Annotated in this window: 52 protein-coding genes and 1 pseudogene (1 of these 53 running past the window's edge); 33 read left to right on the plus strand and 20 right to left on the minus strand. The window is 67.1% G+C overall.

Annotated elements, in window-relative coordinates; translation table 11 throughout:
* Positions 1-124: 124 nt before the first annotated feature.
* Positions 125-862, plus strand: a complete 738-nt coding sequence (locus ACFTQE_RS05585) for a hypothetical protein (RefSeq protein ID WP_376924129.1) — start codon at positions 125-127, stop codon at positions 860-862.
* A 156-nt stretch (positions 863-1,018) separates the two neighbouring features.
* Positions 1,019-2,446 (plus strand): flavin monoamine oxidase family protein, encoded by a 1,428-nt coding sequence (locus tag ACFTQE_RS05590; protein ID WP_376924130.1) that lies wholly within the window; start codon positions 1,019-1,021, stop codon positions 2,444-2,446.
* A gap of 108 nt (positions 2,447-2,554) precedes the next feature.
* Here ACFTQE_RS05590 and ACFTQE_RS05595 read toward each other — a convergent pair whose 3' ends face one another.
* Positions 2,555-4,333, minus strand: a complete 1,779-nt coding sequence (locus tag ACFTQE_RS05595) for an acetyl/propionyl/methylcrotonyl-CoA carboxylase subunit alpha (protein ID WP_376924131.1) — start codon at positions 4,331-4,333, stop codon at positions 2,555-2,557.
* Positions 4,334-4,430: 97 nt separating this feature from the next.
* Positions 4,431-5,081: a Maf family protein gene (locus ACFTQE_RS05600; protein WP_376924132.1), complete on the minus strand. Its 651-nt coding sequence runs from the start codon at positions 5,079-5,081 to the stop codon at positions 4,431-4,433.
* Between the two features lie 138 nt (positions 5,082-5,219).
* On the opposite strand from ACFTQE_RS05600, the gene ACFTQE_RS05605 reads away from it, so the two are divergent.
* From ACFTQE_RS05605 to ACFTQE_RS05620, 4 genes are read left to right on the plus strand one after another with little or no spacing between them, the layout of a single operon-like run.
* Positions 5,220-6,467 (plus strand): class I SAM-dependent RNA methyltransferase, encoded by a 1,248-nt coding sequence (locus tag ACFTQE_RS05605; RefSeq protein WP_376924133.1) that lies wholly within the window; start codon positions 5,220-5,222, stop codon positions 6,465-6,467.
* A gap of 2 nt (positions 6,468-6,469) precedes the next feature.
* Positions 6,470-7,177, plus strand: a complete 708-nt coding sequence (locus ACFTQE_RS05610) for a response regulator (RefSeq protein ID WP_376924134.1) — start codon at positions 6,470-6,472, stop codon at positions 7,175-7,177.
* Positions 7,164-8,396: a sensor histidine kinase gene (locus ACFTQE_RS05615; protein WP_376924135.1), complete on the plus strand. Its 1,233-nt coding sequence runs from the start codon at positions 7,164-7,166 to the stop codon at positions 8,394-8,396. The genes ACFTQE_RS05610 and ACFTQE_RS05615 overlap by 14 nt, the downstream gene beginning before the upstream one ends.
* The gene (locus ACFTQE_RS05620; protein WP_376924136.1) at positions 8,393-9,397 is read left to right on the plus strand and encodes a hypothetical protein; all 1,005 of its coding nucleotides are present in this window, start codon (positions 8,393-8,395) and stop codon (positions 9,395-9,397) included. The genes ACFTQE_RS05615 and ACFTQE_RS05620 overlap by 4 nt, the downstream gene beginning before the upstream one ends.
* 372 nt (positions 9,398-9,769) lie before the next feature.
* Here ACFTQE_RS05620 and ACFTQE_RS05625 read toward each other — a convergent pair whose 3' ends face one another.
* Together ACFTQE_RS05625 and ACFTQE_RS05630 are read right to left on the minus strand one after the other, a co-directional pair.
* Positions 9,770-9,997 carry an acyl-CoA carboxylase subunit epsilon gene (locus tag ACFTQE_RS05625; RefSeq protein WP_376924137.1) on the minus strand — a complete coding sequence of 76 codons (228 nt, stop codon included), beginning with the start codon at positions 9,995-9,997 and terminating at the stop codon, positions 9,770-9,772.
* Between the two features lie 12 nt (positions 9,998-10,009).
* Positions 10,010-11,608, minus strand: a complete 1,599-nt coding sequence (locus tag ACFTQE_RS05630; RefSeq protein WP_375834282.1) for an acyl-CoA carboxylase subunit beta — start codon at positions 11,606-11,608, stop codon at positions 10,010-10,012.
* A 122-nt stretch (positions 11,609-11,730) separates the two neighbouring features.
* Between ACFTQE_RS05630 and ACFTQE_RS05635 the strand changes: the two genes are divergently transcribed.
* From ACFTQE_RS05635 to ACFTQE_RS05645, 3 genes are all read left to right on the plus strand, one after another.
* Positions 11,731-12,663 (plus strand): biotin--[acetyl-CoA-carboxylase] ligase, encoded by a 933-nt coding sequence (locus ACFTQE_RS05635; RefSeq protein WP_376924138.1) that lies wholly within the window; start codon positions 11,731-11,733, stop codon positions 12,661-12,663.
* Positions 12,664-12,681: 18 nt separating this feature from the next.
* The gene (locus tag ACFTQE_RS05640; RefSeq protein ID WP_376924139.1) at positions 12,682-13,233 is read left to right on the plus strand and encodes a PH domain-containing protein; all 552 of its coding nucleotides are present in this window, start codon (positions 12,682-12,684) and stop codon (positions 13,231-13,233) included.
* A 244-nt stretch (positions 13,234-13,477) separates the two neighbouring features.
* A complete protein-coding gene (locus tag ACFTQE_RS05645) occupies positions 13,478-14,170 on the plus strand; it encodes a DarT ssDNA thymidine ADP-ribosyltransferase family protein (protein WP_375834275.1) in 693 nt (230 codons plus the stop codon).
* A gap of 7 nt (positions 14,171-14,177) precedes the next feature.
* Here ACFTQE_RS05645 and ACFTQE_RS05650 read toward each other — a convergent pair whose 3' ends face one another.
* A complete protein-coding gene (locus ACFTQE_RS05650) occupies positions 14,178-14,759 on the minus strand; it encodes a GtrA family protein (protein ID WP_376924140.1) in 582 nt (193 codons plus the stop codon).
* A gap of 87 nt (positions 14,760-14,846) precedes the next feature.
* Here ACFTQE_RS05650 and ACFTQE_RS05655 point away from each other — a divergent pair, with 87 nt between their 5' ends.
* The 3 genes from ACFTQE_RS05655 (at position 14,847) to ACFTQE_RS05665 (ending at position 17,920) form a co-directional block, all read left to right on the plus strand.
* On the plus strand, positions 14,847-15,977 hold the full coding sequence (locus ACFTQE_RS05655; RefSeq protein WP_376924141.1) for a 5-(carboxyamino)imidazole ribonucleotide synthase: 1,131 nt from the start codon (positions 14,847-14,849) through the stop codon (positions 15,975-15,977).
* 114 nt (positions 15,978-16,091) lie between these two features.
* Positions 16,092-16,559, plus strand: coding sequence for a 5-(carboxyamino)imidazole ribonucleotide mutase (purE, locus tag ACFTQE_RS05660; RefSeq protein WP_375836651.1), 468 nt, complete (start codon positions 16,092-16,094; stop codon positions 16,557-16,559).
* Entirely contained in the window at positions 16,556-17,920 is a 1,365-nt protein-coding gene (locus ACFTQE_RS05665; RefSeq protein ID WP_376924142.1) for an LCP family protein, read from the plus strand. The genes purE and ACFTQE_RS05665 overlap by 4 nt, the downstream gene beginning before the upstream one ends.
* A 24-nt stretch (positions 17,921-17,944) precedes the next feature.
* On the opposite strand, the gene ACFTQE_RS05670 is transcribed toward ACFTQE_RS05665, so the two are convergent.
* Both ACFTQE_RS05670 and ACFTQE_RS05675 read right to left on the minus strand, forming a co-directional pair.
* Complete coding sequence (locus tag ACFTQE_RS05670) at positions 17,945-19,084, minus strand: glycosyltransferase (RefSeq protein WP_376924143.1); 1,140 nt, start codon at positions 19,082-19,084, stop codon at positions 17,945-17,947.
* 32 nt (positions 19,085-19,116) lie between these two features.
* A complete protein-coding gene (locus ACFTQE_RS05675; RefSeq protein ID WP_376924144.1) occupies positions 19,117-20,007 on the minus strand; it encodes a glycosyltransferase in 891 nt (296 codons plus the stop codon).
* Positions 20,008-20,130: 123 nt separating this feature from the next.
* Between ACFTQE_RS05675 and ACFTQE_RS05680 the strand changes: the two genes are divergently transcribed.
* Both ACFTQE_RS05680 and ACFTQE_RS05685 read left to right on the plus strand, forming a co-directional pair.
* Entirely contained in the window at positions 20,131-20,415 is a 285-nt protein-coding gene (locus tag ACFTQE_RS05680) for a hypothetical protein (protein ID WP_376924145.1), read from the plus strand.
* Positions 20,416-20,930: 515 nt separating this feature from the next.
* On the plus strand, positions 20,931-21,923 hold the full coding sequence (locus ACFTQE_RS05685; RefSeq protein WP_376924180.1) for a glycosyltransferase family 2 protein: 993 nt from the start codon (positions 20,931-20,933) through the stop codon (positions 21,921-21,923).
* Positions 21,924-21,959: 36 nt separating this feature from the next.
* Here ACFTQE_RS05685 and rfbD read toward each other — a convergent pair whose 3' ends face one another.
* Positions 21,960-22,811: a dTDP-4-dehydrorhamnose reductase gene (gene rfbD / locus ACFTQE_RS05690; protein WP_376924146.1), complete on the minus strand. Its 852-nt coding sequence runs from the start codon at positions 22,809-22,811 to the stop codon at positions 21,960-21,962.
* Positions 22,812-22,813: 2 nt separating this feature from the next.
* A complete protein-coding gene (gene rfbB / locus ACFTQE_RS05695) occupies positions 22,814-23,809 on the minus strand; it encodes a dTDP-glucose 4,6-dehydratase (protein WP_376924147.1) in 996 nt (331 codons plus the stop codon).
* Between the two features lie 129 nt (positions 23,810-23,938).
* Here rfbB and ACFTQE_RS05700 point away from each other — a divergent pair, with 129 nt between their 5' ends.
* Positions 23,939-24,871: a class I SAM-dependent methyltransferase gene (locus ACFTQE_RS05700; RefSeq protein WP_376924148.1), complete on the plus strand. Its 933-nt coding sequence runs from the start codon at positions 23,939-23,941 to the stop codon at positions 24,869-24,871.
* Position 24,872: 1 nt separating this feature from the next.
* Here the strand turns inward: ACFTQE_RS05700 and ACFTQE_RS05705 are convergent, their stop codons facing one another.
* Positions 24,873-26,306 carry a hypothetical protein gene (locus ACFTQE_RS05705; RefSeq protein WP_376924149.1) on the minus strand — a complete coding sequence of 478 codons (1,434 nt, stop codon included), beginning with the start codon at positions 26,304-26,306 and terminating at the stop codon, positions 24,873-24,875.
* Between the two features lie 105 nt (positions 26,307-26,411).
* Between ACFTQE_RS05705 and ACFTQE_RS05710 the strand changes: the two genes are divergently transcribed.
* Both ACFTQE_RS05710 and rfbA read left to right on the plus strand, forming a co-directional pair.
* A complete protein-coding gene (locus ACFTQE_RS05710) occupies positions 26,412-27,020 on the plus strand; it encodes a dTDP-4-dehydrorhamnose 3,5-epimerase family protein (protein ID WP_376924150.1) in 609 nt (202 codons plus the stop codon).
* A 1-nt stretch (position 27,021) separates the two neighbouring features.
* Positions 27,022-27,894: a glucose-1-phosphate thymidylyltransferase RfbA gene (rfbA, locus tag ACFTQE_RS05715; protein WP_376924151.1), complete on the plus strand. Its 873-nt coding sequence runs from the start codon at positions 27,022-27,024 to the stop codon at positions 27,892-27,894.
* A 24-nt stretch (positions 27,895-27,918) separates the two neighbouring features.
* Here the strand turns inward: rfbA and ACFTQE_RS05720 are convergent, their stop codons facing one another.
* The 3 genes from ACFTQE_RS05720 to ACFTQE_RS05730 are packed head-to-tail and all read right to left on the minus strand — an operon-like array spanning position 27,919 to position 30,802.
* Entirely contained in the window at positions 27,919-28,770 is an 852-nt protein-coding gene (locus ACFTQE_RS05720; protein ID WP_376924152.1) for a glycosyltransferase, read from the minus strand.
* Positions 28,771-28,778: 8 nt separating this feature from the next.
* The gene (locus tag ACFTQE_RS05725) at positions 28,779-29,978 is read right to left on the minus strand and encodes a polysaccharide ABC transporter ATP-binding protein (RefSeq protein ID WP_376924153.1); all 1,200 of its coding nucleotides are present in this window, start codon (positions 29,976-29,978) and stop codon (positions 28,779-28,781) included.
* 11 nt (positions 29,979-29,989) lie between these two features.
* Positions 29,990-30,802, minus strand: a complete 813-nt coding sequence (locus tag ACFTQE_RS05730) for an ABC transporter permease (protein WP_376924154.1) — start codon at positions 30,800-30,802, stop codon at positions 29,990-29,992.
* A 277-nt stretch (positions 30,803-31,079) separates the two neighbouring features.
* On the opposite strand from ACFTQE_RS05730, the gene ACFTQE_RS05735 reads away from it, so the two are divergent.
* Positions 31,080-33,659: an LGFP repeat-containing protein gene (locus ACFTQE_RS05735; RefSeq protein WP_376924155.1), complete on the plus strand. Its 2,580-nt coding sequence runs from the start codon at positions 31,080-31,082 to the stop codon at positions 33,657-33,659.
* Positions 33,660-33,738: 79 nt separating this feature from the next.
* Positions 33,739-34,977, plus strand: coding sequence for a glycosyltransferase family 4 protein (locus ACFTQE_RS05740; protein WP_376924156.1), 1,239 nt, complete (start codon positions 33,739-33,741; stop codon positions 34,975-34,977).
* Here ACFTQE_RS05740 and ACFTQE_RS05745 read toward each other — a convergent pair.
* Positions 34,964-35,836 (minus strand): hypothetical protein, encoded by an 873-nt coding sequence (locus ACFTQE_RS05745; protein ID WP_376924157.1) that lies wholly within the window; start codon positions 35,834-35,836, stop codon positions 34,964-34,966. The two genes, ACFTQE_RS05740 and ACFTQE_RS05745, sit on opposite strands and share 14 nt — an antisense overlap.
* A gap of 126 nt (positions 35,837-35,962) precedes the next feature.
* Here ACFTQE_RS05745 and ACFTQE_RS05750 point away from each other — a divergent pair, with 126 nt between their 5' ends.
* Positions 35,963-36,190, plus strand: a complete 228-nt coding sequence (locus tag ACFTQE_RS05750) for a hypothetical protein (protein WP_376924158.1) — start codon at positions 35,963-35,965, stop codon at positions 36,188-36,190.
* Positions 36,183-37,151 (plus strand): 3-oxoacyl-ACP synthase III family protein, encoded by a 969-nt coding sequence (locus ACFTQE_RS05755; protein ID WP_376924159.1) that lies wholly within the window; start codon positions 36,183-36,185, stop codon positions 37,149-37,151. The genes ACFTQE_RS05750 and ACFTQE_RS05755 overlap by 8 nt, the downstream gene beginning before the upstream one ends.
* 60 nt (positions 37,152-37,211) lie before the next feature.
* Here the strand turns inward: ACFTQE_RS05755 and ACFTQE_RS05760 are convergent, their stop codons facing one another.
* The gene (locus ACFTQE_RS05760) at positions 37,212-37,991 is read right to left on the minus strand and encodes a hypothetical protein (protein ID WP_376924160.1); all 780 of its coding nucleotides are present in this window, start codon (positions 37,989-37,991) and stop codon (positions 37,212-37,214) included.
* Positions 37,992-38,205: 214 nt separating this feature from the next.
* Here ACFTQE_RS05760 and ACFTQE_RS05765 point away from each other — a divergent pair, with 214 nt between their 5' ends.
* Positions 38,206-40,143 (plus strand): hypothetical protein, encoded by a 1,938-nt coding sequence (locus ACFTQE_RS05765; RefSeq protein WP_376924161.1) that lies wholly within the window; start codon positions 38,206-38,208, stop codon positions 40,141-40,143.
* 108 nt (positions 40,144-40,251) lie between these two features.
* Here ACFTQE_RS05765 and lhgO read toward each other — a convergent pair whose 3' ends face one another.
* The gene (gene lhgO, locus ACFTQE_RS05770; RefSeq protein WP_376924162.1) at positions 40,252-41,442 is read right to left on the minus strand and encodes an L-2-hydroxyglutarate oxidase; all 1,191 of its coding nucleotides are present in this window, start codon (positions 41,440-41,442) and stop codon (positions 40,252-40,254) included.
* A 127-nt stretch (positions 41,443-41,569) separates the two neighbouring features.
* Between lhgO and ACFTQE_RS05775 the strand changes: the two genes are divergently transcribed.
* From ACFTQE_RS05775 to ACFTQE_RS05785, 3 genes and pseudogenes are all read left to right on the plus strand, one after another.
* A complete protein-coding gene (locus tag ACFTQE_RS05775) occupies positions 41,570-42,691 on the plus strand; it encodes a DegT/DnrJ/EryC1/StrS family aminotransferase (RefSeq protein ID WP_376924181.1) in 1,122 nt (373 codons plus the stop codon).
* 49 nt (positions 42,692-42,740) lie between these two features.
* Positions 42,741-43,667 (plus strand): NAD-dependent epimerase/dehydratase family protein, encoded by a 927-nt coding sequence (locus tag ACFTQE_RS05780; RefSeq protein ID WP_376924163.1) that lies wholly within the window; start codon positions 42,741-42,743, stop codon positions 43,665-43,667.
* 230 nt (positions 43,668-43,897) lie between these two features.
* Positions 43,898-44,101 (plus strand): annotated as a pseudogene (locus ACFTQE_RS05785) (DapH/DapD/GlmU-related protein); the annotation flags it as partial.
* Positions 44,102-44,180: 79 nt separating this feature from the next.
* Here ACFTQE_RS05785 and ACFTQE_RS05790 read toward each other — a convergent pair.
* Both ACFTQE_RS05790 and ACFTQE_RS05795 read right to left on the minus strand, forming a co-directional pair.
* Positions 44,181-45,155, minus strand: coding sequence for a Gfo/Idh/MocA family protein (locus ACFTQE_RS05790; protein WP_376924164.1), 975 nt, complete (start codon positions 45,153-45,155; stop codon positions 44,181-44,183).
* Positions 45,155-46,258, minus strand: coding sequence for a DegT/DnrJ/EryC1/StrS family aminotransferase (locus ACFTQE_RS05795; protein WP_376924165.1), 1,104 nt, complete (start codon positions 46,256-46,258; stop codon positions 45,155-45,157). Before ACFTQE_RS05795 ends, ACFTQE_RS05790 begins: the two co-directional genes overlap by 1 nt.
* Before the next feature lie 128 nt (positions 46,259-46,386).
* Between ACFTQE_RS05795 and ACFTQE_RS05800 the strand changes: the two genes are divergently transcribed.
* The 5 genes from ACFTQE_RS05800 to ACFTQE_RS05820 all read left to right on the plus strand — a co-directional run bounded on the left by ACFTQE_RS05800 (position 46,387) and on the right by ACFTQE_RS05820 (position 52,547).
* Complete coding sequence (locus ACFTQE_RS05800) at positions 46,387-47,415, plus strand: lysylphosphatidylglycerol synthase domain-containing protein (protein ID WP_376924166.1); 1,029 nt, start codon at positions 46,387-46,389, stop codon at positions 47,413-47,415.
* A 121-nt stretch (positions 47,416-47,536) separates the two neighbouring features.
* Positions 47,537-48,106: an acyl-ACP--UDP-N- acetylglucosamine O-acyltransferase gene (locus tag ACFTQE_RS05805; RefSeq protein WP_376924167.1), complete on the plus strand. Its 570-nt coding sequence runs from the start codon at positions 47,537-47,539 to the stop codon at positions 48,104-48,106.
* Positions 48,106-49,098, plus strand: coding sequence for a glycosyltransferase family 2 protein (locus ACFTQE_RS05810; protein WP_376924168.1), 993 nt, complete (start codon positions 48,106-48,108; stop codon positions 49,096-49,098). Before ACFTQE_RS05805 ends, ACFTQE_RS05810 begins: the two co-directional genes overlap by 1 nt.
* 2 nt (positions 49,099-49,100) lie before the next feature.
* Complete coding sequence (locus ACFTQE_RS05815; protein ID WP_376924169.1) at positions 49,101-50,435, plus strand: hypothetical protein; 1,335 nt, start codon at positions 49,101-49,103, stop codon at positions 50,433-50,435.
* Positions 50,436-50,519: 84 nt separating this feature from the next.
* Positions 50,520-52,547 carry a hypothetical protein gene (locus tag ACFTQE_RS05820; RefSeq protein WP_376924170.1) on the plus strand — a complete coding sequence of 676 codons (2,028 nt, stop codon included), beginning with the start codon at positions 50,520-50,522 and terminating at the stop codon, positions 52,545-52,547.
* Positions 52,548-52,553: 6 nt separating this feature from the next.
* Here the strand turns inward: ACFTQE_RS05820 and ACFTQE_RS05825 are convergent, their stop codons facing one another.
* Entirely contained in the window at positions 52,554-53,450 is an 897-nt protein-coding gene (locus tag ACFTQE_RS05825; protein WP_376924171.1) for a glycosyltransferase family 2 protein, read from the minus strand.
* Positions 53,451-53,596: 146 nt separating this feature from the next.
* Between ACFTQE_RS05825 and ACFTQE_RS05830 the strand changes: the two genes are divergently transcribed.
* The 3 genes from ACFTQE_RS05830 to ACFTQE_RS05840 all read left to right on the plus strand — a co-directional run bounded on the left by ACFTQE_RS05830 (position 53,597) and on the right by ACFTQE_RS05840 (position 56,926).
* Entirely contained in the window at positions 53,597-54,766 is a 1,170-nt protein-coding gene (locus tag ACFTQE_RS05830) for a glycosyltransferase family 2 protein (RefSeq protein ID WP_376924172.1), read from the plus strand.
* A 134-nt stretch (positions 54,767-54,900) separates the two neighbouring features.
* A complete protein-coding gene (locus ACFTQE_RS05835; RefSeq protein ID WP_376924173.1) occupies positions 54,901-55,917 on the plus strand; it encodes a hypothetical protein in 1,017 nt (338 codons plus the stop codon).
* 34 nt (positions 55,918-55,951) lie between these two features.
* Complete coding sequence (locus tag ACFTQE_RS05840) at positions 55,952-56,926, plus strand: hypothetical protein (protein ID WP_376924174.1); 975 nt, start codon at positions 55,952-55,954, stop codon at positions 56,924-56,926.
* 57 nt (positions 56,927-56,983) lie between these two features.
* Here the strand turns inward: ACFTQE_RS05840 and ACFTQE_RS05845 are convergent, their stop codons facing one another.
* Positions 56,984-57,671: the 3' portion of an O-antigen ligase family protein gene (locus tag ACFTQE_RS05845; RefSeq protein WP_376924175.1), read on the minus strand. It continues 617 nt past the right edge of the window; the window shows 688 of its 1,305 coding nt (coding positions 618-1,305); its start codon lies beyond the right edge, outside the window; its stop codon occupies positions 56,984-56,986.

The raw sequence follows: 57,671 nt of genomic DNA on the forward strand, positions 1-57,671 counted from the left end.
GACCGATCCCGTCGTCCGCGTCGTCCGGGGCGTGATCGAAACGTGATCCGGAGCGTCGAGTCCGGATGGCCGGTGGCCAGTAGATTCATCTCGCCGGAGCCTTCCGGTTTCGGATGGAGGCGTCATGGAACGGCGAACGACCGGGCTCGCGATCCTGCTCTTCACTGCGGTGCTGGTGCTGACGGCGTGCGTGCCGTCCCCGCCCGATCCCAAACCCACCGGCACTCCCACGCCCCATGCGTCGGCGGCGCCGAGCGAATCCGTGCCGCCGACGGAGCCCGACGCCGTCGCGGATCCGGTCGTGACTCGCATCGTCGTCCGGCCCGAGCTCCTCGAACTGACCGACAGCGCAGGAGCGGTGGTCGATGAACTCTCGTACGACGCGGAGGCGGTCGTCTTCGTCGATGCGTTGTCGAACGTGCTCGGCGGTCCACCCGACGTGGAGGAGCGGCCGGGCGGTCACGAGTGGTTTCCGTGGACCAAGTACAGCTGGCCCGGAGTCGTCGTCGTCGACGACCACGAGCCCGACGGCATCTCGTCCGACATGAACGTGGCGGTCGAGTTCACGCATCCGGTCGTCGGAGACGAGATCTCGGTCGCCACCGTCCAGGGATTCCGCCCCGGCGATGACGCACAGGCGCTCGCCGCCGAGCTCGGCGAGACGTGGCACGGCAACGGATACGACGAGTTCGCCGCGGAGACCGGCCCGGACATCGGGGAACGCGCCTATTCCGAATGGGATGGCACGTACGGGGAGGCGAATGCGAATGCCGTCGCCGTGAGCCACTGGAGCAGGGAGAGCGATCCGACGGTGACGAGCGTGATCCGCGCGCCGTGGAACTTCGGCATCGGGCACGTCTGAGGGTTCGTCGATCTGAGCGCAACATTGTTGTCAACGCCGTTGCGCGAGCGTGGTGATGCGCGGTACTGTCCGAATGCAGCATCCGTTCGTCGGCTGGTTCCGCGTTCCGCGAGGCCGTCGGCGGCCACCTCAGACGACGACGTTCCAGGAGGCACGATGTACGACGACGACTCGACCCCCGCCATGAGCAGCGCTCGACTGCCGAGCCGCCGCGCCGTGCTCGCCGTCGGCGCGGCCGGCGCCGCGGGGCTGGCGCTCACGGCGGCCGCGCGTCCCGGCCGCGGCATCCCCGGCTCGTACCACCGCATGTGGGACGCGATCGTCATCGGTGCCGGAGCATCCGGTCTCGGTGCTGCGCGCGTGCTCGCCGATGCCGGCAAGCGCGTGCTCGTGCTCGAGGCACGTGATCGCATCGGCGGCCGCATGTGGACCGACCGCGACTCGATGTCGATTCCGGTCGAGCGCGGCGCCGAACTGGTGCACGGCACCACGGTGTCGACCTGGGAGCTCATCGACGAGCTCGGCCTCTCGACGCGGCGGCAGACGACCGTCTTCGGGCGTCTCCGTCCGGATTCGCCCTGGATCGACGCGTTCGACTTCGAGGTCTGGCGCTTTCCACTCGGTGCCCCGCCGTTGCCCGGCGGCCTCCCCGACCCGGTCGGCGGCGAGACGGCGCTGGCATGGCTGGAGCGGATCGGCCTCCCTCCCGAGAACTATCCGATCTCGCTGGCCGCGATCGAGGTCGACTCCGAGCAGTTCGACGTGCTCCCCGCATGGTTCGTCGTCGACACCGTCGCCGCCGCGCTCGAGATGCAGGAGCTGTCGGGGCCGATGCCGCCGGAGGAGTACGGCGACTACCGGGTGATCGGCGGATACGACCAGGTGCTGCAGCCGCTCGCCGCCGGCCTCGCGCTGCTGCACGGCGCCCGAGTGCACACCGTCGAGCACCGGCCCGGCAGGGTCGACGTGCACTCGGCACTGGGATCGTTCAAGGCCAAGTCGCTCGTGGTCGCCCTCCCCGGCGGCGTGCTGAAGCACGGCGACATCACGTTCGACCCGCAGCTGCCCGCCGACAAGCGCGACGGATTCCAGGAGATCGAGTACCTGCCCGTCTTCAAGGGCATCCTCGAGTTCGCGCAGCCGGTGCTGCCGGCAGGGCACCCGCTCCCTCGGGCGTGGGACATCATGACGACCTTCTCGAAGAACCCGCCGAGTCTCTGGAACGGCTCCGTCGGCACCCCCGGCTACGACGGCGAGGTCGTCGTCGCGTGGATGACGGGAGGCAGGGCTCAGGAACTGCTCGACCTCTCGGAGGCCGAGCGGTTCCAGGCGGCGCTCGACAACATCCGCACGGCGGTCGGCGATCACGGACTGCAGTACGTCAACGCCTCGACCTACGACTGGTCGAAGGACGAGTTCGCCCGGGGCGCCTATCCAGGACCGTTCTCGCGGCGCAGCGGCCTGAACGCGCCGATCGAGGACACGATCTTCTGGGCGGGCATGGTGACCAGCACCATCCATTCGTCGCGCAACTCCGGCGTGGCCGCGGCGAATGCAGCGCTCACGGCGCTCGCCGCACGCTGATCCGACTCCGCCGTGCCTGCGGCCGACCGAGCGGCCGCGGGTGCGGCGGACACTGCGGACGACGCGAGTCCGGCGACCGGGTCTCGCGGACCGGACCGACGTCGCGGGTTACGCGTCGACGATGGCGAGCAGCAGGTGCCCGCTCGAGACGGTCGCGCCCGCCTCGGCGTTCACGGTGCCGATGACGCCGTCCTTGTGGGCGAGGATCGGCTGCTCCATCTTCATGGCCTCGAGTACGAGGACGAGGTCGCCCTTGACGACCTTGTCGCCCTCTGCGACGGCCACCTTCACGATGGTCGCCTGCATCGGGGCCTTGACGGCGTCGCCCGTTCCAGTGTCGACGGCGTGCGACGCGGCGCGGCGGCGAGGTGCGGCACCGGCGGTGCGCGAGGCGGAGCCGGATGACCCGCCGCCGACGATCTTCTTCGGCAGCGTGACCTCGACCCGGCGACCGGCGACCTCGACGACGACGCTCGTGCGCTCGGCAGGGCCCGCGTTGTCGGCGAGTTCGCCCGACCACGGCTCGAGCTGGTTGTCGTACTCGGTCTCGATCCAGCGCGTGTAGATCGTGAACGGCGCATCGCCGTCGGGAGCGAAGGCCGGATTGCGCACGATGTCGCGGTGGAACGGCAGCACGGTCGGAAGCCCGGCGACCTCGAACTCGTCGAGTGCGCGGCGGGCGCGCTCGAGGGCGTCCTTCCGGTCGCGGCCGGTGACGATGAGCTTGGCGAGGAGCGAGTCGAAGGCGCCCGAGATCTCGTCGCCCGACGTGACGCCCGAGTCGATGCGGATGCCGGGACCACCGGGGAAGCGCAGTTGGTGCACGGGTCCGGGTGCCGGGAGGAAGCCGCGGCCCGGGTCCTCGCCGTTGATGCGGAACTCGATCGAGTGACCGGTCGTCACGGGGTCGGCGTAGTCGAGCACGCCGCCCTCGGCGAGACGGAACTGCTCGCGCACGAGGTCGATGCCGGTGACCTCTTCGGAGACGGGGTGCTCGACCTGGAGGCGCGTGTTGACCTCGAGGAAGGAGACCGTTCCGTCCTGGCCGATGAGGAACTCGCAGGTGCCGGCGCCGACGTAGCCCACTTCGCGCAGGATCGCCTTCGAGGACTCGTAGAGCGCCGTCGTCTGCGCCTCGGTGAGGAACGGCGCGGGGGCCTCCTCGACGAGCTTCTGGTGGCGACGCTGCAGCGAGCAGTCGCGGGTCGAGACGACGACGACGTTGCCGTGCGCGTCGGCGAGGCACTGGGTCTCGACGTGGCGCGGCTTGTCGAGGTACTTCTCGACGAAGCACTCGCCGCGGCCGAAGGCGGCCACGGCCTCGCGGGTGGCCGACTCGAAGAGCTCGGGCACCTCTTCGCGGGTGCGTGCGACCTTGAGGCCGCGCCCGCCGCCGCCGAAGGCGGCCTTGATCGCCACGGGCAGGCCGTGCACGTCGACGAAGTCGAGCACCTCCGAGGCGTCCGCGACGGGGTTGAGCGTGCCGGGAGCGAGCGGGGCGCCGACCTTCTCGGCGACGTGGCGCGCCGAGACCTTGTCGCCGAGGCGTTCGATGGCCTCGGGCGACGGGCCGATCCAGATGAGGCCGGCGTCGATCACGGCGCGGGCGAAGTCGGGGTTCTCGGCGAGGAAGCCGTACCCGGGGTGCACGGCGTCGGCGCCCGAGCGGCGGGCGATCGAGAGGATCTTGTCGATCACGAGGTAGGTGTCGGCGCTCGTGGAGCCGTCGAGGGCGTACGCCTCGTCGGCGAGCTTCACGTGGCGCGCGTCGCGATCCTGATCGGCGTAGACGGCGACGGAGCCGAGACCGGCGTCGCGGGCGGCCCGGATGACGCGGACGGCGATCTCGCCACGGTTGGCGATGAGGACCTTGGAGATGCGCGGCATAATGCTCAAGCCTATTGCGCCCGCCGGTCGGCTCTTTGGGTGCCTTCCACAAAAAGAGCGGATGTCTCTTGCGGGCATCGACAATCGACCGAACGGGTCACTCGGCGGAAGGCGTGCGATTCCAGAGCGACGGCCATGCCACGCCGAGCTCGCGCACGAGGTCGCGCAGCGTCGAGAGCGAGAGGCCCACGACCGTCGAGGGGTCGCCCTCGACCCGGCGGATGAAGGGCCCCCCGAGGCTGTCGATCGTGAACGCGCCGGCGACGAGCAGCGGCTCGCCGGTCGCGATGTAGGCGTCGATCTCGGCCTCGTCGAGCGCCGCGAAGCGCACGGTCGCGACATCCGCTCGCCCGACCGCGCCGTTCACCCGGCCGCCTCGGTGGTCGATCAGCCAGTGGCCCGACCAGAGCTCGCCGTGCCCGCCGTTCTGGGCCAGCCAGCGCTGCCTGGCCACGGCGGGCAGGTGCGGCTTGCCGTGGATCGAGCCGCCGGTGAGGAATGCGGAGTCGCCCCCGAGGATGAGCCCGTCGATCGGCTCGCCGCCCGGCTCGGCGCCGATGAGCGCCTCGGCCTTGGCCTGCGCGAGCAACTGCACCATCTCCCGTGCGGCGAGCGGGCCGGACACGGCCTCGTGCGCCGCGACGACCGCCTCCTCGTCGACGCCCGGGGGTGCCGCGATCGGCTCGATGCCCGCCGCGCGAAGGGTCTGCAACCGGGCGGGCGAGGTCGAGGCGAGGTAGAGGCGCATGCGTCCATCCTGCCCGTCGGCTGCCCGCTGTGGAATGCTCGATGCATGCCAGAGAACCGACGCCCACGTCGAAGCGGTGGGCGGAAGCCCTCGCGATCGCCCCGCCCCGCCCCGAAGCCGCCGGCCACTGACGGACCCGTGATCGAACTCGACGTCGAGCGCGTCGCGCACGGCGGCGTCTTCGTCGCGCGGCACGAGGGCCGCGTCGTGTTCGTCGCCGACGCCATCCCGGGGGAGCGCGTGGCCGCTCGCGTCAGCGACCAGAGCAAGGCGAAGTTCTGGCGTGCGGAGACGGTGGAGGTGCTCGAGGCATCGCCCGGCCGCCGCGAGCACGTGTGGGCCGAGGCATCCGTCGACCGGGCACCCGAACTGCGCGCCGGCGGTGCCGAGTTCGGCCACATCCGCATGGAACGCCAGCGGGGGCTGAAGGGCGAGGTGCTGCGCGACGCGCTCTCCCGCATGGCGGGCGTCGAGGCCGACGTCGAGGTCGCCCCGGTCGATCCGGCGCTCGCCGCCGGCGTCTCGATCGACGACGGCACCGGATGGCGCACGCGCATGCGCCTCCACGTCGGCGCAGACGGTCGGGTGGGGCCGTACGCGGCCCGCAGCCACTCGATCGTCCCGGTGGCATCCGTTCCCCTCGCCGTGCCCGAACTCGCCGCCCTCGCACCGCTCGGCGACCGCTTCCCCGGCGCCTCGGCGATCGATCTCATCGCCCCGAGCGCCGGCGATCCCGCGATCGTCATGGTCGAGGGCGACCGTCCGGCACGCGGAGTGCGTCCGACGATCGAGGAACGCGTGGGCGACCGCAGCTTCCGGCTCGATCGCGACGGCTTCTGGCAGGTGCACCGCGGCGCTGCCGCGACGCTCAGCCGTGCCGTGCAGGAGCTCGTCGACGGCGACCTGTTCGATCCTCGCGCGGCCAATCACGACCTCTACGGCGGAGTCGGGCTGCTGGCCGCTGCCGTGGGGGACCGCTTCGGCGAGACCGTCCGCATCACGACCGTCGAGTCCGACGCGCGCGCGACCGAGCACGCCGGGGCGAATCTCTCCGAGTGGCTCGGCGCCCGTGCCGTGACGGCCCGCGTCGACCGGTACCTCGCGGAGCTCGAAGCCGACTCGGGTGCCACTGAGCGCGCGCGGCTCCGCGACGCGACGTTCGTGCTCGACCCGCCGCGCGCCGGAGCCGGTCGCGAGGTCGTCGAGCGTCTCGCCGAACTGCGTCCGCGACAGCTCGTCTACGTCGCCTGCGACCCGGTCGCCTTCGCCCGCGACGTCGGTCTCCTCCGCGAACGGGGCTACGAGCTCGAGGAGCTCCGCGCCTTCGACCTGTTCCCGAACACGCACCACGTCGAGGCGGTCGCCCGCCTCCGCGCTATCGTGTGAACGTGAAACAGGGGGACGTCGGAGCAGCAGAGCCGACACGACAAGCGGATGCCGCGGCGACCGTCGCGATCGTCGACGACCACGAGGCGGTGCGACTCGGCCTGCGGGCGGCGTGCCGCGACGCGGGGTACGACGTCGTGGTCGATGCGGCGAGCGTGCCCGAGCTGCTCGACGGCCTCGCCGGTCGCTCGTGCGACGTCGTCGTGCTCGATCTCTCGCTCGGCGACGGCTCCTCGGTGACCGACAACGTGCGCGCGGTGCTCGCGACGGGCAGCGCCGTGCTCGTGCACAGCATCGCCGACCGCGTCGCCGCGGTGCGCGAGTCGCTCGCGGCAGGGGCCGCCGGCGTGATCCCGAAGGCGTCGCCGATGTCGGCCGTGATCGGTGCCATCGCCACGGTCGCGCGCGGCGAGGTGCTCAACAACGTGGAGTGGGCGAGCGCGATCGAGGCCGATCGCGACTTCGCGAAGGCCCAGCTCGGGCGGCGCGAGCACGATGTGCTGCACCTGTACGCCTCCGGCCTGCCGTTGAAGCTCGTCGCGGCCCAGCTCGGCATCGCGCACTCGACCGCGCGCGAGTACCTCGACCGCATCCGGGCGAAGTACATCGAGGTGGGTCGTCCGGCACCGACGAAGGTCGACCTCCTGCGCCGAGCCGTCGAGGACGGGATCCTCCCCGGGCTCGACGATGGCGGAGATGCCCGCCGTTGACTGGCGGGTGACGCGACTCTCGCGTCGCCGCTCCACGGTCACCCGGGCTCAGGTCGAGACCGTCACGGGCCGTGCGCTCGGCCTCTTCGGGCTCGTGTTCGGCGCCCAGACGGTGCCCATTGCGCTCGAACAGGCCGACGCGCTCCTGCCCGGTGCCGGTGCGGCGCTCATGGCGGTGCTGTACGGCGCGATCGTCGGCCTCGCCGTCGCGACGGTGACGAAGGTCGCGGCGCGCACCGCGAGCCTCGCCTTCGCGCTGCTGTACGCGCTCGCCCTCGTGGCGTGGCCCTTCCTCGTCGACGATCCGGCGGCGCTCGTCGGTGCCACGCCGTGGCTCTACTACCTGTGCACCGTCGCGACCACGGCCGCGGTCGTCGCGGTGCTGCCCGTCTGGGCGGCCGCGTACACCCTCGTCGTTCCCGCCACCTACGGGGTCATCCGGCTCCTGCCGGCCGGCGGTGACGCCGGGCCGCTGCTCGCGGTGCTCGATGCGCTCTACGCGGTCGTGCTCGGCGTGGTCGTGCTGGTGATCGTGACGATGCTGCGCCAGGCAGCCGAATCCGTCGATGCGGCGCAGGAGGCCGCGCTCGAACGCTACGACGTCGCCGCGCGCCTGCACGCGAATGAGATCGAGCGGGTCAAGGTCGATGCGCTCGTGCACGACAGCGTGCTCACGACGCTCCTCTCCGCGGCCGCCGCGACGACGCCGGAGCAGCAGCAGCTCGCCGCACGCATGGCACGCGATGCCGTGCAGCGACTCGACGAGGCGGGAGCGACCGGGCCCCGGGCGCTCGACCGCGTCGGCCTCCCGGTGCTCGTGCGCCGGCTGCGGGCCGCGCTCACGACGTTCAGCACGCCCTTCACGGTGCGGGTCGTGAACGCCGGCGGCGTCGAACTGCCGGTCGAGGCCGTCGAGGCGCTGTACGCGGCGTCGGTCCAGGCGATGGTGAACAGCCTGCAGCACGCCGACGAGCCGGGGCTGTCGACGCGTCGCGAGCTCCGCATCAGGGGAGTGCGCGCCGGGGGCTGCGTCATCGAGATCGCCGACAACGGCCGAGGGTTCGCACTCGACCGTGTTCCGGCGGAGCGGCTCGGCCTGCGCGTCTCGATCGAGGAGCGAATGACCAATGCGGGCGGGATGGCGCACATCGAGTCGAGGCTCGGACACGGCACGACCGTGACGGTCGCGTGGCCGCAGGGAGCGGGTGGCGGAGCATGATCTCCATTCCCCGCTGGCTCCTGCTCGTGCTCGGCGCACTCTTCTCGGCGTACCACGTCGTGCTCGGCATCTACTCGCTCGGACGAGCGGAATCGCCGTGGCCCGCCGTGGTCGCCTTGTTCCTCTACACGGTCGCCACGACGCTCAGCCTGTGGCCCGCGAAGCGCGTGCGCATGCCCGACTGGCTCGCCGCCTTCGACCTCGCCGTCTCCATCGTGCTGCCGCTGCTCGTGACGAGCCAGCTCGACCCCGATGCCGAGAACGGCTACGCCACGTGGTACGTCGCCGCGGTGGGCACGCTCATGACGATCACCGCGGCGAGGCGCCAGCTGACGGCGGCGTGGCTCGGGGTCATCGCGCTCGCGGTGCAGAGCGTCGTCTGGGCCGGCCCGTTCTCGCTCGGCGGCCTCGGCGTCATCGGCAGCCTCGTCTGGGTGGGGATCGCCCACATGCTGACGAGTGCGCTGGCGAACGCGGCACGCGAGACCCGCCGCTACGCCCAGGCCGAGCGGGAGGCGGCCGCCTGGCAGGCCGCGCAGGACGCCCACCTGTTCGAGGGGCGCATGCGCCTCGCCCACACCAATCGACTCGCTGCGCCGATGCTGCGGCGCATCGCGGATCGTGGCGGCGCGCTCACCGAGGCCCAGCAGGCCGAGTGCCGCATGCTCGAGGCGGCGATCCGCGACGAGATCCGTGGGCGGATGCTGCTGACCGACGCGGTTCGGTTCGAGGTGCAGCGCGCTCGTGCCCGCGGCATCACGGTCACCCTCCTCGACGAGGGCGGCATCGACGACCTCGACGAGGCCACGCGGAACCGCGTGCTGTCGCGTCTGGCCGACGCCGTCGCCGGGTCGTCGGCCGATCGCATCATCGTCCGCACTGCGGCCGAGGCGTCGCCCGTGGCGGTCACGGTCGTCGGACTGCGCGAGTCGGACGGCTCCGCGTCCGACTCCGACGAGGCCGAGGTCGAACTGTGGCTGGAGATCCCCAGGGCGTTCTGAGCCGAGGGCGGCGAGCGATGGTTCGCGGCGGCGATCGACGCATCGATACTCGGACTCGTTCGCTCACCGGGGCCGGACATGAAGGTGGGGGGCCGATCCGAGATCGACCCCCCATCAAGCCCGAGTCACCGCGACAACCCGAATGTCGCCCTGACTCGCCCCCAACTGCCATCGGTTACCCGACCGATGACGGCGGCGACTCCTGTGGAGCCTGCACTGACAATAGTGCTGCACGAGTCGGGACCCGCAAAGTCGTCATTTCGGGGGACACGAGGTGTCCCCCCTCCGTCGATCGACGAAGGTCCGGGCGAAGTTCCGCGCGAGGAACGTCGATCGCCGACCGTTCGGAACGCGGAATCCGGGGGACACGGCTCAGTTGCCGCTGCGCACCCAGCGGCCGGGGCCCGACTCGAAGGACCGTCGCATCGCACCGCTGCCCCGGACCCAGGCGCTGCGCCCGAGATCGACGGCGGCCTCGTCGGCCGTCTGCTCGTCGATGGCCGCGATCAGTACCGCGGTGACCGCGGCAGCGTCCTCGGGTGTGACCACTCGGGACTCGAAGCGCAAGGAGGCCGCACGTTCGTCGATGTCGTCGCTCATGTCGTCCACCCCCTACAGCGGGATGTTCCCGTGCTTCTTGGACGGGAGGCTCGCGCGCTTCGTGCGGAGCGCCCGCAGCGCCTTCAACACCGCCACCCGGGTCGCCGCGGGCTCGATGACGCCATCGAGTTCGCCGCGCTCGGCCGCGAGGAAGGGGGAGGCGACGTTGTACGTGTACTCGTTGGCGAGCTTGGTGCGCACGGCCGCGACGTCTTCGCCCGCCTCTTCGGCGCGCTTGATCTCGCCGCGGTAGAGGATGTTGACCGCGCCCTGGCCGCCCATCACGGCGATCTCGGCCGTGGGCCATGCCAGGTTGATGTCGGCGCCGAGCTGCTTGGAGCCCATGACGATGTAGGCACCGCCGTAGGCCTTGCGCGTGATGACCGTGACGAGCGGCACGGTCGCCTCGGCGTAGGCGTAGAGCAGCTTCGCGCCGCGGCGGATGACGCCGGTCCACTCCTGGTCGGTGCCGGGCAGGTAGCCGGGCACGTCCACCAGGGTGAGGATCGGGATCGAGAACGCGTCGCAGAAGCGCACGAAGCGCGATGCCTTCTCGCCGGCCGCGATGTTCAGGGTTCCCGCCATCTGGCTCGGCTGGTTCGCGATGATGCCGACCGATCGGCCCTCGACCCGCGCGAAGCCGATGAGGATGTTCGGGGCGAACAGCGGCTGCACCTCGAGGAAGTCGCCGTGGTCGACGATGCCCTCGATGACCGAGTGCATGTCGTACGGCTGGTTCGGCGAGTCGGGGATGACGGTGTTCAGCCGACGGTCGTCGTCGGTGATCTCGAGCTCGGCCTCGGCGTCGTACACCGGGGCATCCGTCATGTTGTTGTCGGGCAGGAACGAGATGAGCGTGCGCGCGTAGTCGAGTGCGTCGGACTCGTCGCTCGCGAGGTAGTGGGCGACGCCCGAGACGGTGTTGTGCGTGAGTGCGCCGCCGAGCTCCTCCATGCCCACGTCCTCGCCAGTGACCGTCTTGATCACGTCGGGGCCGGTGACGAACATCTGGCTCGTCTTGTCGACCATGATCACGAAGTCGGTGAGCGCGGGGGAGTAGACGGCACCGCCCGCCGCCGGACCGCACACGATCGAGATCTGCGGGATGACACCGGAGGCCTGCGTGTTGCGGCGGAAGATCTCGCCGTACTTGCCGAGGGCGACGACGCCCTCCTGGATGCGTGCGCCGCCCGAGTCGAGGATGCCGATGATCGGCACGCCCGTCTTCAGCGCGAGCTCCATGACCTTGATGATCTTCTCGCCGGCGACCTCGCCGAGCGAACCGCCGAAGATCGTGAAGTCCTGGGAGTACACGGCCACCTGGCGGCCGTGGATGGTGCCGGTGCCCGTGACGACGGCGTCGCCGTAGGGGCGCTTGCCCTCCATGCCGAACGCGTGCGTGCGGTGCCGCACGAACTCGTCGAGCTCGACGAACGAGCCTGGGTCGAGGAGTTCGGCGATGCGCTCGCGCGCCGTCATCTTGCCTTTGGCGTGCTGCTTCTCGATCGCCGCCTCACCCGACGCCGTCACGGCTTCGTGGTAGCGCAGCTTGAGGTCGGCGAGCTTGCCGGCGGTCGTGGAGAGGTCGGGGCCGTCAGTCGCTTCGGTCACGCCGTTCACTCTACCGCTGAGCAGTTGGCCGACTTCTTTGACGGATTCCCACAAAAACGGTCGCGCCACTGGTGGCAATCGCCATGCGAGGGGACCCGCGCGCGGCTGGGTAGGGTGTTCGCATGGATTGGGAGCGATCGCGAGCGGCGGTGCCGCGGTTCGAGTTCCGCGACGAGGTCGGGTCGACGAACGACGAGCTGCGGGCGGCCGCGAGCGGTCCGGATGCCGCGGAGTGGGGCCACGGCGCCGTGCTCGTCACCGACAACCAGACGCGCGGTCGAGGGCGACTCGGGCGGGTCTGGCTCGCCCCGACGGGCAAGACGCTCGCGATCTCGCTCCTGCTGCGCCCCGAGCTCGATGGCGGCCGGCCGCTCCCGCCCGACGCCTACGGCTGGATCCCGCTCATCGCAGGGGCCGCGATGACCGAGGCCGTGCGCCGTGCGGTCGAACTGCACGTGCCGGCGGCCGCGACGCCCGGGTCCTCGCCGACGACGCCGGAATCGGATGCGCCCGAGCCCTCCGTTCGTCGGAGCCGGCGCCGTACCCGCGCCGAGGAGGACGAGGGGCAGGACGACAGCGGCGGTGTCGAGGTCGAACTCAAGTGGCCGAACGACGTGCTCGTCTCGGGCTACAAGATCTGCGGCATCCTCTCCGAGCTCCTGCCCGAGTCCGGAGCGGTCATCGTCGGAGCCGGGCTGAACCTCACGCTCGACGAGCACGACCTGCCCACGCTGACCTCCACCTCGCTGCTGCTCGTCACCGGCGCCCAGCCCGACGCCGACGCCGTGCTCGCCGACTACCTCGCCACCTTCCTCGAGATGTTCGAGGCGTTCGCACGGTCGGGGGCGGATGCCGCGGCGAGCGGCATCGCCGCTCGCGTCGCCCGGCTCTGCGGCACGATCGGCAGCGACGTGCGCGTCGAACTGCCGGGCGACCGCGAGCTGCTCGGGCACGCGGAGCGGCTCGACGCCGATGGACGACTGGTCGTGATCGACCGGGAGAACGGCGAGCCGTGGTCTGTCGCCGCAGGAGACGTGACGCACCTGCGGTATTAATGGCGTATGAGGCCTGCCGTGACACCCGAGTCGGCCGTGCCGGCGGCGCAGCCGCCCGAGCGCGTCGTCGCACGAGTGCGCCGACACGCCCGCATCCTGATCCTTCCCGCGATCCTGCTGATCCTCGTCGCCGGTGCGACGGCCTACGGCGTCGGCATCGCGCCCGAGACCTGGCAGGTGCTCGCGATCCTCGGCGGTGCCGTGGTCGTCGTGCTGCTCGGCTCGTTCCTGCCGTTCCTCGCGTGGCTCACGCGGCGCACGACGATCACGACTCGCCGGGTCATCGCTCGCAGCGGCATCTGGGTGCGGGTGCGTCAGGAGCTGCTGCTGTCCCGCGGGCGCGACGTCACCGTCCGCGGAACGTGGGGTCAGAGCGCGTTCGGATCGGGCGATGTGCGCATCGACACGGGCCACGAGAAGCCGTTCGTGTTGAAGGACGTGCCGAAGCCGGTGCTCGTGCAGGGCGCCCTGCAGGAGCTCATGGGCGAGGAGCAGGCGCGGGTCGCGGAGCGGCGACGCGCCGAGCAGACGATGATCGACGGAGACACCGTGGCGTGGGGCGGACGCTGAAACTGAGTGATCGTGCAGCGGGACGTCGATTAAGGACGTAACGTGGACAGGTGGTCTCGCGTCGCCCGAGCGCGAGCCGCACGATGAAGGGTTTCTCTTGGCCGACGAATGCAAACACGGTTTCGATGACGGCCTCTGCGCCATCTGCTTCCCCCCGCCCGAACCGGAGGCGAAGCCCGCGCCCGCTCCGGTGGCCCGCTCCGCACGGTCGACGACGACCCGGAGCGGTCGGCCGCCGGCACGCGTGCCAGGGGCCTCCCGGCCGACGATCTCGTCGGACGCGCCGCGTCTCGACCTGAAGGCGATGCGCATCTACCACGTGACGCACATCGACAACCTGCCGCCGATCCTCGACGCAGGCGCCCTGCTCGCCGACGCCGCCGGTGCGACGCCGGTCGTCGACCTCGCCGCGCCCCATGCGCGCGAGTACCGGCGCGGCGCCGCGATCGACGGCACCGACGCCGTCGTCGCCGACTACGTGCCGTTCCTGCTCACGACCGATGCGCACGTCTGGAACGCGGTGCGCACCGCGACGCCCGATCCTCGCCTCGGCGATGAGGCGGTCAAGCGCGCGCCGGCCGACTTCGTCATCTTCGTCAGCTCGCTCACGAGCGCGCAGGCCGGCAAGGCCGAGGTGGCGGGCACGATCGTCGTGAGCGAGTCGGATGCCGCAGTCACCGGTACGACCGTCGCGACCGAGTGGGCCGACGTGCAGCGCCTGCTGCAGCGCCTGCACCGCGACGAGGAGGGTGCGGGCCTCGACGGGGCCGAACTCCTCGTGCGCGAGTGCCTCCCGCTCGACGACGTGGCGCTCATCGCCGTGGCCAACGAGCCCGTGCGCGACCGGGTCCGGGCGGAACTCGCCGGTGCCGGCGTGCGCGCCCGCGTCGCGGTCTACCCGCCGTGGTTCCAGCCGACCGCCGAACCAGCGGAGTAGGGCTCGCTCAGGGGGCGTTCGTCGGCGACGACGCCCCCTTCGGGTCCTCGATCGACGCCGCCGTCTCGGGCTCCTCGAACAGGGTGCGCTGCGCCTCCTCGACGCGCGCGAGGTTCGAGAGGCCGTCGGCCCGGTGGTGCCCGAAGACCCAGTAGCGGTAGAGCACGAAACGGAATGCCGTGCCGAGGGCGAGGCCCACGACGTTCGTCGCGATGTTGTCGGCCAGGAGGCTCGTGTAGCCGAGCCAGTGGTGGCTGACCCAGAGGCATCCGAGCGCGATCGCCATGCCGCCGAGCGAGACGATCGCGTACTCGACGAACTCGCGCACGTAGTTGCGGCGACGGTGCTTCCGGAACGTCCAGTAGCGGTTGCCCAGCCAGTTGAAGACGATCGCGACGCTCGTCGAGATCGTCTTGGCGCCGATCGCCGACTGCGCCCAGTGGTCGTCGCCGAAGACGCCGAGTCGCAGCAGGTTGAAGAGGGCGACGTCGATCACGAGGCCGATGAGGCCCACGACCCCGAACTTCACCGCGTAGGCGAGCAGGCCGTCCCAGAGCCGTTCGAGGGCGCTCGCGAACCGGGTGGACACCGGCACATCCTATGCGGTCGAGCGCGGCCTAGACTGAACTGGGCGCCCGCGCGGGCGCCGTCGGCTGCGGTGAACGGAGTGCATGGCGTGCGGGTCGGAGTGATCGGTGGAGGGCAGCTCGCCCGGATGATGATCCCCGCGGCGATCGAGCTCGGAGTCGACCTCCGAGTGCTCGCCGAGGCCGAGGGCATGTCGGCGGCCATCGCCGCCGATCAGGTCGGCGACTACACCGACGCGGCCACCGTGCTCGCCTTCGCGCGCGAGGTCGACGTCGTCACCTTCGACCACGAGCACGTGCCGCAGGACGTGCTGCGGGCACTCGTCGACGCCGGCGTCGCCGTGCACCCGGGGCCCGATGCGCTCCGCGTCGCGCAAGACAAGCTGGTCATGCGCGAGCGCCTCTCCGAACTCGGACTTCCGGTGCCCGACTGGGCCCGTGTCGAGACCACCGGCGAACTCGACGACTTCATCGCCGACCACGGCGGGGTCGCGGTCGTCAAGACGCCCCGCGGCGGCTACGACGGCAAGGGCGTTCGCGTCGTGCGCAGCGCCGCCGAGGTCGCCGAGTGGTTCGCGACGATCGCTGAAGACGGGCGCGCGGGCGCCCTCCTCGTCGAGGAGCTCGTCGACTTCCGCCGCGAACTGGCGCAGCTCGTCGCCCGTCGTCCCTCCGGCGAGGTCGTCGCCTGGCCGCTCGTCGAGACCGTGCAGGTCGGCGGTGTCTGCAGCGAGGTCATCGCTCCGGCGCCTCGGTCGGCGGGCAGGCTCGCGGATGTCGCCGCGGATGTCGCGATCACGATCGCCGAGGGCCTCGGGGTCACCGGCGTGCTCGCCGTCGAGCTCTTCGAGACGAGCGACGAGCGGATCCTCGTCAACGAGCTCGCGATGCGGCCGCACAACAGCGGCCACTGGTCGATGGACGGCTCGACCACCGGGCAGTTCGAACAGCACCTGCGCGCCGTGCTCGACCTGCCACTCGGCGCCACCGGCAGTCGTGACGACTGGTCGGTCATGGTCAACGTGCTCGGCGGGCCGGCCGAGGGATCGCTCGCCGATCGCTACGCGGCAGCGCTCGCCGACCACCCCACCGTGAAGGTGCACAACTACGGCAAGGCGCCCAGGCCGGGTCGCAAGATCGGTCACGTCACGGCGACGGGCGACGACCTCGACGCCGTCGTCTACGAAGCGCGCGCCACGGCGGCGTTCTTCCAGGACTGACACGGCACGTCGTCGTGCGACGGGTGCCGCGCGCCCTGCGGAAATCTCACAGCACGCGGCCCTACACTCGATCAAGTGATTGAGACGAACACCGCACCCCTCGTCGGCGTCGTGATGGGATCCGACTCCGACTGGAACGTGATGAGCGAGGCATCCGCCCTGCTCGACGAGTTCGGCGTCGCCCACGAGGTCGAGGTCGTCTCCGCCCACCGCACGCCCGAGAAGATGATCGCCTACGGCAAGGAGGCCGCCGGTCGCGGCCTGAAGGTCATCATCGCCGGTGCCGGCGGAGCCGCGCACCTGCCGGGCATGCTCGCCTCGGTCACGACCCTGCCCGTCGTCGGCGTGCCCGTGCCGCTGTCGCGCCTCGACGGCCTCGACTCCCTGCTCTCGATCGTGCAGATGCCCGGCGGCATCCCGGTGGCGACCATGGCCATCGGCGGCGCCAAGAACGCCGGTCTCTTCGCGGTGCGCGTGCTCGCGGCATCCGACCCCGCCCTCGCCGACGCGCTCGGCACGTACGCGACCGACCTCGCCGCACTCGTCGAGGAGAAGAACGAACGGCTCAAGCAGAACCGATGACGCTCGCCGCCAGCCCGATCCGTTACCCGGACGCCGCCTCGCGCACGGTCATGACCCGCCGTGCGTGGTGGCTCGTCGTGCTCAATTTCCTGATCCCGGGCGCCCCGCAAGTGCTCGCGGGCAACCGGAAGCTCGGTCGGTTCGGGCTCGGTGCGACGCTCGTGCTGTGGACGCTGGCGATCGCCGCCCTCGTGGTCTGGCTCCTCTGGCCAGCGACCCTGCTCACGGTCTTCTCGATGTCGATCACGCTCTGGATCGTGGCCGCCGTGCTCGCGTTCTACGCGGTGCTCTGGGTGATCCTGACGTTCGACACCCTGCGTCTCGTGCGCCTCGTGAAGACGGCTCCGTCCGCCCGCGTGTGGGTCGCCGCATTCTCGGTGCTGCTCATGGCGGGTCTCTCGGGTACGGCCGCCTACGGCGCGTACGTCGCAACGACGGCGAGCGGCTTCATCTCGTCGGTGTTCGTCGCAGCACCGTCGAAGGAGCCCGTCGACGGCAAGTACAACTTCCTGCTCCTCGGCGGCGATGCCGGGCCCGACCGCGACGGACTGCGACCCGACAGCATCACCGTCGTCAGCGTCGACGCCGAGACCGGGCAGGCCGTGACGATTGGCCTCCCGCGGAACATGGTGGACGTGCCGTTCCCCGAGGGGACTCCGCTCGCCGAGCTCTATCCCGAGGGCTACGGGTCGATCGACGGCTGCGAAGTCGACGTCTGCATGCTCAACTCGATCTACACCGAGGTCGAGCTCATGAGCCCCGAGATGTACCCCGACGCCGTCGCCCAGGGCAGCGAGCCCGGCATCGAGGCCATGCGCGATGCCGCGGAGGCGATCACCGGACTCGAGATCCAGTACTACGCCCTCATCGACATGGCGGGCTTCCAGCAGCTCATCGACGCGCTGGGCGGCGTGACGGTGACCGTGGCCGAAGACGTCCCGATCCACGCCGACGAGACGTTCACCACCGTTGCCGAGTGGATCCCGGCGGGCGAGCAGCACCTCGACGGCTACCACGCCCTCTGGTACGCGCGCTCCCGTCACGGTACGAGCGACTACGACCGCATGGCGCGCCAGCGTCAGATTCAAGAGGCCGTGCTCGCGCAGTTCAACCCGGCCAACGTGCTCTCGAAGTTCCAGGAGATCGCGGCAGCGGGTTCGCAGGTCGTGAAGACGGATGTCCCGCAGGGCAGCCTGGGCTACTTCGTGAACCTCGCCGGCAAGACGAAGGAGCTGCCGATCGTCGACGTCGAGCTCGTTCCCGAGAACGACGTGGATCCCGAGGATCCCGACTACGACTACATCCGCCAGCTCGTGCACGAGGCGGTCTACCCGCCGTCGCCCGAACCATCTGGGGAGTGACGCTCGGGCAACCTCGACGGCGCTCTAGAGGTCGGCGTGCAGCTGCCAGATCCGCTCTGCGGAGTCTCGCCAGCTGAATGCGCGGCTGCGGTCGCTGCCGGCGATCGCGAGCTGTTCGGCGAGCTGCGCGTCCGTGACGATCGAGGTGATCGCGGCCGCGAGTCGGTCGCCGTAGCCGTCGCCGACGCCGACCGGCACTGCGAGGCCGGCGCCCGCCGAGACCTCGAGGAACGCCGGGGCATCCGAGTGGATGACCGGGGTGGCGAGACTGAAGGCCTCGATGATGGCGGTGCCCGCACTGGCGTCGTGGCTCGGCTCGATGAATGCGCTGGCGCCCGCGATCACGACGGCCAGGTCTGCCGCGTCGAGATCGTCGAGCTGCGTGACGCGATTCGGTGAGATGCCGAACTCCTCCGCCACGGTGACGAGGTGCTGATCGCCCCAGCTGTCGGGTCCGAGCACGACGATCGGGATCTCCGGCACCCCCCGGCGCCCGAGGGCGGCCAGCACGTCGACGAGTCCCTTGCGCGGTTCGAGGGTGCCGGGCACTGCGAGGTACTCGGACGGCAATCCCATGCGGGCCGCACGGATCGGTGCGTCGGCGCCGATCGCCAGTCCATCGCGTGGAGCGGTGCCGACGACTCGGACACGGTCGCCGAGGTCGGTGATCTCGCCGAGTCGCACTGCGAGCGCATGCGTCGGCACGACCACTGCGTCGGCGTGCTTTCGTGCTCGCTTCAGCATTCCCCGCTGCCAGGCGACCGACGTCGAGCTGAGGGCTTCGGGATGCGTCCACGCCAGCACGTCGTGCACGGTGACGATCACCTGGCTGCCGTCGACCGAGCGGTCGTGTCGACGAAGCGGTGCGAAGAGGCTCGGCGCGTGGATGATGCCGGGACCGGGGGAGGTCGTGAGCCCCAGCTGCCATGCCGCGGCGAGCTCGCGACGCGCCAGCGTCGTCTTGTACAGTCCCGCGAGTCCGGGAAGCTCGACCAGCACGCGGTCGTAGTCGTCAGGAGGGGAGGACGAGACGATCGCCTCGACTTGGCAGTCGCGAGGGGTCGCTGCGATGACTGCTCGCGTGAGGTCGTGGGTGTAGCGGCCGAGCGCGCCGGGCACCGGTGCGATGATCTGGTCGACGATGACGCGGAGGGTGGTCGTCACGCTGATTCCTTCGGGTCGGATGTTCGCTCAGGTCAACGAGTGAGATAGCGGCGAAGGCCGGCGGGGATTGGGCCGCGGATGCGGAAGAACCCGTGCACGCCACCGACGAGGATCGCAACCGTGTGCTTCCAACGGTTCGGCCCGCTCACGATCGCGTCGAAGGTCGGTCCGATCTGGCGCTTGATGACTGCGAGCGTCCAGCGCCGTCGTCTCCGGAAGTTGCGGAAGACCAGATCGATGTTGTTCCGGGTGATGTAGTACTGCCGGAACGGCGAATGATACTGGTACTCGAATTCGCCGCTGCGGTTTCGCATCTTGATGCCGAAGGGGCGGAACGGAACCATCTCGCCGAGAGCGTGCGTGATATCGGTGTCCGCAGCGACGGCGATGCGGAATCCGCGGTCGCGTACGCGAAGGCAGTACTCGGTGTCGACGCAGTCGATGACGAGTCGCTCGTCGAAGAGTCCGGCGCGTTCGAGGCACCGGCGCGAGATGACGAACCCGGACTGGATCGCCTCGGGAACCAGACCCAGCCCTTCGGGGGAGTACCACGTCGGGATCGACGGCTGGCCGTTCACGCGATCCGTGCACACGATGCCGAGGTTCGTCACAGGATTCGCGCGAGCGAACGTCTCGAGACACGTTGCGACGTACCCGTCGGGAAGATCGGTGTCCTGATCGGTGTTGACGACGTAGTCAGCACCGTCGTCGAGGGCGGCGCGCACGCCGACGTTGAGGGCGCGCGCGATGCCGCTGTTCTGATCGAGGCGGATGACTCGGGCTGAGACGGCTTCGAGACGGGCCAGGATCTCGTCGGCCGCCGCGCCCGTGCCGTCGTCGACGACGATCAGCTCGTCGACCTGCCGGATGAGGGAGACCATGTTCGCCTCGACCTGGGAGTCCGGGTGGAATGTCGGCACCACGGCGACCACCTTGGGAGCGCCGACCGTCCCCGTCGCGACGGAGCCGGTGCGATCAGGCTTACGGGCGGCTCTCGACTGGGGCATTAGGCTAGTTTAGGTCCGCCGCTGAAAGGAAGAGTCCACGTGAGCGCTGCCTCGAACCCGAGCTGGTCTGAGGATCGGCCCGACTCAAGTCTCACCCCCGAGGAGCAGACGGCTGAAGGGCGTCTCGAGCTACTGGACCGGGTGATCGGTCTCGAGCAGCAGTTGCAGGAGCTTCAGGCTGCGAACCTGCTCACGCCGACCGAGGCGGTTGCGGTCGAGCGAAATCTCGCGAGCATGCGTTCCTCGCTCACGTGGCGCGCGGGGCGCGTCGTCACCTTGCCGGTACGAGTCGTCCGCTACGTCAAGCGCCGGGTGCTCGGATGACCGTCGATCGGGCGCTGGCCTCCCGAATCGAAGCCTGGATCGACTCTGCGGGGCACACGTCAGAAGAGGTGGTCGGCATGAGCGCCGCGGTGCTCGCCGCGGGGTTCTCGCCCTCCGGGGTTCGACTCGTCGTCGACCCTGCAGCGCATGAGGACACCGCCGAGCTTCTGGCGCATGCGGAGTCGGCCGGAATCGCGGTCATCACCGCGGATGCCGAAGTGCTCGGAAATCGTCTCACCGAGACTCAGGCCGAGTTCGTGTTCGTCGTTCGGTGGGGCGCCGTCGTCGCGGATGTCGTCGCGAAGGTCGTCGGGTTCTTCGACCGATTCCCCGACTCGGAGATCGTGTACGGCGATTCCGTGACTGCCGACGGAATGCCGCTCCTCCGGCCGCAGTTCTCGCCGGTTCGTCTGCTGAGCAACGACTACCTGGGCCCGGTCGTCGTCGCCCGTTCGCGTGCACTGCGTGCGATCGGAGGTTTCCGGGAGTCGTCTCGGCGGGCTCAGGTCCTCGACATGGTGCTCCGCGCACATCACTCGGGGCAGACCGTTTCGCTGCTTCCGGAAGTCCTCGCCGTCGAGGACCTCGCCCCCGATGATTTCGCTGGAACGTCGGAATCGCAGCGTCGGGTCGTCGAAGCTCACCTCCTCGAATCGGGCGTCACCGCGCGGGTCGAGGAGATCGAACCGTTCGTTCGTCGGCTGCATTACAGCATCGTCGACGCGCCTCTCGTGTCCATCGTCATCCCCACGCGCGGCGGCTCCGCGGAGATCGCCGGACAGGATCGGGTGCTCGTCGTCGAAGCCGTCCGTGGGATCGTCGAGCGGTCGACGTACACCAACCTCGAGTTCGTCATCGTCGCAGATGCTGAAACACCGGCGAGCGTCATCGCCGACCTCGACGAGCTCTGCGGTGATCGGCTGAGACTCGTGGCGTGGAATGCGCCGTTCAACTTCAGCGCGAAGATGAACCGAGGCGCCGCCGCCGCACGAGGCGACTACCTCCTTCTGCTGAACGACGATGTCGAGGTCGTCACCGATGATTGGATCGAGTCCATGCTCGGGCTCGCGCAGCAGGACGGCGTCGGTATCGTCGGGGCGCAGTTGTACTTCGAAGACAGCACGGTGCAGCACGCCGGTCAGGTCTACACCGGTGGCGTCGCCGGCCATGCGGCCTTCGGCTGGACCGGAGGACGCGACGACTCCATCCGCTCGATGATGGTTGATCACGAAGTCTCAGGTGTGACCGCCGCGTGCGCACTCATCGGCCGCGCCCTCTACTTCGAAGTCGGCGGATTCACGCTGTCGCTGCCCGGCAACTACAACGATGTGGACCTCAACATGAAGGTCCGGGCAGCGGGCCGCAGTGCGGTGTTCTCGCCGTGGGTGCGGCTCTATCATTTCGAATCGAAGTCACGGAATCCGAAGATTCTCGAATCGGATCTCCAGACACTGCAGGCTCGCTGGTCGCGACGGATGCAGGTCGAGATGTACTCGCGAATGATGTGAGAAGTGTGCCGGGCCGCAGAACGGCCCGGCACGGTCTCATTCGGGGTCGATCGCCCCGTCGGCGGACGCCGCGGAGAGGGCTGCACGCCAATCCCGCATCTCGGGCAGGGCCGCTCGCGACCAGGCGTCATGTCCGAGCACGGAGTACGACGGACGAGGTGCTGGAAGCGCGAACGATGCGCTGTCGGTGCGGGTGATGCGCGATGGATCGATTCCGCGCTCTTCGAGTACCGCTCGCGCGAAGTCGAACCAGGTCGTCTGCCCGCTGTTGGTGCCGTGATAGATGCCGGTCGGCGCGTTCGAATCGAGCATGAGCACGATTTGTGCGGCGAGGTCGGCAGTCCACGTCGGCTGACCGATCTGGTCGTCGACGACTGCCCAACTCTCCTTCGTCCTCGCGAGCCTGAGCATCGTCTTCGCGAAGTTCGGACCGTGCGCGCCGTAGAGCCATGCGGTTCTCACGATGTAGGTCCCGTCGGGGTGCCGATCGAGCGCGAGCTCCTCGCCGGCCGCCTTGGTACGGCCGTAAGCGGAGATCGGTTCGCGGGTACCGTCTTCGGCATAGGGCGACGTCGCGCTTCCGTTGAAGACGTAATCGGTCGAGATCGAAACGAGTTTGGCACCGGCATCGGCCGCTGCCGTCGCCAGAGTGCCCACGCCAGTGGCGTTGATCGCGTACGCCGCGTCCTCATCGGCCTCCGCCGCGTCGACCTTCGTATAGGCGGCGCAATTGATGATGACGTCGTGGCCGCCGACGATCGACCGCACCGAGGCGGCGTCGGTCACGTCGAACTCGGCGCGAGACAACGCGGTCACGTCCCGGCCGGCGAGCGCAGTCTGCAGATCGCGCCCGAGCATGCCAGCGGCCCCGGTGACGAGATAGCGCATGTCTATTGCCCCTGCGCCTTGTATCGTGCTTCAGTCGCGTCCTTTTGAGGCGCCCACCACGATTCGTTCTCGCGGTACCACGCGACAGTGTCAGCGATCCCCGCCTCGAAGTCGGAGAACTCCGGTTCCCAGCCCAGCTCGGTGCGGAGACGCGTCGAATCGATCGCGTACCGCAGGTCGTGACCCGGGCGATCGATCACGTGATCGTAGGCGTCGGCCGGCTGGCCGAGGGTCGTCAGGATGAGCTCGACGACCTCTTTGTTGTTCTTCTCTCCATCGGCGCCGATCAGGTAGGTCTCGCCGATCGCGCCCTTTTCGAGAATCGTCAGCACCGCCGACGAGTGATCATTGGCGTGGATCCAGTCGCGCACGTTCTCGCCCTTGCCGTAGAGCTTCGGGCGTTCACCGCGGAGCACGTTCGTGATCTGCCGTGGGATGAACTTCTCGACGTGCTGGTACGGCCCGTAGTTGTTGGAGCAGTTGGAGATCGTCGCCTTCACGCCGAACGAGCGGACCCAGGCGCGTACGAGCAGGTCGCTGCCCGCCTTCGTCGACGAGTACGGGCTCGACGGGTTGTACGGTGTCTGCTCCGTGAACTTCGCCGGGTCGTCGAGCTCGAGGTCGCCGTAGACTTCATCCGTCGAGATGTGGTGGAAACGGGTGCCGTGCTTGCGAGCAGCTTCGAGCAGCGTGTACGTGCCGATGATGTTCGTCTCGAGGAACGGGTGCGGGTCATCGAGCGAATTGTCGTTGTGGCTCTCGGCCGCATAGTGCACGACTGCGTCGTGCTCGGCGAACAGTCCGTCGACGAGGTCCGCATCGGCGATATCACCCTGCACGAACCGGTACCTCTCTGCGGGCAGGCCTTCGAGTGAGGCGAGGTTGCCCGCGTAGGTGAGCTTGTCGAGGACGGTCACCGAGCTGTCGGTGTTCTCGAGTACGTAGTGGACGAAGTTCGAGCCGATGAAGCCGGCGCCGCCGGTCACGAGGATTCTCATGGAAGTGGGTGTCTCCTGACGATATGTGAGGCCCACCGAGTCTATCCGGACCAAGCTGTGGAGGACCGTCGAGCTCAGCGCGCGAACCACCTATGCTGATTCGCAACATGACTCGGACCAAGGACGCTCATGACATTGCTCGACGATGAACCCGCCCGTCGATCCACCGCGACGGCAGCTCCAACCTGGCTCAGTCCCGTGTCGTACTGGCAGCCAGCACACATCGTGACATCCGCGTGGCTCGAGCACGCCCCATTCGCCTTCTGGCTGGTCGACGTTCTTCGGCCGGTTCGTATCGTCGAGCTCGGGACGCACTACGGATTCTCCTTCTTCGTCTTCTCGGAGGCAGCTCGTCGACTCGAGATTGACCTGGAGATCTACGCCCTCGACACGTGGCAGGGCGACGATCATGCCGGCCACTACGGTGACGACGTGTTCCAGTCCGTGAGAGATGTCGTCGAACGCGAGTACGCAGCCACCAGCCATCTCATGCGCGGCCTGTTCGAGGATTCACGGCCATTCATCCTCGATGACTCGGTCGACCTGCTGCACATCGATGGCCGGCACGGTTACGACGATGTCAAACAGGATTTCGAGCAGTGGGTGGATACAGTACGCGACGGTGGGATCGTGCTGTTCCACGATGTCGCCGAGCACGACCGCGATTTCGGGGTATGGCGGTTGTGGGGGGAACTCTCATCTCGGTATCCCTCGTTCGAGTTCACGCATGGGCACGGACTTGGTGTGCTCGCCGTCGGCACAGTCCGAGCACGCTCGCTCACGGAACTCTTCAACGCCGACGAAGCTACGACTGCTCTGATCCGGTCCGACTACGAGCAGCTTGGAGCGCGCATCGCACGCCAGGCACGACTCGAGGCGATGCCTGCGGAGATCGAATCCCTCCACGACAGGGTGTCCGCGTTGACCTCGGAGCTGGCGAGGGCGAGAAGTGAAACGGATCGGCGTGATGAGATCCTCGCGGAATACGTGCACAGCACGAGCTGGAGAATCACGCGGCCGCTCCGCGCCGTCGGCAGATACCTCGGTCGGGGACCGCGGTAGTTCAGAGACCAGCTGCGACGACGCCGATCGCTCCGACGGAGCCGAGTATCGCGAGAATCCTCGCGTACCACGAGTTCTTCAGAAGCAGGAGAGCCAAGAGCACGAGGAGTGGTGCCAGGTTGTTCGAGTATCGATCGACCACGCCGAAGTTGAAGCCGAACGTGATCCAATTCGAGATCCTGAGGGCTGGTGGATAGAGCACCAGCGTCATCAGCGTGCCGACCGCGAGGAGCAGAGTCGGATCCATCAGCGACACACGGCCCCGCTTCACGTCGTCTGTCAGGTCGGGCCGTTTGCTCCGGGAGAACTCGAGCCAGCGACGCCCCACTGCCATGACCAGTCCGCCGATGACGAGCACGGTGATCCAGAGCGGTATTCCGAATGAGACGCCGTTGAGCAGCCGCGGGACCAAGCCCACCGGATCGGCCCAGATCCCGCCTGTCTCACGCCAAGGGGTATGAAGCGTCGCCAACTCCTGAGCCGCGCCGATGAGGATGTCTTTTCGGCCGGCCGGAGGGATGAAGCCGTACAGTGCACTGTTCGGAACCGTTGCCGTCACCCGGATGTATTGGCCCCAGGCCACGATCGGGGCGACGGTCACGGCGATGAGTACGAGGAGCTGCCACCATTTCGGTCGCCAAACCTCGTCGGCGACGAGGCCGAATCGAGGGCCGACGATCGCGATCAACATCGCGAGTCCGAAGCCGCCGACCGCCAAGGAATCTGTGACCGCGATCATCGCACTGAAGGCTGCAGCGAGCGCGAGCCACACGAAACCACGCCCGCGCTGCATCCAGAGAATCCCGGTGCCGGCGATCAGAGAGCCGGTGAGGATCGCCGTCGAAGACGGATTGACGATGGTGCCGGCGAACACGATCATGGAGGCTGCGACTGGAACGACCGTTGCCGCGATCAGGCCCCACGTCCGCAGTCCGATCAACCATCCGAAGATCGCGCAGGAGACGACCCCGAGAATCATCGTCAACGCGCTGAAGACGCGAAATGCGGTGAGCGGGTCGGAAAGGCCCGTGGTCCACGCCAGCACGGCTTCGGTGGCCGCTGCGCCGAGGAAGAAGGTCGGATAGTGGCCATATCCCGAGGAAAGTTTGCCCGAGGGGATGTCATCGATCGAAAGCCGCGGGTCACCACAGGCGTATGGGAGACCGCCACCCTCGTGTCCGACGCCGCAGGCCCATTCATGGAGGAGCTGGGGGCCGAGCACGGCACCCCGCCACGGGAGTTCGCCTTGCGAGACGCGAACCGCGTAGTCGAAGTGGATGTGTTCGTCGATGACCGAGAGCGGGTGTCCATCAAGGGCGAGACGCAGCAATCCAACGGAGAAGAGCGTGATGATCCCGATGCATGTCACGAGGGTGATGAGATCGGCTCGTCGCACCATCCACGCCATCGGAACGGAGACGTCTGCCGTCTTCATCGCACCCGCCTTCTCTGACAGTCTTCTGCGAACCAACAGTAGTGCCGCGCCTCGGCGGTGGAGGACGCCAGCCCGACGCACCTCCGTCGAGTAGGCTTTGGTTCCGTGCAGATTCGTGAACTGAGCATTCCTGACAGCTACGAGATCACGCCGCGACAGTTTCCCGATGATCGTGGGGTTTTCCTCGAGTGGTACCGTTTCGATCGGTTGGCGGAAGTCGTCGGGCATCCGCTCGACCTCGCCCAAGGGAACAGCTCGGTCTCGAAGCGCGGCGTCGTGCGCGGCATCCATTTCGCGGATGTGCCGCCGAGCCAAGCGAAGTACGTCACTGCAACGCATGGTGCGGTGCTTGATTTCGTCGTCGATATCCGGGTGGGATCTCCGACCTTCGGACAGTGGGACTCGGTGCTCCTCGACGATGTCGATCGGCGCGCGATCTACATCGCCGAGGGTCTCGGGCACTGCTTCGTCGCGCTGAGCGACAACGCCACTGTCAGCTACCTCGTGACGTCGACGTTCAACGCCGAACGTGAGCACGGAATCGACCCCACCGATCCCGAGATCGGCCTCGTCTTCCCCGATTCCGCCGGCGACGTCCTCCTCTCTCCGAAGGACACCGCAGCGCCGAGTCTCGCCGAAGCGAAGGCGGCCGGCCTCCTGCCCACGTGGAGCGCGGCGCGTGCGTATTACGAGGAACTCAACGGAAAGGCCTGACATGCGCGGAATCATCCTGGCCGGCGGGTCTGGTACTCGACTCTGGCCGATCACCAAGGGCATCTCGAAGCAGCTGATGCCGATCTACGACAAGCCCATGGTCTACTACCCGCTCTCGACGCTCATGATGGCCGGGATCAACGAGATCCTCGTCATCACGACACCCGAATACAACGAACAGTTCCGCGCACTGCTCGGCGACGGTTCGACGCTCGGGATCCGGCTCGAATACGCAGTGCAACCGAGTCCTGACGGACTCGCGCAAGCGTTCATCATCGGTGAAGAGTTCATCGGAGACGAGTCGGTCGCGCTGGTCCTCGGTGACAACATCTTCCATGGAACCGGGCTCGGGTCCGCGCTACGCAGGAACAACGACATCGATGGTGCACTCATCTTCGCGTACCAGGTGAGCGACGCGACCGCATACGGCGTCGTGGAGTTCGACGACGACTTCACCGCCCTCTCCATCGAGGAGAAGCCGGTCAATCCCAAGAGCAACTTCGCAGTTCCAGGGTTGTACTTCTACGACAACGACGTCGTCCGCATCGCGAAGACCATCGAACCGAGCGCCCGTGGCGAGCTCGAGATCTCGACGGTCAACGAGCGGTACCTCGAGGCCGGCAAGCTCAGCGTTCAGGTCTTGGATCGCGGCACCGCATGGCTGGACACCGGAACGTTCGAGTCGATGATGCAAGCCTCCGAGTACGTGCGCGTGATCGAGGACAGGCAAGGCTTCAAGATCGGCTGCATCGAGGAAATCGCGTGGCGAGCGGGCTGGATCGATGATGAGCAGTTGGCAGCGCTGGCGTCCCCCCTCGTCAAGAGCGGTTACGGCGCATACCTGCGTTCGCTGCTTGCGCAGAAGTCCTCGTAGACCAGTTCAACGAATTGACGCGGGTCAGCGGCCCGCTCGACGAACCGCCATCGTCGAGCGGAGCCGTAGTCCAGTCAGGAGCACGAGCCGGACTGGCCCGTTCACCGCGCCGGGGTACTTCTTCTGAATGAAGCGCTCAGCACTCTGGTGGTGTGCTCGAACCATCGCCGCAGACTCGCCGGCCGTGGAATGACCTCCGGTGTGCGTCACCTGCGCTGCGGGGGTGAACCGGTTCCGCCAACCTGCCCGACCCAGGCGATAACCGAGGTCGACGTCTTCGAAGTACATGAAGAATCCCTCGTCGAAGCCGTCGACCATTTCGAATGCGGCACGACGCACGAGTACGCAGGCGCCGGACAGCCACCCGGCATCGCGCTCGACGGTCGAAGTCGCCGATGCGTGATACCGCCGCGTCCAGGGGTTCGACGGCCACACCCTCGAGAACAGGGCATGCCCTGACCCGACGCGGAGTCCGGGCACGACTCGGGCCGATGGGTACACGCTGCCGTCATCGTTGAGGACGAGGGGGCCGACCGCACCGATATCGTCGGATTCCCGTCCGACACGGATCATCCGATCGATCGCTCCCGAGTGGAACACGACATCGGGGTTCGTGATCATCACCCATTCGATCTCCGGCGGAAGGTCGTGGACGACGGCATTGATGGCGCCGCCGTACCCGAGGTTCGACGTCATCGGCGAGTAGAGACCTCCTGCTGCCGTGACGACCTGCTGCGTGCTGCCCGCGCCGGGGAGGTTGTCTGCGACGACGACGAGGGGAGGAACGGATGCCGCGTCGGGCAGGCTGCGCAGCATCGACGCAAGCTCGGCCTCTGAGCGATAGCTCACCGATACGACGGCGATGGTCGGCTGCATCGCCCCGCTCATGTGGCTACCGGCGTCACGCTGCCGGCCGCCGCGAACTGCACGACGCCCGCGCCGAACGGGTCGTCGGCGAAATCGAGGAGACCTGCAGGCTCGAGCAGCGCGAGCGGTTCACCGGCGGCGTCGGTGGCGCCGGCGCTCAGCACCAGGCGACTGAGGCCGAAGTTGGTGGAGGGGATCGAGAACTGCACGTCGTAGCGGCCGGGACTCGTGGGAAGCTCGATCCCGAGCCCCTCGGTGTTGAGCCGGTAGATCGCCTGTCCGAGGGTCGACTGAAGGGTGAATCCGGTGATCCAGGCGGTCGGCTCGACCACTTCGGCGTGGATGGTCACCAGCAATCCGGTGCCGCGTTCGATCGGGGTGGAGGGCAACGGGTTGCCAGCAGCGTCCGTCACGGACACCGACGCGATCTCCACGGCCCGGCGTTGCGGATCGCCCGGGTCGTTCTCATGGCCCGCGATCCGATCACGCTCGTAGCCGTCGCGCAGTACGCGGATACCTTCGCCGACGTCGCCGTCGTGCATCACCTGGCCGCCATCGAGCACAACGGCGCGAGTGCAGACGTCGGCCACCTGTTCTGAGGAGTGGCTCACGAGCACGATCGTGCGCCCCTCCTGTTGAAACTGACGGATCTTGTTCATGCACTTCAGCTGGAAGGGCTCGTCGCCGACTGCGAGGACCTCGTCAACCAGCAACAGGTCGGGATCCGAGTGCACGGCAACTGCGAACGCCAGGCGAACGTACATGCCCGAGGAATAGAACTTGACTTGCGAGTCGATGAACTCACCGATCCCCGAGAACTCGACGATCTCGTCGAAGACGGCGTCGGTGTCTGCCGTCGACATGCCCAGGAGTGCGGCGTTGAGGTAGACATTGTCCCTGCCCGACAGGTCCGGATGGAAGCCGGCACCGAGTTCGAGGAGAGCCGCGACGCGGCCGCGACGGAATACAGCTCCATCGCTCGCCTCGATGATGCCGCCGATCACTTTGAGAAGCGTGCTCTTGCCGGAACCGTTGTGGCCGATGAGGCCGACGGTCTCGCCGAGTCCGATTTCGAGGTTGACATCCTGAAGCGCGAAGAACTCCGAACGCGATTTGGAGCGCGCCTTCCAATAGAGCACGCGATCCTTCAACGACTTGTCCTTGTGGAGGACGAAGCGCTTCGAGACGCGGTCGACGCGGACGAGTGGCTCTGCCATGGTCGTGCTGCTCACAGTTCCTGCGCGAAGTTGCTTTGAAGTCGGGAGAAGATGCGCTGCCCGATGAGCAGCAGAATTCCGCAGATGACGATCGCCACGAGCATGCGCAACCAGAGGAGATCGGGCCAGTACTGCGCGGGGTCTTCGCTCCCCGACATCCACATGGCCTTCTGCATGCCGAGGACGCCGAGCGTGACCGGATTCGCGAGGTAGAGCTCTTCGAGCACCGTTCCGCCGATCGCAGAGTGAACAAAGCCCATCGAGTAGACGATCGGCGACGCCCAGAAGAGAACCAGGAGCAGGATCTCGATGAGGTGCTGGACATCGCGGAGGTAGACGTTCAACGCGGAGAGCACGAGCGCAAGCGCGGTGGCGAAGATGAGGATGAGTGCGATGCTGAGCGGCAGGTAGACGAGGTCCGCGTGCAGTGGCGCCTGGCCGAGCACGACAGTCGCGACCACGAGGATCACGAACTGGACGACGAAGTTGAATCCCGAGGCGCCGACCGCCGCCAGCGGGAATATCTCGCGTGGTACGTAGACCTTCTTGACGAGCCCTGCATTGTTCACGATGGAGTTGGTGCCGGCGGTGATGATCTCGCTGTAGAGGCTCCAGGCGGTCAACCCGGTGAACACGAAGATGGCGAAGTCCGGAATCGACCGCGCGGCCCCCAGGAACTGCCCGATCGCCACGTAGTAGATGAGGAGCTGCGCAAGTGGTCGCATCAGGGACCACACGATGCCGAGGCTGCTGTTCTTGTATTTCGCCCGCACCTCGCGGCTGACGAGCCGGCCGAGCAGCTCCCGGTGGCCGAGGACCTCCACCAGCGATTGCCAGGTTCCTCGTCCGAGCGAAGAGTCGCGGCCGATGCGTCGCAGCGGTTCGTCAACCACCCGGGTGCCGGAGGCTCCGCTGGGTTCAGGCATATGAAGTACTTCCAGTCTGTGGGTGTCAGACGATCTTACCGACTGTCGATCTCATGTTCGCTCGCCGTGGCGGTGACGAACCGTGTCCCTCTGTCCAAGTTCGCCGCTCAGGGCATAACCTGAAACGCGACAGTCTCTGGCAGTTGCAGGGCGGGGGATCGACCGGGGGGTATCGATGTTGAACGCATGGAGGCGGGGGCGCGTTCTCGTCGTCATTCTGGCGCTCGTCGCTGCGGTTCTCGCTCCCATCGGGGTCGGCGCAGATCGAGCACAGGCCGTTACTGCCGCGGACTGGGATCCCGGCTACATCATCAGCGACGCGAACTTCTACAACGGTTCCGCGATGTCCGAAGCCGAGATTCAACGGTTCCTCGAAGCGCGAGTTGGCACATGTCTGAACTCGAACTGTTTGGCGGTGTACCGAGCGGACACACCGACGAGGACCTGGTCCTTCGGTACCTGCGGCACCTATCACGGCGGTGCGGCCGAGTCGGCCGCACGCATCATCTTCAAAGTGCAGCAGGCCTGCAATCTCAGCGCCAAAGTGATCCTGGTCACGCTGCAGAAGGAACAGAGCCTCGTTTCGGACCGTGCACCGAGCGACGGCGTCATGCGCAAGGCCATGGGATACGGGTGCCCGGACACGGCCTCGTGCGATTCCACCTACTACGGGTTCTTCAACCAGATCTTCGCAGCGGGGCGTCAGCTCACGTGGTACGGCAATCCAGCGGGATCCTTCACCTCGATCCGCGTCGGGGAGTACAACGCGATCCGGTATCACCCGAATGCCGGGTGCGGTTCCCGCAGCGTGCTCGTACGAAATCGGGCGACGGCGGCGCTGTATTACTACACGCCATATACTCCGAACGCCGCCGCGCTCGCGAACCTCGGCGGTCTCGGCGATGCATGCAGCGCGTACGGGAACCGCAACTTCTGGATGTTCTACATCAACTGGTTCGGTCCGACAGTCGGCCCGGACGGCCGGATGGCCATCTCATCGGAGTACGCCGCGCAGGGCGGACCGACCGGACATCTCGGCCAGCCGATCACGGAAGTCCTGACGATCTCCGAGAATGGCGGCGGCCTCGGCCAGGCGTTCCAGTACGGCTCGATCTACTGGACTGCTTCGACCGGTGCGTTGACGCTGCGCGCGGGAGCGATCCGGGATTACTACTTCAGGTTCGGCGGAGCAGCCGGCCCGATCGGTTGGCCCGTGTTGAATCAACAGCCCATCTCGGAGAACGGCGGTGGGCTGGGGCAGCTGTTCACCGGCGGCTCCGTGTACTCCTCGCAAGCGGGGACGTTCCTCGTGAAGGCGCCGATGCGTGACGGCTACTTCGAGCAGAACGGTGCTGCCGGCCCGCTCGGTTGGCCTGTGGCGGACCAGGATTGCGGGCTCCCAGGGGGCGCGTGCATCCAGCGATTCGCGGGCGGCGACGTGTATTGGACGCAGGCCGGTGGGGCGCACGCGACGTGGGGGGCGATCCGGACGGCCTACGCCGCCGCTGGCGGATTCGGCAGCTGGGGCTCCCCGACGAGCGCGCTCGTGAACCTGGCGGGTGGTGCCGGCGTCGGGCAGGCGTTCACGAAGGGGTCTGCGTTCGCACTCGGGTCGACGGCGTACTTCGTCGAGGGTGCGATACGTGACCTCTACTTCACGAACGGCGGAGCCACCGGGCGCCTCGGGTTCCCGACCGGCCCGGCTTCGTGCGGGGCCGATGGGACCTGCTCGCAGGACTTCCAATTCGGGGTGATCATGGATCCGTCGAACGGGGCCGCGAGGGTCGCTGCGCCGGACATCGAAGCCGCGCATGGCATTCTCGGAGGGGCCTCGGGCGTTCTGGGACCGGTATCGGGTCCGCTCGTCTACTACCCCTATGGGGGTGGCGGCCTCGCTCAGGGGTATGCATCCGGTGCGATCTTCCGGAAGTACGGCGGCGGTGCGTTCGCCGTCTACGGCGTAGTCCGAGACGCCTACTTCGCGAACGCAGGCGCAGCCGGTCGGTTCGGCTGGCCGACGAGCAGTCTCACCTGCGGATCTCCGGGAGGGTCCTGCAGGCAGGAGTTTGAGGGTGCGACGGTCCACTGGACCGCGGCAACCGGTGCGTTCGGTGTCAGCGGAGTGATCCGAGATGCGTACGACCGGGCCGGCGGACCTGGCGCTGCGTGGGGTTGGCCGACGACGCATACGATTCCTCTTCCCGGCGGTACCGGTCAGGCCTTCACCTCCGGGTCGGCGTACGCGACCTCGGCAGGCCAGGGCTACTTCGTATCCGGCGCGATTCGAGGGATCTACTTCGGTTACGGCGGTGCCACCGGGGCGCTCGGCTACCCGACCGCCGATGCGACGTGCGGGCAACCCGGCAATGGCTGCGTCCAGCCGTTCCAGCAGGGTTCCATCTACGCGTGGGAGGCGACGGGCGCGCAGGCCGTCCTCCATCCGTTCCTCGAGCCCTATACGTCGGCGGGTGGGCCCGCGGGGTCGTGGGGACTTCCGACGACGCCAGCGGTCGCCTTGCCCTACGGCGGAGGGGGAACGGGACAGGCGTTTCAGAACGCTTCGATCTACAACTCGACGCAGACTGGTACTCATGCCGTGACCGGTGCGATTCGCGTGCAGTACTTCGCGCTCGCCGGCGCGGCCGGGGCGCTGGGCTACCCGACGGGCGACGCGGTGTGCGGTGCCACCGGCTGTTCCCAGTCCTTCCAGGGAGGCGTGCTCCGGACGAACGCCGCAGGCGATCCGGTTCGGTGACGGTTCGCGCGAGCGGTGTTGCTACGCTTGGGCGGTTGCGTCGGACGGCGTACATCCGGATCGCGCACACGTGAGCAAAATGAGAATCGCAGTCATCAACAACTTCTACCCGCCTCGGCCCGGCGGTTCCGCCCACCTCGCCCAGCACTTGGCGCGTGCCTACGCCGCGGCAGGGCACGAAGTCCTCGTGCTCACCGCGACGTACGGTGATGCGCCCCTGGACGAGGTCAGCCAAGGCGTGCGGATCATCCGCCTTCCCGCATGGACGCTGCCGAAGACGCGCTTCGCGGCGAACTTCGATATCGGCTTCACCTCGTCGCCGAAGGCGAAGGCACGCGTATTCGCCCTGCTGGACGAGTTCGGACCTGACGTCGTCCATCAGCACGGCCAATTCTTCGATCTGACATGGCTGTCAGGCTGGTGGGCGCGGAAACGTGGTGTTCCCACGCTCCTCAGCATTCATACTCGCCTCGAAAGCCCATTGAGTCGATTCAATTCATTCGTCTACGCCATGGCGGACCGGATGCTGGTTGTTCCGATGATGCGTGTGCACAGGCCGAAGCTGGTCGTGATGGACATCCTCATGGATCGGTACATCGACAAGCGGTATCGACGAGTGATCAGCGGCAAAGTGGCGATCCCGGTCGGCATCGACCCAGAGGTGCTTCGAGGTGGTTCAGCCGAGGTCGCCCACCGCAAGCTCGGTTTCGACGACCGTCCGATCATCCTCTCGATCGGTCACGTGATCCCGCAGCGGAGCCGTCTCGCACTGGTTCGGGCACTCCCGCAGATCCTCTCGCGTGTGCCCGACGCCGCCGTCGTCGTGATCGGCGGTGTCTACCACGAGGAGTTCCTCGAAGTCGCCGAGCAACTCGGCGTGCGGGATGCTGTGATCGCTCTCGGGGCTCAGCCGCAGTCGGCGATCCCGGACTTCCTCGCGGCAGCCGATGTCGAAACACACGAACTTGAGGGCGGCGGCTTCGGTACGGCGAGCTTGGAGGCCTTGGCCGTCGGGATCCCGGTCGTGGCGGCGATCGAGCCCGACAACTTCCTCGATATCCTGGTCGAGGACGGTCGCGAGCTGTACATCACGCCCCCAGTCGACGAACACGACCCGAAGGCGGATCCGGACGCACTCGCGGAGGTGCTGATCGGAATTCTGCAGGCTCCCGACGCCGCGCGAGCGGCGGTCGGCGCGAATGCGATGCGCCTGATCGACGAGCATTTCACCATCGAGGCCGTGGCCCATCGCCATCTGCAGGTTCTTTCCGAATTGGCTGCGGAAGGCGCCAGCCGGTCTTCGGTCACCGGGTCGTAGCGCGCGCAGGATTGCCGAGCACTTGCGCGCCGGCGTCGACGGGGCGGAACACGACGCTTCCGATTCCGATGCGCGCACCGGCGCCCACTGTGACGCGGTCGATGAGGGTGGCTCCTGGGCCGATCCAGACATCGTCGCCGATCTCAGTGCTGCCCGCGAGAACAGCGCCCGCTGCAACGAACACGCGCTCTCCGAGCTGGCTGCCGTGGGCGATCATGACGTTGCAATCCAGGCGGGAATCAGCGCCCACTATCGTGTGCCGGCGTTCGAAGCCGCGCCCGACGACGGTCAACGAGCCGACCTCGGCTCGAGTCCCGATTCTCGTCTCACCGTCATGGACGACGGAGAGCACTCCTCGCGAGGTGCGCTTGTGTTCGAACCCGCTCGTACCGATCACTGCCCCAGCACGAATCACGGCGCCAACGCCGATGCGCGCGGAAGCGAGGATGGTCGCGTTCGCCTCGATCACGGCGTCAGCCTCGATCCGCACACCGAACGGGGCGACGTGCGCTGAGGGGTGGACTCGTGCATCGGGGGAGACGATCGTCGGTGCAGAGTCTGACGGATTTCGCTCCGCGATGGCGTTGTGCAGAGAGTAGAAGTGCCAGCGAGGATCATCGACCACGATCACGCTCACTCCGTCCCGTAGAGCATTGCCCGTCGCCTCGGCGAGGTCAGGGCTCACGAGCAGCACTGAGAGGGATGGGTTCGCTGCGGCGTCGCCGATGAACCGGGCATCGTCGAGGAAACTGAGAATCGAGTGGCCACGGTCGTTCCCCGCAAGATCCAGTGCTTGGACCGAGAAGGTCGTCTCGATGCGCGTTCCGGTGGCGGACTCGAGGTCCTGCTCATTGATCACCGTCTGATTCTAGATCCAGCGTGTGAGCAGCTCAGTCTCGACCCTCCCGCGGCAGGTATTCTGTTCAGACACCCCGGCGGGCGACCACGACCGTGCCAGGGATTCCGACCAACCAGGAGGACGTCTGTGCTCAACACCACGGATCTGAAGACACTGATCGACAATGCACTCGGCGGCCCGACCGCGAGCGGCAGTCCGTCGGAGCGTGACTGGGATTCGCTCGATCAGCTGGAGATCACCACGCACCTTCACGATGAACTGGGCGATAAGGTGAACGAGATCGACGCACTCAACTCCTTCGAGACCTTCGACCAGCTCGTCGCTATCCTGCGGGCCGAGGGCTTCGTTGAGTAAGCGTTGGGTCTACGGCCCGACCAAAGCGCTCGGGAGTGTCGAGATCGACGTCTCTACCCTGTTGGAGGCGCATGGGCCAGTGAAGCCTGGATTTCTGGACAAGACCGGGTTCGAGCAACTGTTCGCAACCGCCGATGGTGAGACGTCCGTCGATCTCGCCGTCACGGCCGCGGTCGCGCTGGATGACACATGGTGGCGCGACAAGATCGACGGGCTCATCCATGTGTCGTCGACGGGCAGTCTCATCGCTCCCGGGAACGCTCACCTCCTGCACGAGAGGCTCGGGCTTCCGCGCGACATCTTCCTCCTCGACATCAATGACGCGTGCACCGGATTCGTCCGTGCTCTGGTCGTCGCCGACGCACTGATCGAGTCGGGTGTCGTGAGTTCGGTGCTGGTCATCGCCGCCGATACGTACACCAAGCTCTACGACGAGTCGGAGCTGAAGGTCTCCCCGCTGTTCTCCGATGGCGCGAGCGCCGTGATCGTCAGCGGCTCGCCGCTGACAGACGTACCGGCTGACATCGCCGCAAGTGTCTGGGAGATCGTTGCCTCGGCCTTCCGTTCCGAAGGTGACAAGGCATCTGAGCTCTGCATCACCAGCACGACCGACCGCGACTCGGGACATCTGACGATGAACGGTGGCGCTGTCTTCAACTTCGTTCTTCGGAACATCAACTCCGTGCTCAGCGACCTCGGACGCGACGCGAAGCTCGTCGACGGCGTTCCGATCGACTGGTACGTCCACCAAGGCTCTCGGACCGTCGTCAACGCTGCTGAGAAGGCGCTCGGCGCGGAGCGGGACAGCCTCTTCCGCGCTGGCGGGTACGGCAACGTCGTCCAGAGTTCGCTGCCCTTCCAGCTCGCCGACGATCCTTCCGAGCAGGAGCTCATCGGGTTGCTGGGCTTCGGCGTCGGTCTCACGATGGCGGGCGTGCTCGTTCGGCAGTCGGCAGTCTGAGCAAGTCTTTCGAACACGACTCGAGGTCCCGGCTTGCGCTGCAGCGGGACCTCGAGTCGGTCAGGCGATCCGACTGATGGAGTTCGCTTCGTCGAAACGGGTGACCAGGTCGACGAGCGGGGTGTCGAACTTGAGGTCCCGGCGGCTCGACTCGAGGATCAGGTCGTCCAGGAAAGTGGCGGCGCCGGCCCCGGAATGCACGAAACCCTCCGCATCGCGCTCGTCGACTCGACGGATGTCGCCGCCGTGGAAGTTCCGCAACGCGTTGTAGCTGGCAGCCGAGCCGCTGTTCAGGGCGACGTGGATGGGGTGGAGGTCCACGATGGTGATCTCTTCGTCGCCATGCCGATTGCGTAGGAAGGCGCTGCCGTCCCATCGAGGTTGACGAGCGAAGAACTCGAGATCGTCCTCCCAGACATAGGGCACCCGCGCCAGCGATCGTCCGTGGTCGAGCGGCAGCTCCGTCGGAGACACATCGATGAGGTCGCGGAGGTACAGGCTCGTGTCGAGTCGGATTGGGCTCGTGTCGACGACGGTTTGGAGGATCGGTGTGGACTGCACGAGGCAGTGCGTACGCATGGTGCGGGCTTCAGGCACGATACGCATGCACTCCGCAACGACCGCCGCCGGGTCGGCGCCGTGGCTCGAACCCGGCTGGAAGTTCGGGTGCACACCGAGATCGACGAGTTCGGGGTAGCTCCGCAGGTCGGTGAGCACCTCGGTCTCATGGGTGATGAACCAGGTCGAGCGGATGCCACCGTCCACGAGGGTCGAGAGCAGGCGACGCATCGCCCAGTCGGGAGCCCAATCGACGTCGATGGTGACGAACACGTCGTGCACGGGGTGGCTCCTTCCGCCCGTCCCGCGGAGGGGTCTGCCAAGTGAGCGAGAGGACCTCGATAGGATAGCCGAATCAAGCTGTGGAATCAGAATGCGACCCGCGGCACGCTAGGATCACTCTCCGATGCCCGAGTCACCTGCCACAGCGCCTTCCCTTCGTGAGCGATACACCGCGTTCGTCCAACCGACCGACCGGGGACTGCCGAACGCACGGGTGGTACTCATTCCTCTCGCCGTCCTGCTCGGTCTGCTCGTGACGCTCGTGGCCCTCGGCCTGACCGGCTCGAGCTCCGGCATACTGCACCAGTTCGTGGCGTCAGGTCCCGACGACCGTCTGGTGGCGGGTGAGCCGCAAGCGATCCGCAGCGACGAATGGTTCGTGCAGTCGTCTTGGGCGGTTTCGCAGGTGGAACAGGGGTTGCCCGCACGAAACGAGAGTTTCCCGGGCGGTATGGACGCCACCGTGCAGCACGATCTTCCGGCGCTCGATTGGTCCCTCGTCCTCAGACCGCACCTTTGGGGTTTCGCCTTCCTCCCGCTCGACAACGCGATGGCGCTCAAATGGTGGTTCCCAGCGGTGAGCATGATCGCGGCGTGCTATCTCTTCGCCGTCACGATGTTGCCGCGCAGACCATTCGCAGCGGCCGCAATCGCGGTTGCCTTCTTCTTCGCGCCCTTCTTCCAATGGTGGTTCCTCTCGATCACGTTCTATGCCCCGGCATGGGCGTTCCTCCTCATGGCGGCGATAGTCTGGATTCTCCGGGGAACGTCCCGACGGAGCGAGTGGATACTCGCCTGCTTGCTCGGCTACGGCGTCGCCGTGGTCGGCACGACGATCTACGCCCCGTTCATCATTGCGGCGACCTGGCCCGCCGTTGCTTTCGCGATCGGATACACGCTGACGCGGGATTCGAGTCCGCTGATCGGCCTCTGGCCACGATTGAAGCGTCTCAGATGGTTGCTGCTCGGCACTCTCGCCGGGGTCGCCGTACTCGCCGTCTGGGTGATCACACGGTGGTCGACCATCGAGTCGTTCACCTCGACCGTCTACCCGGGGGAGCGCCTGCAACTCGTCGGACAGTCCGGTCGGGCCGACTTGTTCTCCATTCTCGCGGGCGTGTTCTCGCCCGGTCTCGAGGACGCGAACGGCCTCCCACTCGGCATGAACGCCTCGGAGGCATCCACGTATCTGCTCGTCGGCGCGTTCCTCGCGCTCCCGCTCGCGTGGCTCCTGGTGCGGACTTGTCGTTCCAGTCCGAGACAGGTCGACTGGCTGATCGTGGCGCTGCTCGGTCTGGGCGCACTGTTCCTCGCGTACCTGTTCGTGCCCGGATGGGATGCGCTGGCCCACCTCCTGCTGCTCGACCGGACCACGACCGGCCGACTGCGCATGGGGCTCGGCGTGCTGGCGCTCGTCATGACGATCGTGCTCGCGAACAGGTTGGATCGCAGTCATCCGACGGCCCCTGAGCGAGTGCCGGTGTGGGTTCCCCTTGTGACGACCGGCCTCGCGGCCCTGGTCAATGGAGCGCTCGCGGTGTGGTTGCTGCGAATGAACTCCCCGATCATGTCCGATCTCGTCTGGGTCCCTGTACTTGCGGCATTCCTCGCTGCGGTCTGGTTCTTCAGCTCGGGACGGGCCACCGCCGGTGCGACCGCGTTTCTGATCGCTTCCGTGCTCGCCGGCGCGATGGTGAACCCGCTGTACCGAGGTGTCTACGACCTCAACGAGACCGAGTTGGTCAGCGAGATGAAGCGAGTCAACGAGGATGGGGCGACATGGGTCGGAATCGGCGACTCGCCGATCGCGACGGTGGCCCTCGTCGAATCGGGCTTGCGGTCGTTCAACGGGTTCCAGAGCTCGCCGTCAGAGGAGATGTGGAACGAGATCGATCCCTCGGGTTCGGCGGAGCTCACCTGGAATCGCCTGGCGAATGTGTCTTGGGAGCCGGGCGATGGAGCTCCGAACCCGACGAATCCGGCGCCCGACCAGATCCGTCTCACGTTCGATTCGTGCGACTCGTTCGCTCAGGAGAATGTCGACTTCGTGCTGTCCGAACGACCCCTCGAGCAGGACTGCGTCGACCTGGTGGATACTGTCCGGCAGGGACCAGCCGAGTTCCGCATCTACGAGGTTGAACCGCGGAGCTGACGCAGAGATCCAGCCGGGTCGATCGAGGATCGGCCCGGTCGGACGCGGTTCAGCACAAGACCCTCGGGTTCGCACTCGAGTCGGCACCGAGCGGGGCTCCTTGCGAGCTCAGGTCTCGAGGCCGGCCGTCTTCGTGAGCGAGCGCGCGATTTCCAGCGAGGCCGTTGCGGCCGGCGACGGGGCGTTCAGTACATGTACCTGGTGCGGCGCCCGCTGGATGAGGAAATCGTCGACGAGGGATCCGTCCCTGGCGATCGCCTGGGCGCGCACGCCTGCGCCTGCGCGGACGATGTCGTCGCGTGCGATCGCCGGAACCAGGCGCGCGAGACTCTTCGCGAATGCACGCTGTGAGAAGGATCGCCAGACCTCGTTGATGCCGAGAGGGATATTGCGGGAGGCCATCTTGACGAAACCGGGGTAGGTGAGGTCGCCGGCGGCCTCTCGCACGCGGATATCGCGCCAGGAGTACCCCTCGCGCGCCAGCGCCGTCACCGCGTTCGGTCCGGCGTGCACCGAACCGTCGATCATCCGGGTCAGGTGGACGCCGAGGAAGGGAAGGGAAGGGTCGGGCACGGGGTAGATGAGGCCCCGGACGAGATCTCGCTTCGCTTCCGCCAACTCGTAGTACTCGCCGCGAAACGGGATGATCCGGGCGGCCGGCGTGAGACCCGCCATTCGAGCAATGCGGTCGCTGTGCAACCCGGCGCAATTGATGAGGAGATCTGCCTCGACCACGCCACGATCATGGATCACCTCGACACCGCTTCCGGTCACTCGGACATCCTGAACGGGGGTGGAGAGCAGCATCTCAGCGCCGGCCTCGCGAGCGAGTTCCGACAGCTTCACGGACACGGCTGCGTAGTCGATGATTCCTGTCGTCTCGACCCGCAGCGCTGCGACGCAGGCGACGTTCGGCTCATATGCTCGAGCATCGGATGCGGAGAGGAGCGCGACCGGAACGCCGTTGGCGAGCGCTCGTTCGTGGAGGGCGTTCAAACGAGGGAGCTCATCGTCGTCGACTGCGACGATCAGCTTGCCGCAGATCTCGAACGGGATGCCGTGCTCTTCTGCGAACGCGGCCATCGAACGATTGCCGGCTGTGCACATCGTTGCTTTGAGAGATCCGGGCTTGTAGTACGGGCCGGCATGGATGACGCCCGAGTTGTGGCCCGTCTGGTGAGCAGCCCAGTGATCTTCCTTCTCGAGCACGGTCACCCGGTGCCCGAGCCGTGCCGCCCGCTCGGCAACGGCGAGACCGACGATTCCGCCGCCGATCACGGCGACATGCTGTTGATTCACTTGGGGTTGCTCCTCTGTCGTGGACGCACGCAGTAGGCCGGTCCGACGTTCGATACTATTGCTTCGTACCTGCGCGGAAGTCCCCGCGCGCTCCAATCGATCGCGAGGAATCCCTTTGACAGACGTCGTGGCACTTGGCCAACCCACCGTCGGCGAAGAGGAGATCGAGGCCATCAGGGCGGTCTTCGCCTCCGGGTGGTTGTCGGGAGCGGGGCCGACTTGCCAGGCGCTCGAGTCGCGGTTCGCCGCCGATGTCGCCGGCACGGCACACGCGCTCGCAACGAGCAACTGCGGTTCCGCCCTTCACCTCGGACTGAAAGTCCTCGGGGCAGAGCCCGGCGACGAGGTGATCGTCGGCGACTACACCTTCCCGGCGACGGGGCATTCCGTTGCCTGGACCGGTGCCACGCCGGTGTTCGCCGACATCCGGCCAGATATTTGGAGCGCGGACCCGGCGGCCGTGGAGGCCGCGATCACGCCGCGAACGGTGGGGATCCTGGCTGTCGACGTCTTCGGCCAGCCGGCGGACTACGACGAACTTCGACAGATCGCCGACCGGCATGGGCTCTGGCTCATGGAGGATGCGGCGTGCTCTGCCGGTGCGACCTACAAGGGCAGGCCCGCCGGCAGCCTCGCCGACGTGGCCACCTTCAGTTTCCATGGCCGCAAGGGAATCACCGCGGGTGAAGGCGGGGCGCTCACCACCGACGACCCCGAACTGGCCGCTCATGCGAGGAAGCTCCACACGTACGGCATCGCGCCTGCGATCTCGCGCGAGGGCATGACCGATCTACCGATTCCGGAGTTCGACGAACTCGGATACAACTATCGGCTCTCCGATGTCGCTGCCGGCATCATGCTGGCTCAGCTCGATCGACTTCCGACGCTTCTGGCGAATCGTCGCCGCGCCGCGAACTGGTACGCGGAGCTCCTCGCGGACGTCGAGCAGGTCGCCGCTCCGGTCGCCCTGGATGATCGCGAGCACCCCTGGCAGTCGTATGTCGTGACGCTCGCCCCCGAAGTCGATCGGGGCGCGGTCGCGACCTACCTCAGGCAGCACGGCATCCAGTGCAATTTCGGAACGTATGCTTCGCACCTGCAGCCGATCTACAGCTTCTCGGGCAGTCTTCCCGTGTCGGCAGACCTGTTCCGCCGTCACCTCGCCATCCCGATGCACGCGAACCTGACCCAGCCCGAAGTGGAGCGGGTCGTCGCAACGCTCGAGGATGCCATCGCGGCCTCGCGCTGAAGTCGCACGACCCACAAACATGATCGAAACGAAAGCAAAGGGAACATCCGTGACTGAAAAGAACGTGCTCGTCGTCGGCGGTGCAGGATTCATCGGCCTCCACGTCGTAGATCTGCTGCTCGAAGAGGGGTGGAACGTCCGCATCTTCGACAACATGGTGCGGGGCGACCGAGACCGGTCGAACGAGTTGGTGAAGACCGGGCGCGTGAGCGTGATCGACCAGGACACTCGGAACGGTGCGGCCGTCTATTCGGCGATGAAGGGGTTCGACTATGTGATCCACCTCGCCGCAGACTCGATCAACAAGAGCGTCGCCGACCCGTACTCATCCATCGATATCAACATGGTCGGCTCGCACAACGTTTTCGCTGCGGCCGCAGACCTGGGTGTCAAGCGAATCGTCGCCGCCTCGAGCGCTTCGGTCTACGGCGATCCCGAGAAGCTGCCGATGCACGAGGACGACAAGCTCAACCCGCTCACCCCCTACTGCATCGGCAAGCGCACCGATGAGGACCTGCTCGGCTACTACGGTCGCAGCAAGGACCTCCCGTGGATCGCACTCCGCTTCTTCAACGTCTACGGCGAGGGCCAGAAGACCACGGCCTACTACACCTCGGTCATCAACCACTTCGTGAATCGCCTGAAGAACGGTGAGCCGCCGGTCATCGACGGCGAGGGCAAGCAGTCGATGGACTTCATCCATGTCAAGGACATTGCGCGCGCTGTCGTGCTCTCGCTCACGTCCGAGCAGTCGAAGATGCCCATCAACGTCGGTACCGGCATCGACACGACGGTTGCGGAGCTGGCGGAGATTCTCATCGACGCGGTCGGTGTCGACGTCGAAGCCCAGTTCAACGCGCGGCCCGTGCTCGTCACACGCCGCGCTGCCGACGTCGAACGAGCACGAACCGTGCTCGGCTTCGAGGCCAGCATTCCTGTCCGCGAGGGCATGACCGCGCTCGTTCAGAACTCCTGACGATGTCGAGCGGGCTCCCCGAGAATCCGTACAACGCCAACGCGTGGATCATCGGCGAGCCCGAAATCGGCGAGGGCACGTGGATCGGAGCATTCACACTCATCGACGGGTCGGGAGGGCTCACGATCGGTGCAGGCTGCGACGTCTCCTCCGGAGTGCACATCTATTCGCACTCGAGTGCGATGCGTTGCGTCAGCGGCCGCCGATACCCCGACGTCGATCGCGCCCGGGTGACCATCGGTGATCGGGTGTTCATCGGAGCCAACGCCGTGATCAACATGGGTGTCACGATCGGTGACGAGTCGATCATCGGCGCCGGGGCGGTCGTCACCAGCGACGTGCCTCCTCGCAGCGTGGCCGTGGGTGTTCCTGCCCGCGTCATCGCACGCGTCGATCTGAGCGATCCGGCGCGTCCGAGGACCGTGGCCCTCTAACCCGGTGTTCTGACACGGACAGCGTGGCGGGGCGGGATCCGACAGTTTCGGATACCCACCCCGCCACGATCGTGTACGGCTAGTTGCCCTGTGCTGCGTTCCGCTTCAGCGTCTCGACCACGCGGTGCGCAGGAATCAGTGAACGACGTTCGGCGTCGGCGTCGGCGACGCCCTCGATCAGTTGGACGAAGTGCTCGAGCTGAGCCGCCAGCGGTTCACGCGCAGTCACGAGCTCAGGGATCTCGATCACCGTCTGCTGGCGGTACCCGCGTCCTTCGGTGTCCGCAGCCTGGTCGGAGACGTGGCGATAGACGGTGACGTCGCGCCGGAGCAGGTCGACCTCGATGAGTTTGTCGAGATCGTGGATGCTCATGGTACGGATCTTGCGCTGTCCGACGCGGCTTGCCGAGATGTGGGCGACACGGCCGCCATCGAAGGCGAGGACCGCTTCCGCGACGTCCTCCGCCCCTGGAGCGGAGAGCGGGTGGAACTGGCCGAGGACCCCTGCGACGCTCGACGGTTCACCGCCGAGAATCGTCGTCGCCAGATCGACGTCATGGACCAGGAGGTCCCAGCTCACTCCCGTTCGGATGCGGGGGGCGTAGGGTGAGTGTCTCGTCGCGGTGACGAACTTGGGATCCTCGATCAGGGCGCGGGCCGTGACCACGGCTGGGTTGTACCGTTCGAGGAGGCCACACATCATCGGCACGCCGTTGGCTTCTGAGAGTTCGATGACGGCGAGCGTCTTCTCGAGACTGTCGGCGACGGGCTTCTCGATGAGCATCGGCTTGCCGGCGTCGAGGACCGTCCGAGCCAGCTCGAAGTGGGCTTCGGTCGAAGCTGCGATGACGACGGCATCGACGTCGTCGAGACTCGCCACCTCGGGAGACCACGTGGCGTCGAAGCGGTCGGCGAGTGCTCGCCCGACGTCTTCACGCCCATCGATGACTGTTGTGAGCGTCGCCACAGATGACTGGGCGATGACCCTCGCGTGCAGCGAACCCATCGTTCCAGCACCGATGAGCATGATTCGAGGCTGCGCCATGGCGACCATCACTCTCCGCCGACGATCGATGCGACAGCATCGATGATTCGATCGAGGTCGTCGCGTGTGAGGTGCGGATGAACGGGCAGCGAGACCACCTCGCGCACGACGCACTCGGCGACCGGATACTCCTCGATGACGACGTCAGTGCGACCTCGATATGGTTCGTAGTCGAACACGAGCTTCGGGTAGTACACGCCGGCGGAGACTCCGGCCTCGATCAGCTTCTCGACGAACTCCTCGCGGGAGACGCCCGCTTCGGGGGTGACGCGGACCGTGTACTGGTGCCAGACATGTCGTCTGCCTTCGAGCTGCGTCGGCACCACGATGCCGCGAACCTGTTCGAGGCCCTCGCTCAGGTACGAGGCGTTCCGCTGACGAGCTTCGACCACTGCGTCGTAGCCGTCGAGTTGGGGTAGTCCGACCGCGGCCTGCAGATCCGTGAGTCGCCAGTTGTGTCCTGGCATCTCGTACTGATAGCGCGCACGCATGCCCTGATTCCGAAGCACTCGCAATCGATCGGCGAGATCGTCGTCGTCAGTGGTGATCATGCCACCCTCGCCGGTCGTGATGTTCTTCGTCGCATAGAACGAGAACGATCCGAGACCGAAGCTGCCTGCGTGCCTTCCATCGATCGTCGAACCGTGCGACTGCGCTGAGTCCTCGACGATGGCGAGTCCTCGGTCCGCGGCGAGCGGCTGGATCGCTCGCATGTCCGCGATCTGACCGTAGAGGTGCACTGGCATGAGGACCTTGGTCCTCTCAGTGATCGCGGTCGCGAGCGTCGAGGCCGTCACGTTGAAATCATCCTCGGAGATGTCTGCGAAGCGCGCGGTCGCGCCCGCTTCCAGGATGGCGTTCAACGTCGCCACGAAAGTGAAGGGACTCGTGACCACCTCGTCGCCGGGCTCGAGATCGAGTGCGGCGAGCGATGCGACGAGGGATGTGGTGCCGTTGTTCACGGCGATGGCGTGCTTCACGCCGACCATCTCGGCGAAGCGTTCCTCGAATTGCTTGACGAGTGGCCCCTGCGCGATATTCCCGGAACGGAGCACTTCGAGTACGAGTCGCTCAGCGTCCTCACCGAATTCGACGACGGTAATCGGTATCATGAAACCTGCTTCAGTCACGGGCGTCCGGAAACGACGCTCCCACGACCACCCATCCTAAAGCGACACGGGCACTCTTGTCCGACACGACCCGTAGCGTCGCGAGGTCCGCGCACGACGGCAGAGAGTTCATGAACAGAATCAAGGCGATCGCCCCGCGCGCGCTCAACGTGCTCAGATACGTGCTCGTGGCCGTCGTGGTCGCGTTCGCGGTGTACTACCTCGTCGTGCAATGGCCCGCCATCGAGGCGGCCATGGTCCTCATCTCGTGGCAGTCGGCAGCACTGTCGTTCCTGCTGGTGCTCGTCGGCCTCGGCTTCGGGACGCTCAGCTGGGTCGCGGTACTGAACGGCCTCGGCCCACGCGTTCCCGTGCTTCGCGCCGCACAGGTCCTCCTCGTCGGTCAGCTCGGCAAGTACGTCCCTGGATCGGTGTGGTCCTACGTGATGCAGATGGAACTCGGGCGCCAGTACGGCATCCTCCGTCCTCGCGTGCTGGTGACCGCGCTGTACTCCGCGGGTATCGGAGTCGTCTCGTCTCTCCTGATCGGGGCGCTCGCCCTTCCCGTCGTCGTGCAGGGGCACACCGAGCTCCTCTGGCTGTTCCTCCTGCTTCCCGTCGGGCTGGCCTGTCTGCACCCGCGGGTGATGACCTTCCTCGCCTCCTTCGTGCTGAAGCTCTTCCGTCGGCCTCCGCTCGAGCACGAGGTGACGTTCCTCGTCGTCGGCAAGGCAGTCGGGTGGTCGTTGCTCTCGTACGTCGCATACGGCCTGCACCTCTGGCTTCTCGTGAATTCGCTCGTCGACCCCGACATCGGCACCCTCGTGCTTCTGACCGGGGCCGTGTCCCTCGGATTCACCGTCGGTCTCATCGCGTTCATCTTCCCCTCGGGGCTCGGCGTGCGAGAGGCGATCCTCATCGGCGCGATGACCCTGTTGCTGACCGTCCCGCAGGCGACGGCCGTGAGTCTCATTTCGCGTGCGATGTTCACGGCGGCCGATCTGCTCGCCGCAGGAATCGCGATCCTCTTCGTGGTGATCTGGCGCCGGCGCCTTGCGAACGAGACGATGGCGTACCTCCGCGAGGAAGTCCACTACGAGCACTCGCAGGACTCTGGTCACTCCCGACCTGTGGCGGCGCGAGAGGACGACCATGAATGAGATCCACCCCACCGCGATGATCACGGGCGAAGTCGTGCTCGGTGAGGGGAACACCATCGGCCCGCACGTCGTGATCTACGGTCCTGCAGAGATCGGCGACGGCAACTGGATCGGTGCAGGTGTGGTCATCGGCGCTCCACCCGAGGTGCGCTCGTTCGAGCATCCACGAGTCGATGGGGCGGCCCGCGGCGCCGGTGTGCGCATCGGTGACCGGAACGTGATCCGAGAGTATGCGCAGATCCACCAGGGGTGGAAGCGGGCCACCGTCATCGGCGATGACGCGTTCATCATGAATCAGGTCTACATCGCGCACGACTGCCGGCTCGGCGATGAGGTCACACTTGCGTCGAGCGTGCTTCTGGCAGGCCATGTACGCATTTCGAGCGGAGCGAACCTGGGTCTCGGCTCCACGGTTCACCAGGGAAGATACGTCGGTCATGGAGCGATGGTCGGCATGAGCTCAGTCGTGACGCGGGACATCCCTCCGTTCGCGAAGGCGTACGGAAGCCCTGCGCGGGTGGCCTCGGCGAACTCGGTGGGCATGCGTCGTCAGGGCATCGTCGACGACGTGATCGACTCTCTCGAGCGGCTCTATGAGTCCGGCGACGGCGATCCCGAGTTGTCGGGGTTCGCCCAGTCAGGGCTCGACGACGCGGTCGCCCAGTGGCGAGCCCGAGTCGACACGCCGTGATGACGGATCGCGTCGTCGCGCCGGCGATCTCCGTCGCGCTCTGCACGCACAACGGCGAGCGTTTCCTCGAGGCGCAGGTCCGGAGCATCCTCACCCAGTCCGTCGCACCGACCGAGATCATCGTCTCCGACGACGCGTCGAGCGACTCCACGGTCGCCCTCATCGAGCGGCTGGCGATGGAAAGCGGGTCGATCACCATCCGCGTGCTGCGGAACTCGGTGCCGCTCGGGGTCGCCGCGAACTTCGAACAGGCGATCGCCGCAGCATCCGGCGATCTCATCGCCCTCTGCGATCAGGACGATGTCTGGCACCATCGGAAGATCGAGCGGATGATCGCTGCTCTGAGCGCTCGCCCAGGACTGATGCTCATCGGTACCGACGCCCGAATCGTCGACGAAGTCGGCCGCCCTGACGGATCGACTCTCTTCGAGACTCTCGGCGTCGATGCAGCGGAGCGCGCACGCATGCACGCCGGTGACGGACTTCGAGTGCTCCTGCGGCGCAACATCGTCACCGGGGCGACAGTGGTGCTTCGCCGCGAGCTCGTGGCGCTCGCGGAACCGTTTCCGCACGGTTGGGTGCACGACGAGTGGCTTGCCATCATTGCGGCGGCGACCGCCGAGATCGACCTCATCGAAGAGCCGCTCATCGACTACCGCCAACACGACGCCAATCAGATCGGGGCGACCTCGCTCACCTGGCGGGGTCGCATCGATCGCCTGCGGACTCCGCGGGCGGACCGGAATGCGCGACTCCTCGCCCGTGCGACGGCATTGGCCGATCGGATGCCCCTGCTCTCGCCGCCAGCGAGCGATGAGGCGCTTCGGGGAGCGGCGGAGAAACTCGCGCACGAGCAAGTGCGGAGCGCCCTCCCTGCACGCCGCCGCAAGCGAATCAAGTCGATCGTTCGAGAGTGGCGCACTGGACGGTACTCGACCTGCGGTCTCGGCGTCCAAGATGTCGTGCGCGACCTGGTGCAGCCGGCAGGATGAACATGGGAGAGCTTCCAGCCGACCAGGTCGCCGAGCCTCACGGGGCCGGTACCGCTCGCTCCGGCCTCGCGCTCGTGCTTGCCGCAACGGCGATCGCCGGTATCAGCGGGTATGCGATCACCTGGATGGTGCCGCGGGTGATCGGGTTCGCCGAGTACACGAATTTCGCGGTCTTCTGGTCGTTGCTCTTCTTCATCGCGAGCGCGCTGTCCGGAATCCAGCAGGAGATCACGCGGGGCACCGCACCCAGTGCAGTCGCCGAGGTTGCGCAGCCGCGGACTCGCGCTCGAACCACGGTATTCGCGCTCGGTGCCGCGGCCATCGTGCTCCTCGTCGTCGTGTCGACCTCGACGCTGTGGGGTCGGGCGTTCTCCGAGGCATCCGACGAGTTGTTCTGGCCGTTGGCCGTCGGCGCCTCGTCCAGCGTGTTCGTCGCAGCCCTCACGGGAACGCTCTACGGCGCGCGACGTTGGAAGGCGATCTTCTCGATCGTGGTGATCGAAGCCTCCATCCGCCTTGCGGCGGTCGGAATCGCGTTGGCTCTCGGAGCCAGCAACGCCGTGCTCGCATGGGCCGTCGTGCTTCCCTTCCCGTTCGCCTTCGTCGTCGTGGCGCTCGCGTCCCGACGAGCACTGGCTGGAACCAGATTGGACGTCGGCTATCGGCGGCTGACGTGGAACGTCGCCCGAACCATCGCCGCCGCCGCGTCCATGGGGGTGATGGTGAGCGGCTTCCCGTTCGTACTGGCGTTCACCGCGGGAGCGGAATCGAGCGAGGCGCTCGGCCTCGTCGTCATCGCATCGACCTTGGTGCGAGCCCCGCTGATCGTCACAGCGATGGCTCTGCAGAGCTACCTGATCGTCTTCTTCCGTGAACGGCGCTCGGCGATACTCCGCCCGTTCCTCGTCATCGAAGTCGGCGTGCTCGCTGCCGGCGTGCTCCTCGGTGTCGTCGGCTGGTTGGCCGGACCAGCCGTCTTCGCCGTGCTCTTCCCAGGCCAGCCGATTCCGCCTGGTGCGTTCATCGGCGTGCTCGTCTTCTCGTCGGCCGTGCTTGCCTGCCTCTGTGTCAGCGCTCCCGCCGTGCTCGCCCGCGCCGCCCATACGGCCTACACAGCCGGCTGGCTCCTCGCAGCCGTGGTCACGATCGCGCTGCTCATGCTTCCGATCGGATTCATGGAGCGGACGACATGCGCGCTGCTCCTCGGCCCGGTTGCGGGGTTGCTGGTGCACACTTCGGCGATCGTCCTCGCGTCTCGCGGCGCCGAGCCCGGCACGGCCTCTCGCACTCCGGCTTCGGGTGACGCCCCAGCGGGGCCAAGTGCGACGACGCCGTGACGGTCTCGGCCGAGCTATCCTCGATGAGGCGGTCGGTCGGCGAGCGTCGACCGGAAAGGCGGTATGCGCGGAGTGACTGATCCCATGACCACCCCGGCCAGTGCCGATCGTTCACGACTCGTGCGATGGATCGCGCGCTATCGCAAGATCACCCGACCGAATGCCGACGGACTGCCGCCGCTCCGGGTTCTGCTCGCGTTTCCCGCTCTCCTGTTGATTGTGGGCGTCATCCTCGTTGCGCTCGGCATCAACGGGTCCTCGTCGGGCGAGATGAGGGAGTACGTCGAGCCGGGCGCCGACCCGGCCCTCATTCTCGGAGAACCGCAGTTCACGCGGTCCGACGAATGGAACGTGCAGACCGTCTGGGCGATCGCACAGGCGGAACAGGGCTTCCCGCTCGAGAACCAGACGTTCCCCGGCGGAATGGACACGACCGTCCCGCAGGATCTCCCGCGCGCTGACTGGTCGGTGGCGTTCCGTCCGCACCTGCTCGGATTCCTCTTCCTCGACGTCGACCACGCCATCGCATTCAAATGGTGGGTGCCGGGGCTTGCACTCGCGGCGGCGGCGTACGCCTTCCTGGTTTCGGTCATGCCGCGACGTCCGGGCGTCGCGGCGATGCTCGCGACCGGCTTCTTCTTCAGCCCGCTGATCCAATGGTGGTATCTCGCAACGACGTTGTGGCCGGCCGCTTGGGCGCTCGCGACGATGGCCGCCCTCATCTGGGCATTGCGTTCGCGCTCGTCGATGTCCCGATGGATCTGGGCCGCGGTGATCGCCTACCTCACCGTCGTCATGGCGATGGGAATCTACGTTCCGTTCATCGTGCCCTCAGTGCTCGTCGTGTTGTTCTTCGCGGTCGGCGCCTCGATCGGCCGGTTGCGCGCCGGCATGCGGTTCCGCGAGCTGGGCGCTCGTCTCGTGCCGATCATCACCGGTGGTGTCGTGGCATCGGCGATCACCGTGTTCTGGCTCGCGACGAAGGCGTCCACGGTCGAGGCGTTCCTCGGTACGGCCTACCCGGGCGCGCGCAGCACACCCACTGGGGGCAGCGACGCGCTGAGCTTCGCGTCGGCCGTCGGCTCGTCGTTCACCCAGGCACTGAATGCTCAGCGGCCAGGGCTCCTGGGTGCGAACTCATCCGAAGCGTCCACCTTCTTCTACATCGGCATCTATCTCCTGCCGGTGATCGTCTGGATCGTCGCTCGTGAAGTTCGCGCTCGCCGGCGTCTGCCATGGGAGCTCATCGGTCTCACGGCGGTCGTGTTCCTGCTCCTGGCCTATCTGTTCGTGCCGGGCTGGGACGCGATCGCGAAGCTGTTCCTGCTCGATCTCACCCTGGCTGCCAGAGTGCGGCTCGGGCTGGGTCTCGCATCTCTCGCAATGCTGGCGTACGTCATCCGATATCTGGATCGGCATCGAGCCAAGGCCGGATTGTGGCTGAGCCTTGTTCCTGCGGGGTTGTTCCTCCTCTCGCAGATCGCGATCGCGCTCGTCGCCTACCGCGCGATACCGGCCATGCTGGAGCCGGTGCAGTTGTGGTGGCTCTGGGCGTTGCTCTCGGCGTTCGTCATATTCGCGATGTCCCGCCGCATGATCAGAACTGGTGCGGTGGCGTTCCTCATCGTGACGGTTGCGGGGTCAGGCCTCACGAATCCGGTGTATTTCGGAGTGTACGATCTCCGCGAGACGGAGCCGTCGAAGGTGATCCAGGAAATCGACGACACGGCTGCCGGCACCTGGGTGGGAGTCGGCTCCCGAGTGCCGACGGCGATGCTCCTCGAATCGGGAGTCGAGGCCTTCAACGGTTTCCAGGGCGCCCCTTCTGAGTCCATGTGGTCGCTCATCGACCCGACGTCGCAGTTCGAATATCAGTGGAATCGACTCGCTGGGGTGAACTGGATCCCTGGTACCGGGGATCCAGTCGTCAGCAACCCCGTCGGAGACCAGATCGAGGTGACGTTCGACGCATGTGCGGACTTCGCACAGGAACACGTGCAGTTCGTGCTCTCCGACGCGGACGGACTCGATACGAACTGCCTGCGAGAGATCGACAGCTTCGAGATGCCAGGTGACTCGACACTCTCGATCTTCGAGGTCACGCCCGGATAGGGTGCCTCACGGCTGGTTGCTTCTCCCAAGCGCGTGGCGCACGAGAACCCGGGCCGCGCCCGGCGTTCCGGAGCCGGCGGCGGCGGGAATCTGGGTGAGCGCGTTGACTCGCGATGAGAGGTGTGCGCGAGCGGCGCGTTCGGCCTTCGACCAGCCACGGGAGCGGAACTCGGCGGCAAGCGTCCGAAAGAACCGTTGCTCCTCGACGAACCGACTGCCATCGGTGGCGCGCCACGACGAGACACTGCCTGAATGTCGGCGGTACTCGAACACCACCTCGTCGTCCACAACGAGGCTTCCGCCGAGGAAGACGAGGTCGATGGCGAGGGCGAGGTCCTGCACCACCCTGTAGTTCGGCCTGAATCCGACCGACTGCACGTCTTCACGCCGCCATGCGATCGCCGGGAAGTTCATCCAATTGCCGCGCGTCAGACTGGCTGCGAGAGCTTGCCCCCTCAACTCCGTCGGCCCCGTGAAGCGCGGACGATAGAGCGCCTTCACACGGTCCACAAGGGGGCGCGAGGTTCTCCCTTCCTCGTCGATCACGCGAGTTCCGGGATGGAGGAACGCAGCCGAGGGGAATGCGGCAGCGAGTTCTCGCACCCGCCCGACATAGCCGGACAGCATGATGTCGTCGCATCCGAAGATGACCATCCACTCGCTGGTCGCCCCGTCGAGAGCCGCCTGGAAGTTCGCGTTGATTCCGATGTTCGAGGAATGGCGTCGATATTCGATGCGCGGATCATCGAGGCTGAGCAACCATCGACCGGGAGCCTCGTCGGGGTAGTGGTCGTCGATGACGACCAAACGCCACTCCGGGTCGGTCTGCGCGAGGACGCTCGTGACCGCGGCGCGAAAGTGATCGGGCCGACCATAGAAGGGCATCATGATGTCGAGGGTCACCGGCGGGCTCCATAGTGGTTCGTTCGGCGCCGCAGTGGTGCGGCATCTCAATTCTGACATCGGATGGCCGGCAGACCCGCGTGGCCGAGCAATCCGCAACTCTCTATTAGGATTGTCCGGACTCCGTCCCCCGGCCGTAGGAACTCATGACCCTCGCTCCCCAAATCGAACTCTCGATCGTGATGCCGTGCCTCAACGAGGCCGAGACGCTCGCCGTCTGCATCGACAAGGCGCAGGGATATCTCCAGCGTTCCGGCGTTCAGGGTGAGGTGCTCATCGCCGACAACGGATCGACCGACGGTTCGCAGCAGATCGCCGTCGAGCACGGCGCTCGTGTCGTCGACATCGAGCAAAAGGGCTATGGAAATGCACTGATGGGTGGCATCGTCGCGGCGCACGGCACGTACGTCATCATGGGCGATGCAGACGACAGCTACGACTTCAGCAAGCTCGATCCTTTCGTCGAACGGCTCCGTGCCGGTGACGAGCTCGTCATGGGCAACCGATTCCGGGGCGGCATCGCACCCGGGGCGATGCCCCCGCTGCACAAGTACCTCGGGAACCCTGTGCTCTCGACGGTCGGCCGGGTGCTCTTCCGCTCCGATATCCGTGACTTCCACTGCGGGCTCAGGGGATTCAATCGCGAGTCGATCCTGAGTCTCGGGCTGATCACGACCGGGATGGAGTTCGCGAGCGAGGTCGTCGTGAAGTCGACGCTCGGCGGGCTGAAGATCAGCGAGGTGCCGACCACGCTCGACAAGGACGGTCGCAGCAGGCCGCCCCACCTGCGCAGCTGGCGCGACGGATGGCGCCACCTTCGGTTCCTCATGCTCTTCAGCCCCCGTTGGCTTTTCCTCATCCCGGGAATGGTGGCGTTCCTCGTCGGCCTCCTCGGCACGGTGGCGCTCTCATTCGGCCCGTTGGTACTCGGCACAGTCGGTTTCGACGTCTCGAGCCAGGTGTACCTCGCAGCGTTGACCGTCGTCGGCTGGCAGGCGGTCTTGTTCGCCCTCCTCACGAAGCTGTATGCGAGACATGAAGGGTTCTACCTTCCACGAAGCCGGGCGTTCGAGCGGTTTGCCGAGCGGGCGACGCTCGAGAGCGGTGCGCTGATCGGGCTCGGCCTCGTCGCCGTGGGCATCGTCATCGGTATCGTCCAGCTGGTGGCATGGAGCGGCTCGGGGTTCGGCGCACAGCACCCGGTCGACACGATGCGTCTCGCCGTGCCGGCCGCGCTCGCCCTGATGCTCGGCGCCCAGACGATCATGGCGAGCCTCTTCCTCGGAATCCTGTCGATCGACGTCCGCCGCGCCTGAGACGGCCCGTAGCTGCGCCGGCGGGGCACGGTTCGGCTGGGCGACATGGAACGGTACCAACTCGTAACCGGCACGATGCGTCGGTAGTCGGGTCATATGCCAGCATGGTCGTCAACGATGCGAGAGGCGGGCGGATGATTTCCCAGAAGGGAATGAAACGGGGTGCGGGTGCGCTGATGGCGGGGATCCTCGGGGTGGTGCTTGCACTGAGCGGATCGGCGGCGGCGAACGCCGACGTGCCGATCACGATCACCGTGGTCGTGCCGGACACGCCGTTCTCCTATGGTGAATACTGGAATCTCGAGGTCAAGGCGAGCGGCCTGGTTTTCGGGACCGAGCCCACTTTCTCGGGCGAAGTGCGAGTGTCGTCGATCGAGGGCGCCTATGGGGCCGTCACGTTCTACCCCGGAACCGAGCCGGGCACTGCGACCGCATACATCGGAGCGAGCCCGAGCCTCGCCCCACTCGACGCGGGCGAGTACGACGTGCAGGTGTCTGTGGCGACGACGACGCCCTGGGGCATCGTGTACACCGGGCGGAGCGAGCCTGTGACGTTCACGGTCGCGCCGGCGCCGCTCTCGACGAGCGTGAGAATGACTCCCGATCCTTCGAACGCCGACAACTCGATCGTCGCGCTCGGTCTCAGCGGTGCGTTCGTGAGCCAGCTGGCTCCGGGCGTTTCCCAGACTGAGAACCCCAGCGTTCCCGTACTGCCCGCAGGTGCTTGGCGCATCGCCATCGTCGATGATTCAGGCGCGAGCGCGTTCGACACGACGATCGATCAACCGGATGGCGGCCAGCCGGCCGTCTCGGTCTACTGGGTGGGGGCGGAACCGTCGACTTCGTACTCCGTCACGGGTTCGTTCAAGCCGAATGGCCAAGCGGCGGGCAATTTCACGATCTCGGATGCGCCGGCGTTCCCGTACACCTCGCCGTCGCCGCAGCGCCCGCAGCCGACGCCGGCCGTGGCCGGGCCGGTCGCAGCAGCGCCGACAGAGGACGGAAACCCGACGCTTCCGGTCTGGTCCGTCGTCGCCTTGGTCCTCGTCGCGCTCGGGCTCATGGTGGCCATCGTGGTCCTCCTCATCAGCGAACGTCGAGACCGATCCCGCACCACCGAAGGAGGGCGAGCACATGCGATCGTCGCGTAGGTCCCTCATCCTCGGAGCCCTTATCGGCGTGGCAATGGTCGTCGGCAGCTCGGTCCCTGCCGTCGCGGGCGATGGCGGCACGACGATCGCATTCGTCGAGAATCAGGCATCGACGGTGCCGTTCGGGAGCTCTTGGGTGCTCACCGTTGAGGTCGCCGCCGCGGCAAGCGAGGAGGAGCACGGCTACGGCATCGGCGGGATCGGGCCGGAGTCGGGGACCATCGATGTCTTCGTCGAGGGCATCGCGGGCGCCTACGCGACGGGCATCCCGCTCCAGGAGACGGGAATCGCATACGTCGCGCAGCCGAGCGGCCAGCCCCTCCTCGGCGCCGGTGCGCACACTCTTCGTGCGATCTTCAATCCGCTCGCCGGATCCCGGCTGCAAACATCTCAGACTCAAACCCCCTTCGTGCTGACGGTCGCACCGCTCACCGTGGTCGCGCATGTCGATGCGACGATGGATGCCACTGCCGGCGAGTACCCGATCGTGACCGGATCCCTCTCGGGAAGTGCTGTTGACACGTGGGGGGGAGCACCTGCGGGGATCTGGAAGTTCACGGTCCAGGACGCTGAAGGCGAGGCCGTCTTCGAACGGGAGGTGGCGCAGCCCGGCCTGTCGAGCGAGACGGTTGCGATCGAGGTGGATGACCGACTCGCTCGAAACGAAGAACATACCGTCGTCGCGATATTCACGCCGGATCCGTCGCTCGCACAGGGTCTGACGGTCTCGCAGGCACCCGCAGCAGCGTTCACCTCGGCGTCGGCGAGCGTCGGCGAGTTCCTCGTTGCGCCGGTCGTCCTGGATTGGTGGATCGTCGTGGTCTCCGGCATCCTCCTCCTGCTCCTCGGGGGCGGTCTGGCTTGGACCCTGTCGATGCGCCGGCGAAACGCGGCCCTGCGCGCCTCCTCGGAACAGGCGCGAACCTTCGTGGACGGAGCCGCGAGCGAACCTGAACCGGAGCCCGACGGTTCCGGTCTCGGGAGTCTCGTCAAGTCCGCTCCGAACTGATTCGGCGGGCCGGCACTCCGAGCGGCGTCGGCGACACCATCGTCGTTCGCCGGCGCCTCAGCCGAGCTGATCGTGCTTGGGTTGGGACGGAGTCCGCCCTTCCGCCAGCGCATCCCGCCAGCTCATGTCGCGGGCTGCCTTCACTGCGCAGACGACGAGGAGCATCCACCCGCCCTCTGCGAGCGCGAAGCTCTCGGCGAACGAGGTCACCGCGATGGCCACGAGCATGAGCGCCGGCCAGACGTACACGACGCTGCGGCGGGTCGAGGCGAGCAGCCACGCCCGCACGAGGGCGACCCCGAGCAGTGCGATGAACAGGAGCGCACCGATGACGCCCACCTGGAAGTACACGTCGATGAAGGCGTTCAATGCCGTGCCGTGCGGGCGGCCGGTGGCGAGTTCGATCCACGTGTACGGAGGTGCGTCGGGCCACGGCCCGACCCACCCCCAGCCCTGCAGCGGGTTGAGGTTCAGGTAGCGGGAGAGCTCGCGCCATACCCCGAGCCGAACATCGAACTCGTCGCGGGCGTCGATCAGTTCGATGATGCGGATGCGCATGATCCAGCCGGCCACGATCGCGGCGACACCGGTGACGAGCAGCGCGATCTGCCACCGCCATCTCGTCGGCGCCGAGGCCTTCCGCAGCCCGTAGAGCGCGGCGAGCGCCACGAGCGCCGCACCGAGCGCGAACCACGTCGTCGGCGACCCCGAGAAGACGAGACACAGTCCGGCGAGCGTGAGTGAG

It is taken from the genome of Agromyces sp. NPDC056965, assembly GCF_042673425.1.
GTDB lineage: Bacteria > Actinomycetota > Actinomycetes > Actinomycetales > Microbacteriaceae > Agromyces.

Coding starts and splice junctions, on each gene's coding strand:
- ACFTQE_RS05585 (WP_376924129.1), top strand. CDS start 125: ATGGAACGGCGAACGACCGGGCTCGCGATCCTGCTCTTCACTGCGGTG.
- ACFTQE_RS05590 (WP_376924130.1), top strand. CDS start 1,019: ATGTACGACGACGACTCGACCCCCGCCATGAGCAGCGCTCGACTGCCG.
- ACFTQE_RS05595 (WP_376924131.1), bottom strand. CDS start 4,333: ATGCCGCGCATCTCCAAGGTCCTCATCGCCAACCGTGGCGAGATCGCC.
- ACFTQE_RS05600 (WP_376924132.1), bottom strand. CDS start 5,081: ATGCGCCTCTACCTCGCCTCGACCTCGCCCGCCCGGTTGCAGACCCTT.
- ACFTQE_RS05615 (WP_376924135.1), top strand. CDS start 7,164: ATGCCCGCCGTTGACTGGCGGGTGACGCGACTCTCGCGTCGCCGCTCC.
- ACFTQE_RS05620 (WP_376924136.1), top strand. CDS start 8,393: ATGATCTCCATTCCCCGCTGGCTCCTGCTCGTGCTCGGCGCACTCTTC.
- ACFTQE_RS05625 (WP_376924137.1), bottom strand. CDS start 9,997: ATGAGCGACGACATCGACGAACGTGCGGCCTCCTTGCGCTTCGAGTCC.
- ACFTQE_RS05635 (WP_376924138.1), top strand. CDS start 11,731: ATGGATTGGGAGCGATCGCGAGCGGCGGTGCCGCGGTTCGAGTTCCGC.
- purE (WP_375836651.1), top strand. CDS start 16,092: ATGGGATCCGACTCCGACTGGAACGTGATGAGCGAGGCATCCGCCCTG.
- ACFTQE_RS05665 (WP_376924142.1), top strand. CDS start 16,556: ATGACGCTCGCCGCCAGCCCGATCCGTTACCCGGACGCCGCCTCGCGC.
- ACFTQE_RS05685 (WP_376924180.1), top strand. CDS start 20,931: ATGGTGCTCCGCGCACATCACTCGGGGCAGACCGTTTCGCTGCTTCCG.
- rfbD (WP_376924146.1), bottom strand. CDS start 22,811: ATGCGCTATCTCGTCACCGGGGCCGCTGGCATGCTCGGGCGCGATCTG.
- rfbB (WP_376924147.1), bottom strand. CDS start 23,809: ATGAGAATCCTCGTGACCGGCGGCGCCGGCTTCATCGGCTCGAACTTC.
- ACFTQE_RS05700 (WP_376924148.1), top strand. CDS start 23,939: ATGACATTGCTCGACGATGAACCCGCCCGTCGATCCACCGCGACGGCA.
- ACFTQE_RS05705 (WP_376924149.1), bottom strand. CDS start 26,306: ATGAAGACGGCAGACGTCTCCGTTCCGATGGCGTGGATGGTGCGACGA.
- rfbA (WP_376924151.1), top strand. CDS start 27,022: ATGCGCGGAATCATCCTGGCCGGCGGGTCTGGTACTCGACTCTGGCCG.
- ACFTQE_RS05720 (WP_376924152.1), bottom strand. CDS start 28,770: ATGCAGCCGACCATCGCCGTCGTATCGGTGAGCTATCGCTCAGAGGCC.
- ACFTQE_RS05725 (WP_376924153.1), bottom strand. CDS start 29,978: ATGGCAGAGCCACTCGTCCGCGTCGACCGCGTCTCGAAGCGCTTCGTC.
- ACFTQE_RS05735 (WP_376924155.1), top strand. CDS start 31,080: ATGTTGAACGCATGGAGGCGGGGGCGCGTTCTCGTCGTCATTCTGGCG.
- ACFTQE_RS05740 (WP_376924156.1), top strand. CDS start 33,739: ATGAGAATCGCAGTCATCAACAACTTCTACCCGCCTCGGCCCGGCGGT.
- ACFTQE_RS05790 (WP_376924164.1), bottom strand. CDS start 45,155: ATGGTCGCCATGGCGCAGCCTCGAATCATGCTCATCGGTGCTGGAACG.
- ACFTQE_RS05795 (WP_376924165.1), bottom strand. CDS start 46,258: ATGATACCGATTACCGTCGTCGAATTCGGTGAGGACGCTGAGCGACTC.
- ACFTQE_RS05800 (WP_376924166.1), top strand. CDS start 46,387: ATGAACAGAATCAAGGCGATCGCCCCGCGCGCGCTCAACGTGCTCAGA.
- ACFTQE_RS05810 (WP_376924168.1), top strand. CDS start 48,106: ATGACGGATCGCGTCGTCGCGCCGGCGATCTCCGTCGCGCTCTGCACG.
- ACFTQE_RS05815 (WP_376924169.1), top strand. CDS start 49,101: ATGGGAGAGCTTCCAGCCGACCAGGTCGCCGAGCCTCACGGGGCCGGT.
- ACFTQE_RS05820 (WP_376924170.1), top strand. CDS start 50,520: ATGACCACCCCGGCCAGTGCCGATCGTTCACGACTCGTGCGATGGATC.
- ACFTQE_RS05830 (WP_376924172.1), top strand. CDS start 53,597: ATGACCCTCGCTCCCCAAATCGAACTCTCGATCGTGATGCCGTGCCTC.
- ACFTQE_RS05835 (WP_376924173.1), top strand. CDS start 54,901: ATGATTTCCCAGAAGGGAATGAAACGGGGTGCGGGTGCGCTGATGGCG.
- ACFTQE_RS05840 (WP_376924174.1), top strand. CDS start 55,952: ATGGTCGTCGGCAGCTCGGTCCCTGCCGTCGCGGGCGATGGCGGCACG.